This is a genomic window from Profundibacter sp. (assembly GCF_965277155.1).
Lineage (GTDB): Bacteria > Pseudomonadota > Alphaproteobacteria > Rhodobacterales > Rhodobacteraceae > Profundibacter.
On the sequence record NZ_CBDIBV010000002.1, the window covers coordinates 57,672 to 112,362 of the forward strand.

The following is a 54,691-nucleotide window of genomic DNA, read 5'->3' on the forward strand; positions in this document are numbered from 1 at the left end:
CCTAAACCACCGGCGACGACTGAATATGACGTGACCAAAAGCTGTAAAGCATCGGGCGATCGTCGGACCTTTAGCAATACAGGATGGTTCCAGCCTTACCAATGTGTGATCACCGTCACGACCAATGGTGTGCCGTTTACCGATCCGTTATATGTGTTGGATGCATTAACGACTGGGGGGAATTCCCAATCGCCAGCATCCAAAATATTACATCCAGTGATCCGTGGCAGTGTATTCAAGGGCCATATGTTCCGGCAGGCACCCCAGGAGCGCAGCCTGGTTGTTGGATATCAAGTGCAGATTTTCCGCATAGTGTTGGCAGCTCGACCTTGATTGTGAACATGGTAATGAATGCAGGGAACGCGCTTCTGGGCACTGAAAACTGTGCCAACCTTATGTCGCTCGATGCCGCAACCGGACAGCCAACGCCGATTACCAGTTATTGCATTACGATCTTTGATCCGGCACCACCAGTTCCGGTTTTGGATGTGGTGAAAACTTGCGAACCGGCTGTGCAAAGTGGCAATATCTGGAATGTGGATTGCACTATAACCGTGACAGGACAAAACCTGCCTGCGGGCGAAGTTATCCGTATTTCGGATGAGATGCTTTCCGTCGGGCAAAACCATGCTGTCATGGGGCAAATATCTCAAACCGGGATCACCTCACAATGTGGGGGCGGTATGATTAACACTGGGTTTGCAAGCAGTTGTGATATTTCAACGGATGATCTGACGGCGAATGGCGGCACTATGGTGTTTGATTTCTCGGGTGCGATTGATGGGCCAGGTGGTTTTAAACTGGGCCAAAACGGAGGGGATCCAAAAAACTGCGCCTATGCAGATATTGCAAGCGCAGGCATTCACGGGCCAAAGAGTAATGCCCGAAAGTTGGTGATGGGGTGATTGGGTGGCATATCATGGCGGTGTTGACGCGCCGCGATTCTCAGAGAGAAAAGGATATGCCACATGGAAGACGATACTATTTTGGAGTTTACCGATCCAGCCGGAATTTCACCTGATCCGCTGACGGATATCTTGCGCAAAGGCGCGCGGGATCTGTTGGCACAGGCGGTCGAGGCCGAGGTTTGTGATCTGATGGCGCAACACGCGCATTTGAGGGATTCGGCCGGTCGCCAGCGCCTTGTTCGCCACGGATACCTGCCGGAGCGCGAGGTGATGACGGGGATCGGCCCTGTCCCGGTGAATGTGCCTCGGGTGCGTGATCGTGGCACGGGGGCGGAGAAGATCAGGTTCACCTCGACGCTTCTGCCGCCGTATCTGCGCCGGGCAAAGTCGGTCGAGGAGTTGTTGCCCTGGCTCTATCTCAAAGGTATTTCCACGGGTGATTTCGGCGAAGCACTGGCGGCCCTTCTGGGGCCTGATGCGGGTGGTTTGACATCGAGCACGATTTCGCGCCTGAAGGCGGAGTGGTGGGCAGAATACGAGCGTTGGAACCGGCGTGACCTGTCGGCCAAACGCTATGTGTATTTCTGGGCCGACGGGGTTTATTTCAAGCCGCGCACGGATGCTGACAAGCAATGCATGCTGGTGATCATCGGCGCGGACGAGTGGGGTAACAAGGATGTTCTGGGCCTCGTGGACGGGTATCGAGAAAGCAGCCAGAGCTGGCGTGAACTGCTGCTGGACTTGCAACGTCGTGGCCTCAGAAAAGCCCCTGATCTGGCCGTTGGTGATGGCGCGCTCGGCTTCTGGAACGCCTTGCGGGAGGTGTTCGGTGAGACCCGGGAGCAGCGCTGCTGGGTGCATAAAACCGGCAACGTCCTGAATGCCATGCCGAAGTCGCTGCAAGCCAAAGCCAAGGGCCATCTACAGGACATCTGGATGGCCGAGAACAAACGGGACGCCGAGGCCGCGTTCAATTTCTTCATCGAAGCCTATGGCGTGAAATACGAGCGTGCCGTGGGGAAGCTGACCAAGGACCGGGACGTGCTGCTGACCTTCTACGACTTCCCTGCCGAGCACTGGAAACACATCCGCACATCCAACCCCATCGAAAGCATATTTGCCACCGTGCGGCACCGAACGAAGAAGACCAAAGGCTGCCTCGGGCGCAAGACCGCCTTGGCAATGACCTTCCGCCTGATGATGTCGGCAAAGAAGAAATGGCGTAAACTCGACGGCGCATTCCGATTGCCGGAAATCATCGAAGGGGTTGAATTTAAGGACGGGATCAAGCAGGAAAAACATGCCGCCTGATTACTGCGTCACCAACTTTTGGGTATAGCTCCGGGCCAAATAATGCAGGCGGGAAATCATGTGTGAATATTCCGTTGTTGCTGTCTTTGGTTCCGCACTTGCCAGATGTTGGATGGACTGCGGAGCGGCCAACACCGATTGATCCCGTTGGGGTGGAGGATTGCAGTATTAATACGCTGTTTGTTGTAAACCGGTTCGGTTCGATGGACCGTATTGCAGCAGTTCGTATAGGCATTCAACATGCCTTGAATGCATTCCAGGGAAATGGCTCGGCCGCGGGTCTTATTACTTATGGGAACCTCTAAAAATCCCCCAAAATCCGGCCTGACGGGGTAGAATCGTCATCAGGATGAAAATGATTCGACCGACGGGGTTTTGTCATGGGTCAGATGGGATTTTTTGATCTTTCCAGCCGATACGCGGGACTGGACAAATCTGGTGATCCGCTGGTGTTGCTCAACGACATGGTGCCGTTCGAGGATTACCGGGACGAGCTGAAGGCCATATGGCGCACGCCGCCCGAACAGCGCAAATCCAACGCTGGCCGCCCGCCTTGGGATGAGGTGCTGATATTCAAGACGATGGTTTTGCAGCAGCTCTACAACCTCTCTGACGATCAGATCGAGTATCAGATCCGCGACCGCCTGTCGTTCATGCGGTTTCTCGGCCTTGGCATTGAAGACAGCGTACCTGACGCCAAGACCATCTGGGCCTACCGTGAAAGGCTGGCCGGGGCCGGGAAGATGAAGGAGCTGTTTGACAAGTTCGATGCCTTTCTGCGCGAAAAGGGCTATCTGGCGATGGGCGGGCAGATTGTTGATGCGAGCATCGTTCCGGCGCCGCGCCAGCACAACAAAAGGGACGAGAACGAGAAAATCAAGGCGGGCGAAACGCCTGAAGAGTGGGAGGAAAAACCCCACAAGAAGCGCCAGAAGGACGTGGATGCGCGCTGGACGAAGAAGCACGGCAAGAGCTATTACGGCTACAAGAACCACATCAATGTCGACCGGCGGCACAAATTCATCCGCGCTTATGATGTCACCGATGCCGCCGTGCATGACAGCCAGGCGCTTGCCGGTCTGATTGATGCGAGCAACACCTCATCGGACCTGTGGGCCGACAGCGCCTATCGCTCGCAAAAGATCGAAAGCGAGCTGGAAGAGCGGGGGCTTCACAGCCATATCCATCACAAGGGCAGGCGCGGCAAGCCGCTTGGCGAGCGCCAGCAAAAGGCCAACCGGAGGCGCTCGAAAGTGCGGGTCCGGGTCGAGCATGTATTCGCTTTTCAGGAGCGCTCCATGGGCGGCAAGCTGATCCGCTCCATCGGCCTGAAGCGGGCGCGATTTCGCATCGGGATGATGAACCTGGTCTACAACATGAAGCGCTTCGTCCAGTTCGAATGCGGCCTGGCGGCGCCGGGATAAGGGTTCATGGGGTGAGGTGTGCCTGAAATACCCAAAACCGGCTTGAAACCGGTGAAAATGGGTTTATGATCCGAAGCAATCAGGCGGGACAGGCGAAAAACCGTCCACCCCGCCGCGAAGAAGGCGAAAACGGGAATTTACAGAGGTTCCCTTATGGCAGTGGAGGGTCTACGGGGGTCCCAATTCGAGAAATTCCAGACCAATACATGCTTTCTCAAACTCTAGGCCTTACAGCAAGTGGTCCCACGGCATGGGGTACTGGGCTTTTTTACGCTTGGGGTGATGTTCAGCAAGCAACTAAAAAACCACTTGTGTTGGGTAGTGTCGCGAGTTTGGTGGAAATTCGAGGACGGCGTAATCTCCGGGTGCATCGAAGCCACCCAACCGGCGGCTGGAACCGCCAAGGAGATCACGCCATGACAAAGAATACAGCAACATCGACATCCGCGCTACTGGCCAATGAAGCAGGCTATGACCCGATTGAAGACCGGCTGCGCCAGAACATCCGCGCGACGATCGAGGCGGTTTTCGAAGAGGAGCTGGAGCAGTTTCTGGGCCGTTGCCGGTATGGCCGCAGCGGCGGGGCAAAGGCCGGATACCGCCACGGGCATCGCGAGCGGCAACTGGTCGGAACATTTGGAACCGAAACGGTGCGCGTGCCGCGTGCGCGGATCACAGGCGAGGCCGGCAAGGCCAGAGAATGGCGCTCGAAGGCATTGCCCCGCTACCAGCGGCTGACGAAGAAGGCCGAGGCGCTGATCGCTGCTGTCTACCTTTCGGGCACCAACACACGGCGGGTAAAACGCGCCCTGTTCGGCCTGTTTCAGGGGGCGGTCAGCAAGGATGTGGTGAGCCGCGCCTGGCGCAAGGTGAAGGTGGACTGGCAGGCGTGGTGCGCCCGCAGCCTTGCGGATGAAGACATCGTGCGGCTGATCCTGGACGGCACCGTGATCAAAACGCGGATTGACAGGAAGGCCACCAATATCTCGGTTCTGGCCGCGATTGGCGTGCGCCGGGATGGGCAGAAGGTCTTGTTATCACTGATGAACATGGGCGGCGAAAGCACCTCCGCCTGGCGTCAGTTCATCAACGATCTGGATGCGCGCGGGTTGAAACGGCCCGAATTTGTCATCGTGGACGGGGCACCGGGACTTGAGGTCGCTCTCATTGCCCTCTGGGGTGAAGATCTGCCGATCCAGAGGTGCACGGTGCACAAGCACCGCAACCTTCTGGCCAAGGCACCCAAGCGTATGCATGATGAGTTGACAGAAGATTACCGCGACATGATCTACGCCAAAACACCCGAGGAAATCGCCACCCGCCGCAAGGCATTTCTGCGAAAATGGCGGCTGAAATGCAAGGCCGTCGCTGACAGCTTGGAAGAAGCAGGAGATAAGCTTTTCACCTTCACGCGTCTGCCACAAGGCCAGTGGAAATCGGCCAGAACGACAAATGCGATCGAACGCCTGAACGAGGAATTCCGCCGCCGCATCAAGACCCAGACCGTGCTGCCATGCGCCGAGACCGTGCCGATGCTGCTTTGGGCTCTGATGGCCTCGGGGCAGATCGTCATGCGAAAGGTCGATGGCTGGGAAACGCTCGCTCAGCCCGTCGCCGACGCAACCCTTGACCAAGCCGCCTGACCGGCGCATAACTCAACCCGCTCGGAGGTGCCTGAAATCAATTTCCACCACTTTCGAGACACAACCTTGTGGCGGATGGTCATGCGGTGACGGTTCTGTCTGGCGGTCTGCCGGTGGCGCAGTTCGATACAGACGGGATTGCATTGCGCCAACTGCCGCCGCTGCGTTCGGACGGCATCAATTTTACCCGTCTGCTGACCGTCGAGGGGGACGTGGCCGATGCGGCCTATCTGGCCACTCGCGAAACCGAGCTGGCACAGGCCGTCACCGATACGCGCCCCGATATTGTGATCACCGAACTGTTCCCCTTTGGCCGCCGTGTGTTGCGCGGCGAATTCATGGCGCTGATCGGGGCCGCACGGGCGCAAACCCCTCGCTCTGTTATTCTGGCCTCGGTCCGTGACATCCTTGCGCCGCCCTCAAACCCGCAAAAAGCACAGAAAACCGATAGCATTGTTCTGGAGCATTACGACGGTGTTCTGGTGCACTCCGACCCAACCAGCACCCCGCTTGAGCAAAGCTGGCCGGTGACACCCGCGTTGCAGGAAAAACTGCTTTATACCGGCTACGTCGCCCCGCCGCCTGCGGGTGCGCACCCCGACAGACTGGGACAGGGCGAGGTGATCGTCAGCGCCGGTGGTGGATCAGTTGGCCGACACTTGTTCACTGCCGCCGTTGCTGCCGCTGGGTTGTCGCCAGCGTTGCGCTGGCGTGTGCTGGTTGGCGGGGGCAATGCCCAAGCTGTGATTGCGCAGCTTTCGGCAAAGGCTCCGTCGAATATCATCCTTGAACCCGCCCGCCCTGATTTTCGCCAGATGCTGACCCACGCCGCCTGTTCCGTCAGCATGTGCGGCTACAACACCGCGCTGGACCTGTTGCAGGCGGGCACACCATCGCTGTTCATTCCGTTCGACGAGGGCGGCGAGGTTGAACAAACCCTGCGGGCCGAAAGCCTGAGCCATCTGCCGATAATGCAAATGCTGCGCGCCGCTGATCTGACGCCAGAACGCCTGTTGCAAGAGGTGGAGGCGCTGCTGAGGCTGCCTCGTGGAAAGGCACCGGGTCTGCGGTTCAACGGGGCGCAGGAAAGCGTGCGGATTGCGTGTGGTATGGCGGAGGGGCGGGCATGAAGATTGACTGGACTCCGGTTGTCGATGAACTGGCGCACTGGCGTCAGGCGGGTTTGACGCTGCCGATATGGTGGCGCGATGATGATGCCATCGCCCCGACGCCTGCGCTGGACCGGTTGATCGCATTGTCCGAAGCCGTGCAAGTGCCGGTGCATCTGGCCGTGATCCCGAAAACCGCCACGCCAGAGCTGGCGATGCGGGTTGCGGACACAGATCACCTGATCCCCGTGGTGCATGGCTGGGCGCATCAGAACCTTGCCCCGCAAACTGCCAAAAAGGCCGAATTCGGCGATACCCGCGATCTGGCCGAAGTGACGCAGGATGTGCAAAACGGCTTGACCCGCCTGCAATCCCTGTTCGGTCCGCGCCTTAAGCGGATGTTCGTGCCGCCGTGGAACCGCATTGCGCCGATGCATTTCCCTGCGCTGACAAAGGCGGGCTATAAAACCCTGTCCACCTACACCCCGCGCAACGCCCCTTTTGCCGCACAGGGTTTGCAACAGATCAACACCCACCTTGACCCGATCAACTGGCGCGCTGGCAAAACCCTGATTGCGCCCGAGGATTTGGTGGCGCAACTGGTCACTTTGATGGTTGATCGCCGCACGGGCAAGACCGATAATGACGAGCCTTTGGGCCTGCTGACCCACCACCTTGTGCATGATGCTGACATCTGGGAGTTTACCCGACAACTGCTCGAGGTTCTGACATCCGGCCCCGTGACATTTACCGCCACCCTTAACGAAAGACGAAAACCATGAGCCGACTGGACAGTATGATGCGCCGCTTAAGCGCCCAACGTGACGGGCTGGAATGGGCCGCCGAACAGACCAAGGATATGAACGGCGACGCACTGGACATGGGGCTGGGCAACGGGCGCACCTATGACCATTTGCGCGAAATACTGGACCGGCGTATCTGGGTGATCGACCGTGTATTGCAGTGCCATCCGTCCTGCGTGCCACCCTCGCAGGATTTTCTGGAAGGTGAGGCCGAAGAGATGCTGCAAAAGTTGGCCGCGATGGGGGCGAAAATCGTGCTGGCGCATTATGATTTCGGGTTTGGCGTCAAGGAAAAGGACGTCGAAGAAGCCGCTCGTCTTAGCCCGGCCATAGCGCGTGTAATGGTGCCCGGCGGGGTTATCGTTTCTGGTCAGCCCTTGGTCGGGTTCGAGGCAGTCGAGGGGCCGGCGGGTATTGCCAAGGACCGTTATTATTTCTACCGAACCTGAGCTATAATGCCTTGATGGTGCGTTCCTTAGCTGCCGGAGTGATTGCCGGTGGTCGCAAAGTATTCACCCAATGCGATTCTCGTCCAGCTTTTTGGCATTATCATTCTATCAATATTATAAGGGTCATGCCTAGCTGAGTGACAATAAATTGTCATAAGGCTATGAAAAGGCATGAAGAATAGATACGCACACGGTTCCCGCGTTTCAGAGAAGAAAATCCGCGAGATTGTTCGGTATTTTGCCGCTGATCTGACGGCCACCCAGGCTACCCAGCTCTCGGGTCTCAACCGCAATACCGTCAATCGGTTTTACCGCGCTTTGCGCGAGCGTATCCTTTTGGCCTGCGAGGCACAGCGTCCGATGTTCGGCATCATAGAAGTGGACGAAAGCTTCTTTGGCGCGCGACGTGTGAAAGGCAAGCGCGGACGCGGGGCTTATGGGAAGACGACCGTGTTTGGCGTCTTCGAGCGTGACGGAAAGGTCTACACCGAGATCGTACCGGACTGCTCAAAGCCAACCCTGCAAGGGATTATCCGCGGTCGGGTTGATCCGGCATCCGTGATCAACACAGACGGCTGGCGCGGCTATAACGGTTTGGTGGATTTGGGATACGGGCACTTCCGTGTCGACCATTCCAAGGATGAATTCGCGCGTGGCCGCGTGCACATCAACGGCATCGAAGGCTTCTGGGGATTGGCCAAACTACGCCTTGCCAAGTTCAAGGGCCTTCCCAAACACACCTTCCATTTGCATCTCAAGGAAACAGAATGGCGCTATAATCATCGCAACTTGAACAAGTACAAGATACTGCTAAGCTACCTCAGAGAAAACCCGCTCAGCTAGGCATGACCCTATTATAAAATCACCCTTCTTGAACACGGGACTACAGAAACAGCACTGCATGTAAAGAGGTGGTCCCACTTTTTTGACCAGTCAGCAGCCAGTTTAAGATGGATCAGGGTTTCATTTAGGCTGCCAAACTCATTGGTTTTGTTTTTCTGTCATAGGCTTCATCCGGGGTCAATATTCCGTGGGTGGAATGCGGGCGCTCGGTGTTGTAGTAAGCCAACCATTTCCCGATCCCGGCGCGGGTCTGCGAACCCGTTTCAAATGCGTTGAGGTAAATGCATTCGTATTTCAAGGATCGCCAAAGCCGCTCGATCATCCGGTTATCGACCCAGCGACCTTTGCCATCCATCGAGATTTTCACGTCGGCTTCTTTCAGCGCCTGCGTCTATTCAAACCCGGTGAACTGGCTGCCCTGGTCGCTGTTCATGATATCGGGCTTGCCGTATTTGGCCATAGCCTCTTTCAGGGCTTCAACGCAAAAATCTGCCTCCATGCTGTTTGACAATCTCCAGCTCAAAACCTTGCGGCTGTGCCAGTCCATGATCGCGACCAAATAGAGGAACCCGCGCTGCATCGGAATGTAGGTGATATCTACGCACCACACATGGTTTGGACGATCAATCGTCAGGTCTCGCAGCAGATACGGGTAGATCTTATGCTGCGGATGTTTCTTGCTCGTGTTGGGCGTCTGGTAGATCGGAACCAACCGCATCAGCCGCATCAAACGGCGGACCCTGTGGCGACCACACTTGTAACCTTGGCGCTGCATGTGCCGGGCCATTTGCCGTGATCCATACCACGGCGTCTGCAAGAATTGCTTGTCGATTATTGTCATGAACCGCAAATTTTCAGCACTTTCGCCTTTTGGCTGGTAATACAGGTTCGAGCGCGCCAGAGAAAGTAGCCCGCATTGTCGTCGCACACTCAGATCATGCTCACGGCTCACCATTTTTTGCCTCGCTTCCCGAGCAACTGTTGCGAGGCGTTGGCTAAAAAATCCCGTTCCACGACCAGCTGACCAATCTTGGAGTGCAGCTTCTCAATCTGGGCTTCATCAACCCGATCAGGATCACGGCCCCGTCTGGAAAATGCCGTGGCCATGTTTTCAATCGCTGCTCGTTTCCATGTGCCAATCTGGGTTGGATGCACACCATACTTCTTCGACAGCTCCGCCATCGTCATTTCCTCGCGGATTGCTTCAAGCGCAACGCGGGCTTTGAATTCGGGAGAATGGTTCTTTCGTTTCGTCATTTTGAATCGTCTTTCTCATAAGTCGATCCACCTTAACAACTGGTCCGAATTTCCGCGACCACCTCTTAACGAATTATTTATTCCCTAATGAAGTGGCTAGGGAGTTTATGCGAATTGATATATCGGCCTTAAGAATATTACAACAATTACAATGTGATATCTGCGCTTTAGGTTGTGTAAAAGGTAAATCCCATTTCATTCGCATGCAATTAAAATAGCAAGCAAAATCAGCCGGTTTCGGTCCGGTTTCATAATTATGCCATATTTAGGATTTCGTTTTGCCCCATTTCGGATGACCATTATAGGCGTGCTGACTATTTCTATGGTTGTGTGTGGCAGGGTTCATTTCGGTGTAAAGAAATTACACCTAAACCAGTGAGACCCAGGTGATAAGGGGCTTAAAAATGCGATTGATGGTTTTGTTGCAATTCGTTGTCATGGCGATCTGGCCGAATGCCGTGCTTGCGGACGAGGTCTGGATAACAGAAGACCTTCCGGAACTATCATTCGAGATACGCGGAAAATCGTATTTGATAAAACGGGGCAATGATAACTCGGAATATATTGCCAAAGTCTACCCTCCCAAGGCGCCGCGAGCCTGTCCCCCGCATTGTTTGCAGCCAATGATCCAGTATGATGGTGTTACCCCGGTTGGCGAAGTGGGACTTGTGACATTCATCGAAGACTATGTGCTGACTGGTGATGGCTATCTTGTGGATACCCGTGTCGGGAACTGGTTCAAGGCCGGAACAATTCCGGGGGCGATCAACCTGCCGTTCAACATGTTCAACAATACACCGACCAACCCGTTTTACGAACCTCTGATGACGCAACTGGGGGGTAAGAAAACAGATAAAGGTTGGGATTTTTCAGATGCGAAATATCTGCTTCTGTTTTGCAATGGTGCGGATTGCGGGCAATCCCCAAGGGCAATCAGAAACCTTGTTAACGGCGGATATGACCCTGAAAAACTGATGTATTATCGGGGTGGTATGAAAGACTGGGTTCGCTACGGGTTCAGTATTCAAATGCCGGAGTAGGATATGATCCAGTCATTTTATTACATCCTAAGAAATTTGAAAATTACGGTTCTCGGTTTCATGATTATTGCTACCGTTCTTCCCGTCCCTGTTCATGCCCAACAGACAGCCTGGATATTCATCGGGCAGCAATCTGCATTCGATGTCGCATCTGTCCGGCCTTCGACGCTACGCCGCTTGCGGTTCTATTCTGAAAAGGCGCGTGCCGCTCTGGCAGAAATGGCAAAAGCTGACAATCTGACAGGAGCTACAGGCGAAGAATTGGCAGCAACGGCAACAGCGAATCTGCGAAAGTGGGTTGAAAAACTGATCGACGCCGGGGCCAAAGCCAAGCTGGATCTGGAACAGACCGCTGCCTTTTTTGCACAGGACCTGCGCGAGAATTACACCGGCCAGCTGCCGTTCATTGTGTTCAACGAGGCCGGAGAGCTGAACACCAGCCAGCTGTTTCAGGGTGTTTACGATGCCCGTGCCAGTATTACCGCAAGTGCGGATGCCGATTATCTGGCTTATGTGAATAATCTGGGCAATGAGGCGATATCGGGCAATATCCCGAAGCCGGAACAACCAACGCAAAGAGCGGCAGCAAGTCCAAAAGAAGAACCACAACGCGACCCTGCGATTCAGGCCTATTGGGACAGGCTGATCGAACGAGATGGCATGCGGTATATTCGGGTTGCGCCAGGTGATACGCTGGCAACCTACGCATCTGCATTCTATGGCGATTCATTGCAATATCGTAAAATCTACTCGGCAAATACGGATGTTATGGAAACGCCAAACCTGCTGACAGTCGGGGATACCATAGAAATACCCCGATGATCGCGGATGGGTTAGACATGTAGGTTAGGTTTGGTGGAGCCTAGGAGGATCGAACTCCTGACCTCCTCGCTGCCAGCGAGGCGCTCTCCCAGCTGAGCTAAGGCCCCTATCGGGTATCACCGTGAGACGCTGTTTAGGCGTCTGCGGGGATCAGTTCAAGCGAAAAAATCCCCGCGAGATAAATTATGTGTCGTCGTCGTTGACGGTCACATCCGCGATCTCTTCCAGCGGGATTGTGTCGTCATCTTCTTCGTCGTCCAGAACATCATCGCCCAGATCAACATCGGTGGTGTCGGCATCATCCAGAACGATTTCTTCGCCCTCGACAACCACATCTTCTTTGGGCTTGGCGCTGGCATCTTCTTTGTCGGCAACCATGGTGCGGGTTTTGCTACCGGCATCAACATCGACAACTTCGCCTGTGTAAGGGCTGACCACCGGGTCTTTGTTCAGGTCGTAAAACCGCTTGCCGGTTTCCGGACAGACGCGCTTGACGCCCCATTCTTCCTTGGGCATGTGATTCCCTTTCAAACATTGCACTTTTGTCATGAGTTGGGGCCAACTGCCACAACAAGACGGGGCTGTCAAAGGCTTTTGCACTTTTGGGTGTTTTAAGGGTGAATCCGGTGCCTTTGCACGCTAGGATCAAACAACAGGCATTTCGTGGACAGGCATATGGAACAGATCGAACTGACAGGCCCGCCATTGCTCACCGTCACCTTGCGCCGTTCGCGCCGGTCACGGCGGTTATCGTTGCGGGTGTCACAACTGGACGGACGGGTGACGATGAGCCTGCCTCTGCGCACCCCTCTGCGCGAGGCCCGCATGTTCGCGCAAGAAAAAGAGGGCTGGATCAGGCAGACCCTGTCCAAGCGCCCCGATGCGGCGCGGCCGGTGATTGGCGGGCAGGTTCTGTTTGAAGGGCGCGAGGTGGATATTGTCATAGGCAAGGGGCGGGTGGCCAAATATGTGGACGGGCAGATCGCCGTGCCCAATAATTCCGACCGCGTGGCGCCACGCCTTGTGGCCTTTCTAAAGCTGACAGCACGCATGCGATTGCGCGAGGCGTCGGACCGCTATGCGGCGGCGCTGGGCACCTCATACGGGCGGCTAACGATCCGCGATACGCGGTCACGCTGGGGATCCTGTTCCAGTGAAGGCAATCTGATGTACTCATGGCGTCTGATTATGGCCCCGCCCGAAGTGCTGGATTACGTCGCTGCGCACGAGGTGTCACATTTGATGGAAATGAACCATTCGCCTGACTACTGGCGTGTGGTGGCCAGCATCTACCCCGATTATAAAGCCCCGCGTGTATGGTTGCGGCAGAACGGGTCATTATTGCACCGCTATCGCTTCTTGGATTGACCCGCTGTGCGGTTTTGTGATCACATGCGGCCATGTTAAGCCAACAACGCCCCCCCGAAACAACCGCCCCGTCGCATGATCAGATTTATCGCCAGATGCGCACCAGAATCATGCACGGCGAACTGACCCCCGGCACGGCCCTGACCCTGCGTGGATTGGGCAAGGAATTCGGCGTGTCGATGACGCCCGCCCGCGAGGCGATCCGCCGTTTGGCCGCCGAAGGGGCGCTAACCCTGTCCAGCTCGGGCCGTGTCACCACGCCGGAACTGAGCAACGAGCGGATCGAGGAGCTGGCCGCCTTGCGCGCGCTTCTGGAACCGGAACTGTCCAGCCGCGCCCTGCCGCGGGCGCATATTGCGCTGATTGACCGGTTGCAGGCGATCAATACCACTATTGCCGAGGCCATCGCGAAACAGGATGCCTCGGCCTATATCCGCACAAATCTGGAGTTCCACCGCACGCTTTACTTACGCGCACAGGCGCCGGCAATGCTGGCCATGACCGAAACCGTCTGGTTGCAACTGGGGCCGACCATGTGCTCCCTGTATGGCCGCCTGCGCCGGACCGAGCCGCCCCACAACCACCGCCTGATCATCGCAGCCCTTCGGGCGGGGGACGAACCCAGTCTGCGATTGGCGGTGCGCACGGATGTTACTCAGGGGTTAAAGCTGTTGGTCGGTTAACTGCGTTTGGCTCGCGGCACCAAAAGCCAGGGGCCGACCTTGAAGGCAAACAATCCGAACGCTGTGATCCACGCCAGGGCCGAGCCTGTGATGGCCCAGTCATAGTCCGGCCAGATCGCACCGGTGACCCGTAATGCCATGCTGATGCCGACCATTGCCATGGCAAGGTTCAGAACGCCACTCGAGGCCAGCGTCCGCCCCGTATGCCCCAGACTGGCCCGCACCATCACGGCGATGGTCATGCCGCCCACCGCGCCAATGCCGAACACATGCAGCGCGGCCACGCTGACCCGGGGCAGGTCAAACCACATGCCTGTGGCCAGCGTTAGAAATCCGACAGGGATAAACGCATAGAAGATATGCAACACCAGCAGCAGCGGATTGGACAATGTGCGCAAGCCCGCCCAACGCCACAGCCGCACGATATGAAGGCCGCCAAGAACGGCAAACAGCGGGCCAAGAAACGGCTGCTCTAGAAATACCCACAAAAGCAATGCCAACGCCGACCCGACCGTGACCGCAACATCATATCGGTTGAACGGCACTGGCATTCTGCCCGGTTCTTGGCGTGCCAGCCAGTTGCGGGTGAAACTGGGAATGATCCGCCCGCCGATCAGCATCAGCAGGATTAGGATGGCGGTGAAGCCCATGCGCACGGGGGCTGCTCCCGTGCCGCCCGTGGCAACGTCGATATGGAACCAGATGTTTGTCAGGCCTAACCCCAGAATGGGGATCATCACTTTGACATTGCGCCAGTTCTGTCCAGAAATAATCTCGCGGGCAATCACCGCGCCCAGAACCGGCAGGAATGCGGCGTCAATGGTGGCGGTTACGGCATAGGGAACGGTGTCGCCCAGCAACATCGCCACACGTCCGGCCAGCCACAAGGCAAAGATTGCCATCAGGCGGTAGCCCACTACAGGCAAGCGGCCGGTCCAGTTGGGCACTGCGGTAAACAGGAACCCGGCAATCACAGCCGAAGTATAACCGAACAGCATTTCATGTTTATGCCACTCCACCGGTGCAAGGCGGGTGTTGATCACATCATGGCCCAATAGGTTGAACAGCCACAGCGTTACCGCAAAGATGGCGAACAACGAAGCGGACAGAAAAAACGGCCTGAACCCGCCGCTAAAAAACGGATGCCCCTGCCATGCGCGTTCGCGTTTTCCGCCATGTTGTTTCAGCAGGGGTGGTTGCATGTCTGGTCTCGCTATCCGGAGTAATGCCCGAAAGTTGGTGATGGGGTGATTGGGTGGCATATCATGGCGGTGTTGACGCGCCGCGATTCTCAGAGAGAAAAGGATATGCCACATGGAAGACGATACTATTTTGGAGTTTACCGATCCAGCCGGAATTTCACCTGATCCGCTGACGGATATCTTGCGCAAAGGCGCGCGGGATCTGTTGGCACAGGCGGTCGAGGCCGAGGTTTGTGATCTGATGGCGCAACACGCGCATTTGAGGGATTCGGCCGGTCGCCAGCGCCTTGTTCGCCACGGATACCTGCCGGAGCGCGAGGTGATGACGGGGATCGGCCCTGTCCCGGTGAATGTGCCTCGGGTGCGTGATCGTGGCACGGGGGCGGAGAAGATCAGGTTCACCTCGACGCTTCTGCCGCCGTATCTGCGCCGGGCAAAGTCGGTCGAGGAGTTGTTGCCCTGGCTCTATCTCAAAGGTATTTCCACGGGTGATTTCGGCGAAGCACTGGCGGCCCTTCTGGGGCCTGATGCGGGTGGTTTGACATCGAGCACGATTTCGCGCCTGAAGGCGGAGTGGTGGGCAGAATACGAGCGTTGGAACCGGCGTGACCTGTCGGCCAAACGCTATGTGTATTTCTGGGCCGACGGGGTTTATTTCAAGCCGCGCACGGATGCTGACAAGCAATGCATGCTGGTGATCATCGGCGCGGACGAGTGGGGTAACAAGGATGTTCTGGGCCTCGTGGACGGGTATCGAGAAAGCAGCCAGAGCTGGCGTGAACTGCTGCTGGACTTGCAACGTCGTGGCCTCAGAAAAGCCCCTGATCTGGCCGTTGGTGATGGCGCGCTCGGCTTCTGGAACGCCTTGCGGGAGGTGTTCGGTGAGACCCGGGAGCAGCGCTGCTGGGTGCATAAAACCGGCAACGTCCTGAATGCCATGCCGAAGTCGCTGCAAGCCAAAGCCAAGGGCCATCTACAGGACATCTGGATGGCCGAGAACAAACGGGACGCCGAGGCCGCGTTCAATTTCTTCATCGAAGCCTATGGCGTGAAATACGAGCGTGCCGTGGGGAAGCTGACCAAGGACCGGGACGTGCTGCTGACCTTCTACGACTTCCCTGCCGAGCACTGGAAACACATCCGCACATCCAACCCCATCGAAAGCATATTTGCCACCGTGCGGCACCGAACGAAGAAGACCAAAGGCTGCCTCGGGCGCAAGACCGCCTTGGCAATGACCTTCCGCCTGATGATGTCGGCAAAGAAGAAATGGCGTAAACTCGACGGCGCATTCCGATTGCCGGAAATCATCGAAGGGGTTGAATTTAAGGACGGGATCAAGCAGGAAAAACATGCCGCCTGATTACTGCGTCACCAACTTTTGGGCATAGCTCCGCTATCCGGTAATTCCGATTCTTTTGCTAGGGTATGTTCCGCGCACGGCTTTGCCAAGCCAAACCGCTGCGGTATCGCGCCGCATCATTGCGCAAGTGCCAGACAGTTATCCGGCACCCAACCTTTTTGCCCCCGTTCATTTTCACACCAGGACCAATCGTTTAACCGATCTGTAATGGCGAGGGTTTCCTCGGCTTTCACCGTCAGTTCTTTTGTGTCGAAATCCTTTGTCACACAGTTGGTTTCGCCCATCCGCAGGGTGTCGAAAACCTGCACTGGCAACCAGCCGGACAAGCCGCTTTCATTGGTGCACCAAACCCAGCCTTGCCAGCCGCCATCGTCTTTCTTGATGGCCCGTAGTCGATCACCCCGCGCCACTTTCAGCGCGGGGTGATAGCTTTGCGTCCAATCCTTTTGGACACGGACGCGCATCAGGCGTGAATCGCGCCATCCCCACAGGCAAGTGCTGCTTCGCGTACGGCTTCGGAACAGGTGGGATGCGCGTGGCAGGTCAGGGCGATGTCCTGAGCCGAGGCGCCGAATTCCATCGCCACGCAAATCTCGTGGATCATCTCGCCGGCGTTGGGGCCAAGGATATGCGCACCCAGAATACGGTCTGTCGCCTGATCGGCCAGAATTTTCACAAAGCCTTCGCCGGCGAACATTGCCTTGGCGCGGGCATTGCCCATGAAGGGAAATTTGCCAACCTTATAGGCGCGACCGGCTTCTTTCAGTTGCTCTTCGGTCTGGCCAACGGTTGCGACTTCGGGGTTGGTGTAGACCACACTGGGGATCACGCCATAGTTCACATGCCCCGCCTTGCCCGCCAGAACCTCGGCCACGGCCATGCCTTCATCTTCGGCCTTGTGGGCGAGCATCGGGCCGTCGATCGCATCGCCGATGGCATAGATACCGGCGACATTGGTGGCCCAATGGGCGTTGGTCTGGATCTGGCCGCGGGGCGAGGTTTCAACCCCGAGTGCCTCAAGACCCAGCCCGTCGGTGAAGGGTTTGCGGCCTGTGGCCACCAGAACGACGTCGGCATCAAGGACCGCCTCGGTATCGTTTTTGCGCAGTTTATAGCTGACTTTGGCCTTGGTTTTGGTGGTGGAAACCGATTGCACAGCCGCCCCCAGAATAAACTTAAGGCCCTGTTTTTTCAGGCTTCTTGCAAAGGCCTTGGAGATTTCGCCATCCATGCCGGGGGTGATGTGGTCAAGGAATTCAACCACTGTCACCTCGGCCCCCAAGCGGGCATAGACCGAGCCCATTTCAAGGCCGATCACACCGGCACCGATGACGACCATTTTCTTTGGCACCTTGGGCAGGGACAACGCACCGGTCGAGGTGACGACAATCTTTTCGTCCACTTCAACGCTAGGCAGGGATGTGGCCTCGGAGCCGGTGGCGATGATGATGTTCTTGGTGTCATAGATATCATCGCCGACCTGAACCTTGCCTGCGGCGGGGATGCTGGCCCAGCCTTTGATCCAGTCTATCTTGTTCTTTTTGAACAGGAATTCGATGCCCTTGGTGTTCTGGCCGACGACGTCTTCCTTGTAGGATTGCATCTGTTTCCAGTCGACCGAGGGGGATTTGCCTTTCAGACCCATCTTGGTGAAATTATGCTCGGCTTCGTGCAGCATGTGGGAGGCGTGCAGCAGGGCCTTGGAAGGGATGCAGCCCACGTTCAGGCAAGTGCCGCCCAGGGTTTCGCGCCCCTCGACACAGGCGGTTTTCAGGCCCAGCTGGGCACAGCGGATGGCACAGACATAGCCGCCGGGGCCGCCGCCGATGATGATCACGTCATAGGATGGCATTTGGGATTCTCCTTGGGGAAAAATGGGGTCTGATTTGCGTTGGATGGGGAAGGGGGCGCTGCCCCCTCTTGGCGTGCCGCCAATTCACCCCCGGGATATTTGTGGAACAGTAATGCATCAGATCAGGGCCGTAACAAGCATGGTGACGGTGGCTATGGTGGCCATGCTCCAGATCAGCGAGCGCAGGTAGGGGATGCCGGAGATGTAGGCGGGGACATAAATGATGCGGGCAATCAGGTAGGTCCAGGCGCAGGTGACGGTCAGCGGGGTGGATTTATCGCCCAGCGTGATGACCAGCACGGCGATGGTGAACAGGGCCAGCGCGGCATAGTGGTTGTCCAGCGCGCGATCCAGACGGCCGGCGATGCCGGTTTTAAGGTGCGGCACATCACGGGGACCGGCGCCGTATGCCAGGCCGGTCTGGGCATCGACAAACAGAATGGTCAGGGCCATTTGGGCGACCTGCAGCAGGGCGGCGTAGGTGAGGATTGTGAGTTCGGGGGTCATTAGTCACTATGCTCCCACTCGGTTAAATCACCTATTGGTCGTGGAAGTCGGCCTTCCAACCATTCCTTGGCTAATTCTGGCCTGAAATCATTTACGTGGCATTCAATAATCCACGTAAGGAAATCTTCTGGCCCGCCATTCATATAGGGTGGTGGAGACGTCGGCTTGAATACAGTCGGAAGTTTCTCGGTGAAAGATACATTGTTTAAAACATACCCATATTCTTGCACAACCTGCCAAGCAAGATTGTGATGAATATCAATCTCCATTCTCACCCACCAGCCTTGTTCCGTAGTTTCTGCGGATAAGAATTTTGCCGCAGGCGTTTTTCCAATAAAATCAGAAAGTGTTTGAAATATAGGATTGAGAGGTTCCGTCTGAGCATTTGAGTATTCTACAACATCACCAAGGACAGTAGTCTCTGACGCAGCCTTTTTATTCTGCTTAGAAAACAAATGTGGAAGTTTCATAGCCACTCCTTGATTCGACCCGCCTTGAAATGGGTAGTAGGGCGGGGTTCACCCCGCCGCTGTTTACAAATCCATCAACAATCGGCGCGGATCCTCCAGCGCCTCTTTTACCCGCACGAGGAACGTTACAGCCCCCTTGCCGTCCACAATCCGGTGGTCATAGCTCAGCGCCAGATACATCATCGGACGGATCACCACTTCGCCATTGATTGCGACGGGGCGGTCCTGAATTTTGTGCATCCCCAGAATACCCGATTGTGGCGGGTTCAGGATGGGCGAGGACATCAGCGAGCCGTAAACACCACCGTTGGAGATGGTGAAACTGCCGCCCTGCATTTCCGCCATCGACAGTTTGCCCGCGACGGCCTTTTGCCCCAGCTCGGAAATTTTCTTTTCGATATCGGCGAATGACATCTGGTCGGCGTTGCGCACCACTGGCACCACAAGGCCGTTGGGGGTGCCCACGGCCACGCCCATGTGGACGTAGTTTTTATAGACCACATCGGTGCCGTCGATTTCGGCGTTCACGTCGGGGACTTCTTTCAGGGCGTGGATGCAGGCCTTGGTAAAGAAGGACATAAAGCCCAGTTTGACGCCGTGTTTTTTCTGGAACAGGTCTTTGTATTCCTTGCGGATGTCCATCACCGCACTCATGTCGACCTCGTTATAGGTGGTCAGCATGGCGGCGGTGTTTTGCGATTCCTTCAGACGGCGCGCGATGGTCTGGCGCAGGCGGGTCATTTTCACCCGTTCCTCGCGGGCCGCATCATCGGCCGAGACCGGCGCGCGTGGGGTGGCGGCGGGAGCGGCCGCCAAAGCGGGGGCCGGTTTGGAAGCGGCGTTCAGCACGTCTTCTTTCATGATGCGTCCATCTTTGCCGGTGCCGGTGACCTGATCAGGGGTCAGGCCCTTTTCGGCCATCAGTTTGTTGGCAGAAGGGGCGTTTTCAACGTCTTTGCCGGTGACCGGTGCCGCAGCGGGGGCTGGGGCAGAGGCCGGAGCGCTGGCAGTGGCAGATGCGCCTGCGCCAGCGGCGATCACGGCGAGTTTGCCGCCAGCCTGCACGGTTGCCCCGTCAGGGGCGAGGATTTTGGTTAAGGTGCCTGCGGCGGGGGCCGGGACCTCGACCGAGACTTTGTCGGTTTCCAATTCGCACAGCATTTCGTCTTGGGCCACGGTGTCGCCAACCTGTTTGAACCATGTGGCGACGGTGGCCTCGGTGACGGATTCACCCAGCGTGGGCACCATCACGTCAATAGTGCTGGCGGGTTCCGCTGGCGTTGCAGCGGGGGCAGGGGCCGCGGCTGCCGGTGCGGGTTTGGCACCTTCGCCCTCGGTCAGGGTGGCCAGCAGGGCGTCGACGCCAACGGTTGTGCCTTCGGGGGCGACGATTTCGGCCATCACGCCAGCGGCGGGCGAGGGCACCTCGACGGTGACCTTGTCGGTCTCCAGTTCGCACAGCATTTCGTCAACGGCGACGGCATCGCCGGGTTTCTTGAACCATGTGGCGACGGTGGCTTCGGTGACGGATTCACCAAGGGTGGGGACGCGAATTTCGATGGTCATGGGATTATCCTTTGATCGTCAGCGCGTCGTCAATCAACGCGGCTTGTTGTGCTTTGTGGGTTTTGCCAAGGCCGGTGGCCGGCGATGCCGAAGCCGGGCGGCCAGCGTAGGCCGGGCGTTTGGATTTGGCTTTGATGCGGCCAAGGACCCATTCGATATTGGGCTCCATAAAGGTCCAGGCCCCCTGATTTTTGGGTTCCTCCTGACACCAGACGACATCGGCGTTCTTGAAGCGTCCCAGTTCCTTGGACATGGCCATGGCGGGAACGGGGTAGAATTGTTCAACCCGCAACAGGTAGATGTCCTTTAGGCCGCGTTTGTCGCGTTCTTCCAGCAGGTCGTAGTACACTTTGCCCGAACACATCACCACACGTTTGATTTTGCTGTCCGCCACCAGTTTGGTGTCGGATGTGCCCTTTTGTGCGTCATCCCACAGGATGCGGTGGAAGGACGATCCGGTGATGAACTCGGCCTTGTCAGATACCGCGCGTTTGTGGCGCAGCAGGGATTTGGGGGTCATCAGGATCAGCGGCTTGCGGTAAGTGCGGTGCATCTGGCGGCGCAGGATGTGGAAATAGTTGGCCGGTGTGGTGCAGTTGGCAACCACCCAGTTGTCCTCGGCGCTCATTTGCAGATAGCGTTCCAGACGGGCCGAGGAGTGTTCCGGCCCTTGCCCTTCAAATCCGTGCGGTAGCAGGCAGACAAGGCCTGACATGCGCAGCCATTTGCGTTCGCCGGACGAAATGAACTGATCGAACATAATCTGAGCACCATTGGCGAAATCGCCGAACTGCGCTTCCCACAGGGTCAGGGCGTTGGGTTCGGCCAGTGAATAGCCATATTCAAACCCCAGCACCGCATATTCCGACAGCATAGAATCGATCGCTTCGAAATGGGCCTGCCCGCCACGGATGTTGTTCAGTGGGTAATAGCGTTCTTCGCTATCCTGATTGATCAGGGCCGAATGGCGGTGGCTGAATGTGCCACGGGTGGAATCCTGACCCGCCAGACGGACGGGAAAGCCTTCGGTCAGAAGCGAGCCAAATGCGAGCGCCTCGCCGGTGGCCCAGTCGATGCCTTTGTCTTCGTCAATCATCGCCTTTTTGGCACCCAGCATTCGGGCAACGGTTTTATGCACCGGATAGCCATCGGGAATATGGGTCAGCGATGCGCCGACTTGGGCATAGGTTTCTTCGGGGATGGCGGTTTGGCCGCGCTGGTAATCATCGTCGTGTTTGGACAAGTGTTTCCAGCGGCCATCCAGCCAGTCGGCTTTGTTCGGTTTATAGTCCTTGCCGGCCTCGAATTCCTCGTTCAGGTGGGCCTGAAACGCGGTTTTCATTTCCTCGATTTCACCCTCGGGGATCAGCCCGTCGCGGATCAGCCTTTCGGTATACAGTTGAAGGGTGGTTTTCTGGGTTTTGATCTTTTTGTACATCAGGGGGTTGGTGAACATCGGTTCGTCCCCCTCGTTATGGCCAAAGCGGCGGTAACAGAACATGTCGATCACCACGTCCTTGTGGAATTTCTGGCGGAATTCGGTGGCCACTTTGGCCGCGTGCACAACCGCCTCGGGATCGTCGCCGTTTACATGGAAAATCGGTGCTTCGACCATCAGCGCGATGTCGGTCGGATAAGGTGACGAGCGGCTGAAATGCGGGGCGGCGGTGAAACCGATCTGGTTGTTGACCACGATATGGATCGTGCCGCCGGTGCGGTGACCAGTCAGGCCCGACAGGCCGAAACATTCGGAAATCACGCCCTGACCGGCAAAGGCCGCATCGCCATGCAGCAGCAGCGGGATGACGCTGGATCGTTCCTTGTCGTGCTTTTGGTCCTGCTTGGCGCGGGATTTGCCCAGAACCACGGGGTTCACGGCCTCGAGGTGGCTGGGGTTGGCGGTCAGTGACAGGTGAACAGATTCACCACCAAACGAACGATCAGAGGAAGCGCCAAGGTGATATTTCACATCGCCCGAGCCATCCACGTCTTCGGGCTTGAAACTGCCGCCCTGAAATTCGTTGAACACGGCGCGATACGGCTTGGCCATCACGTTCACCAGCACCGACAGGCGGCCACGGTGGGGCATGCCGATGACGATTTCCTTGGCGCCCAGGTCGCCACCGCGTTTGATGATCTGCTCCATCGCGGGGATCAGGCTTTCGCCGCCATCCAGACCGAACCGTTTGGTGCCCATGTATTTCACATGCAGGAATTTCTCGAAGCCTTCGGCCTCGACCAGCTTGTTCAGGATGGCTTTGCGGCCTTCGCGGGTGAACTGGATTTCCTTGCCGTAGCCCTCGATCCGTTCTTTCAGCCAACCGGCCTGTTCGGCATTGGAAATATGCATGTATTGCAGGGCAAAGGTGCCGCAATAGGTGCGTTTCAGAATATCGACGATCTGGCGCATCGAGGCCATTTGCAGACCCAACACATTGTCGATGAAAATCGGGCGGTCCATGTCGGCCTCGGTAAAGCCGTAGGATTCAGGCTCTAGCTCGGGATGGGGTTCACGACCGGCCAGTCCCAGCGGGTCCAGATCGGCGGCCAGATGGCCACGGATGCGGTAGGCGCGGATGATCATCAGGGCGCGGATACTGTCCAGCACGGCGCGCTTGATCTGGTCCTCGGAAACCTCGATCCCCTTGTCATCTGCCTTGGCCAGAATTTTCTCGGCCACTTCGGCAGGCTTGGCATCTTCGATGGGCCATTGGCCATCCAGCGCATGCGTCAGATCGTCATTTGGGACCGGCGGCCAGTCGGCACGCGCCCACGACGGCCCCGAGGCCTCGGCCTTGACGGCCATGTCATCGTCGCCCAATTCCTTGAAAAACGCCTGCCACGCCGCATCGACCGCGTTCGGGTCATTGGCATATTGCGCGTAAAGCTGCTCGATATACTCCGCATTGTGCCCTTGCAGGAACGAGGAGTTGTGGAAGTCTGAGGTGGTCGGTTGGTCGGTCATGATGGGACCTCGTTAGGGTTGGGGCCATATTTGTTGGGGGTGGTTTACCCCTTGCATATTACCGATAGCACTCTTGCGCTGGGGTAATATTGTGGTGTGGGGTGTGGGCTGTCTTTTGAGGAGACAACTGTTTGATTGGTATAGGCACATATTTTGGCCGGAGCTGCTGCCAGTTTGGCAGGCGTGGTGTATTTAGGCTCGTAGAAAATATTGGTTTTTCTATAACCGTTTGGAGTGTCGCTGAAACCACTTTGGGAACCAACATAGGCGTCCGCATCGAGACCGGATGCGCCATAAACCGTATTGGCGAACCGATCACTGGCTTTGTCTGGCGGGGTGTTTTCCACACAGCCGGTTAAAGCAATAGCCATACCAAGCAGACAAGTTTTCAAATGTTTCATTATATACTCCTGTTAAAAAATTACCCTATCGCTTCCAACACAGCCTCACCCAACCCCGCAGGACTGTCTGCCACCACGATTCCAGCCGAACGCATCGCTTCAATCTTGCTTTCCGCATCGCCCTTGCCACCGGCGACAATCGCGCCCGCGTGGCCCATGCGGCGGCCCGGAGGGGCGGTGCGGCCGGCGATGAAACCTGCGACAGGCTTCCAGCGGCCTTTCTTTTTCTCGTCGGCCAGAAATTGTGCGGCTTCTTCTTCGGCAGAGCCACCGATTTCACCGATCATGATGATGCTTTGGGTTTCAGGGTCGGCGAGGAACATCTCCAGCACGTCGATATGTTCGGTGCCCTTGATCGGGTCGCCGCCAATGCCCACAGCGGTGGACTGGCCCAGACCCATGTCGGTGGTCTGCTTCACGGCCTCATACGTCAGCGTGCCGGAACGCGAAACCACGCCGCAAGAGCCGCGTTTGTGGATGTGGCCGGGCATGATGCCGATTTTGCAGGCGTCAGGGGTGATCACACCGGGGCAGTTCGGCCCGATCAGGCGGGATTTCGAGCCATCCAGCGCGCGTTTGACTTTCATCATGTCCAGCACGGGGATGCCTTCGGTGATGCAAACGATCAGCTCCATTTCCGCATCAATCGCTTCCAGAATACCGTCAGCGGCAAAGGGGGGCGGGATATAGATCACGGAGGCGTTGGCTTCGGTCACCGCCTTGGCCTCGTGAACCGAGTTGAACACCGGCAGGTCAAGGTGGGTCTGCCCGCCCTTGCCCGGTGTCACGCCGCCAATCATTTTGGTGCCATAGGCGATGGCTTGTTCAGAATGAAAGGTGCCTTGCGAGCCGGTGAAGCCCTGACAGATTACCTTGGTGTTTTCGTCGATGAGTATCGCCATTTTCGGCATTTCTCCTGTTTGATACCAGAGTGTGGTCTGGCCTTATTAATTAGCAAATAGAGTCAGTATCGCGCCATTGCTATGGACTTTGGCACCGTTGGCGATGACAACCATGCCCTTACGGGTTTTGAGGTTAATCTGCCCACCACCACGAGAGCCGCCTATGGATTTTGCACCGACTTTCGGGAGCAGAAGCATGGCAGCTTTTGATGCAGCTGTTTCACTTAGTTCACCATTGTCAAAACTGACAGCACATATGCCACTTAAAAGAGTCATATCGATGGAGTGGGTTTTGTGGCTGGCAGATAAGAACGTATCGGTGCTGTCGCCGGTCAACGCGATGCTCTTGTCTTTGTTAATTGCGCGGATAACGCTGGCGCGGTTCGTGCCGGTTTTGAAACAGACGTTCATAAAGACAGTCGTGGCCATTGCAGCGGTGGCTACCGCGCGACCCTGGCTGTCATGGGTGCGTGGGCCAGGATCGCCACAGGCCGCCAGCGCAAGCATGGATAATGTGAAAGCAGCGGGTTTGAGTGTGGCTATTTGCATTTGTTGTGTCTCTTCCTTGGCTATTGTTTTACCGTCGAGAGGCTGATGCTCCCGCTCTTGTGGTCAACCTGAACCGCCAAGTGGCCACTTTTGTATTTATAGAAAACAAATCCACCGCCTCTTATGCCCGCCGGGCGGGTTTTTATGCCTGCGACGGCATTCATAAGGGTTGCAGCGATAAGGGCTTCTTTTTCCTGATCACCAGCCGGTGTGTAAGTGATGGTGCAATGCCGTGATCCGGTCAGATCACTAACAGAACCCGACATTGCGACTGTGGTGTGCTTGAAGGATGTTATTTTGATCCCTTCAACCGCAAAGGTGTTTTCCTCGGGCACAAATACGGGTGATGCACGGAATGCAGCGATGTTGCGTGAGGTGTTGAATGGCGATTTCAGGCAGATTTTCTGGAATTGACCAAAAGCCTGACCAGTAGTGGCATAGGGTTTGGCGGGTTTGCTGGGGGCTGATCCACCACCAGCCGTCATGCAGCCTGACACCAAAAGGACGCCAAATATTGCAGCAATTGTTTTTGCTGCGCGATATCTATTACCCGTACTCGGCATAATTTACCCCTTCACCGCCTTCACAATCTTCTCGGCTGCATCCGACAGATTATCCGCCGCAATCACATCCACATCCGAATTGTTGATGATCGCCTTGCCCTCTTCCACCTTGGTGCCTTCCAGACGCACCACCAGCGGTACTTTCAGGCCGACTTCTTTTACCGCTGAAACCACGCCCTCGGCGATCACATCGCAGCGCATGATGCCGCCGAAGATGTTGACCAGAATGCCTTTAACGTTGGGGTCCGATGTGATGATTTTGAAGGCTTCGGTGACCTTTTCCTTTGTCGCGCCGCCGCCAACGTCCAGAAAGTTGGCCGGTTCCGCGCCATACAGTTTGATGATGTCCATTGTCGCCATCGCCAGGCCGGCGCCGTTTACCATGCAACCGATTTCGCCATCCAGCGCGATATAGTTCAGGTCGTATTTGCTGGCTTCCAGTTCTTTTGGGTCTTCCTCGGTTTCGTCGCGCAGGGCGGCGATGTCGGCATGGCGATACAGCGCGTTGTCGTCAAACCCCATCTTGGCGTCCAGACATTTCAGGTCGCCCTTGTTTGTTACGATCAGCGGGTTGATCTCCAGCATCTCCATGTCTTTTTCATTGAACATTTTGTAAAGCGTGCCCATCAGCGCGACGCATTGTTTGACCTGCGCCCCTTCCAGTCCCAGCGCAAAAGCGATGCGCCGGCCGTGGAAACCCTGATAGCCGGTGGCGGGATCAACCGAAAAGGACAGGATTTTTTCGGGGGTCGATGCGGCGACCTCTTCGATGTCCATACCGCCCTCGGTCGAGCAGACAAAGGAAATGCGGCTGGTTTGACGATCAACCAGCAGGGCCAGATACAGTTCGGTTTCAATGCCGGCGCCATTTTCGATGTAGATGCGGTTGACCTGTTTGCCGACGGGGCCGGTCTGATGGGTGATCAGGGTGCGGCCCAGCATTTTCTTGGCTTCTTCGGCCGCTTCGGATACCGATTTGGTCAGGCGAACACCGCCCGCATCGCCTGCGTCGGCTTCCTTGAATTTGCCTTTGCCGCGACCACCCGCGTGGATCTGCGCCTTAACCACCCAAAGCGGGCCGTCAAGTTCGCCGGCGGCGGTTTTGGCATCTTCGGCCTTCAGAACGGCGCGACCGTCTGAAACGGGTGCCCCATAGGTGCGCAAAAGTTCCTTGGCTTGGTATTCATGAATGTTCACTGGACTGTCCCATCAATGGCTTCGGTTTCGTGTCAGTAAACATGAACGGATCAGGTAAATAAATGATTTTTCGTGGTTTAACGAGGAAGTGAAGTGTATTTCTGCAATTTGTGATCACACCTGCAATAAGTGTGATCACAAACATGATTTTGATTCGTTTTCTTGTCCGTTTGGTTTAATTCAACAAGAAGGACATCAGGAAGATGTTGCCGCCTGTCAGGTCTTCGAACCGGCGCAGGCTGTCACCCGAAATGACGGGGCCGCGTTCCAGATAGGGCAACAGGCCCGAACCTTGCACCCATGTCACAATATCCACCACCGGCGGGTCCATGAACAGCTTTTTCACATTCACCCCGCCCGCAGGCGATATACGCCAGTACTCGATTAGCAGATCACCATTCAGCAGGGCTTCGGCGTTGGCCAGAACGCCCTGCCATGCGGCCCCGGTGCCTTTTGGAAATTCGAACCCAAGGGCGGCGGTCTGGTTGTCATTGGGGATCCACTCGCGTTCGTTATCGGTTTCCTGTGCCACGGCGGCCCAGAACAGCTTGTTTTGTGCAATCATGCTTTGCAAATGGTCATAGGCGGCGCGGGTGTGGGTGGCGTCGGGTTGTTTGTTCAGCGCGCCATAGGCCATCGCGAACTGGTCGACCCAGCCGCCAAACTGATCGCGTGAAGTCGAACTCATAATTTCATTTACTGGTGCAAACCCTAAATTAGTATTTCCACGCAGTTCAATCATTTTTGCGTTGGCGTTCATCACGCTCGTAATCGCCTCGGTCGGATCAAACGCCACCACCATTTCACCGGTGGCCGAAACCATGTGGGTATAGGCCGTCAGCCAGGCCACATCGGCGGTATCAAACCGCACGTCCATTGGCGGGATGCCATCCATTTCACCATAATTGATTTCACCCATCAATGTATTTGCGCCAACCTCGACCACACCTTCGCCAAGGTCGCGTTTGCCGTTCATGTTGATATCAAACCACAGATTGGCAAGGTTCAGATCCAGCGCCACATCGGCCCCTTCGGGGATTTGCGCCAAAGCCGCGCGGCTGGCGTCCATGTCGGTCAGCAATTCGGTGAACAGGCCGGTGATCAGATCGGCACGGAAGGGTTTGGCGTCGGGGTTTGGCGGCACCGGCAGGCGCAGCACGGGCAGGTCCAGATCGTCAATCGTGGCGTTGTATTCCCAACGGACCTGCAGGGTTTTTTCAATCCCGCGCAGGAATTGCAATGCGCCAAGGGCGAATTGGTCGGACGGGGTTTTGCCGGATTGGGCGCCCAGTTGCTCAACCGCGCCTTGCAGTCCGTTTTCGGCCACAAGGGTGTTTGTATCGGCCAGCGCAGAGGTGGCCATTAGGGTGAGCGTTAGGGGAAGAACGAGCCGCATGGGAATACTCCTGATAAAACAAAAAGGCACCCCAATAGCGTGGGGTGCCTTTTAGTGTTTGGGGCTGACCCAGATAACTACTTCAAGTAACGCTTAACCCATTGTCTTAGCTGCAATAACTGAGCTGAAGGGTCACTGTTGTTGAAACGCCACTCGCATTCCTTCAAATATAGCCCAAATTGGGCCTTGGGGACACCGTTAAATCGGCGCATGTGGCGCTTGGCTTGGTTCCAGAAATTCTCGATGCCATTGATGTGGTTGTGACGGTCTGCAAAGAGCTTGGAATGGTTGATGCGAAAGTGGTGGAAGTCTGACACATCCAGCACATTATAACCGCGCCAACAATCGGAATAGACGATGGAATCCGGCACGACTTTGCGCTCTATGATCGGGATCAGAGTGGCGGATTTGGCGTCCGGGATGATCTTGGTGTAAACCTTCCCACCCCTTTTTAATATACCAAAAACGGGAATTTTACCTGCCGCACCACGCCCGCGTTTACCTTTGCGTTTGCCGCCAAAGTAGCTTTCGTCCACTTCTATTTCTCCGCCGAACATAGCTTGGCTTTCCGCCTCCAGCTCATAGGCGATTATCTCGCGCAGGCGTAGAAAATAAAACGCTGCGGTCTTGCGGTTTACACCACACAAACTGGCTGCTGTTCGTGCTGTCGATCCCGAAACAAAATGCTCCGTAAGACGGTCTTGCTTGTAGTGGCTCAGGCGACTCTTTCTCATGCTTCCCATCATAACCTCTTTTTAGGTTATCTGGGTCAGCCCCTAGTGTTTTACAAGTCAGGAATACCTTAACCCAGTGACGGGTCGATTTCCTTACAGGCCGCAACCAGACCTTTGACCGCCTCGACTGATTTGTCGAACATGGCCTGTTCTTCCTTGTTCAGCTTAATGTTGACGATCCGCTCGATGCCGCCGGCACCGATTACGGTGGGCGCGCCGACGTAAAAGCCGTCCAGACCAAGGGCGCCGTCCACATAGGCGGCACATGGCAGGACGCGTTTTTGGTCTTTCAGGTAAGCCTCGGCCATTTCGATGGCGGAAGTGGCGGGCGCATAATAGGCCGAGCCGGTTTTCAGCAGGCCGACGATTTCGGCACCGCCATCACGGGTGCGCTGGATGATGGCGTCCATCTTGTCCTGTGTGGTCCAGCCCATGTCCACCAGATCGGGCAGCGGGATGCCGGCGACGGTGGAATAGCGTTCCAGCGGCACCATTGTGTCGCCGTGGCCACCCAGAACGAAGGCGGTGACGTCGCGCATGGATACATTGAATTCCAGCGACAGGAAGTGGCGGAAACGGGCACTGTCCAGCACACCGGCCATGCCGCAAACCTTGTTGTGGGGCAGGCCCGAGAATTCACGCAGCGCCCAGACCATCGCGTCCAGCGGGTTGGTGATGCAGATCACGAAGGCGTCGGGCGCGTGTTTAGCGATACCTTCACCGACCGATTTCATCACTTTCAGGTTGATGCCCAGCAGATCGTCGCGGCTCATGCCCGGTTTGCGGGCGACGCCGGCGGTGACGATGCAGACGTCTGCGCCAGCGATGTCGGAATAATCTACGGTGCCTTTCATGGTGGCGTCGAAGCCTTCGGCGGGGCCGGCTTCGGCAATATCAAGGGCTTTGCCCTGCGGGATGCCGTCGGCGATGTCAAAGATGACAACGTCGCCCAGTTCTTTCATTGCTGCAAGGTGGGCAAGGGTGCCGCCGATTTGTCCGGCACCGATAAGGGCGATTTTGGCTCTGGCCATGGTGTGATCTCCTGATCCGTTTAATCCGCTGATTGCGTATCCATTCCTGATCTCGCGCGCAAGGCATTTGAAAGACCTCTGCATGAGGCCATGGCTTTCGGTTGAAGCAAGATTTCGGCCGCCCACCTTGCGCCCCTGCGGGTCCGGCGGACAGACGGGTGGCGGGGTTTGGGGCTATGCGATTGCGGGGGTTTGCGGGTTGAGGGTGATCCTGTTTGCGGCCTTGAGCAGGTTTTGCGCGATGGCGGCCATGACCATCTGGGCATGCACCCTGGCGCGCCCGAAATATCTCGCCCGCTGCAGGCCGAAGAGGCGTTTCATCGTGCCGAAAGTCTGCTCGATGCGGAAGCGGCGTTTCGAAATCAGCCGGTTGAAGCGTTTCTCCGATTGCCGCAGGGGGCGGCCGCGCGCTGCCTTGCGCAGGATGCCGTCGCGGTATTTGCCGCGCAGCATCTGGCGGTTGGCCTTGCTCGCATAGGCCTTGTCGGCCAGCACCCGCTGCGCCTTTGCGCCCGCGATCATGGTGGCGAATTCGGGGCTTTCGGCGGCATTGGCGGGCGTGGTGTGCACCTTGTCGATAAAGCCCTCTTCGTCGCAGCGGGCAAAGCCCTTGTAGCCGAGCGTGCTCTTGCGGCCCTTCTTGACCCAGCGGGCATCAGGGTCGGCGCTGAAATGCAGCTGTGCCCCGTCGGGTGAGACCTCGGGCGGATCATCCGGCGTCCCTTCCCTTGCCCCGTCCTCTGCCCGGTCCTGCGGGGCGTCGATATGGGTGCGCGGGCGCGCCGCCGCCGCGATCAGGGTCGCATCAATGATCGCCGCCTCAGCCTCTTTCAGCTTCAGCCCATGCGCCTCGATCTGGCGGCAGACCTCGGCCAGCAGCTCATCGTAAACGCCACCCCGGACCAGCGCATTGCGGAACCGGCAGTGGGTCGTCTCATCCGGCACCGACGCGTGCAGATCGAGCCCGCAGAACAGCATGAAATCCAGCCGTACCTTCAAGGCCCGCTCCAGCTTCGGGTCGCTCAGCCCGTGCCACTGGCCAACCAGAAGACACTTGAACAGAACCAGCGGATCATAGCCCTGAGGCCCGATCCCCGAGCGCCCCAGACCGCGCCGCAGGATCGGCAAAAACGAGTTCCAATCCATCAGCGCGTCGATCTTCGACAGAACGTCATCCGCGCCGATCCGTGCCGCCGCTTCGTGCAGGAAAAGGTCCATCTATTCACCCCAGAGATTTCCCGGCTAGCTTACCAAAACGGCCAACCCGGGGGAATCCCGATGTTATGCAGAGGTCTTTTTGAACAGTCTGCGCAAGAGTCGTCAAATCCGGAAAACTGAATATGTGGGCGGCCGTGATTGCGCCATGCTGCGCATGTCGCCGCAGGCTCGCCCCTGTCGGGGCTCGCGGAGGTGCCTTGGGTAGAGGTATTTGAAGCAAGAAGAAGGAAGTTGCGATTCTCGGCTTGCGTAATGGTGCTGAAATGGTGCTGATTGCGCAAGATTGTTTCAAGGAGGCCGAATCATGGACACCCACGCCCGCCCGTTCCGTTCCGTTCTATACATCCCCGCATCAAAGGTGCGTGCGCTGGAAAAGGCGCAAGGGCTGGCCACAGACGCGATCATTTTCGATCTGGAGGATGCGGTGGCTGTCGAGGAAAAGGCGGCGGCGCGCGGGATGCTGGCCGAGGCTTTGACGCAGGATTACGGTGCGCGGTTCAGGATTGTGCGGATCAACGGGCTGGATACCGAATGGGGGCGCGAGGATACGGCAGTGGTTCGCGGTGCCGATGCGGTGCTGTTGCCCAAGGTGAATTCCGCGGCCGATGTCGAGGCGTTGGCCGCAATGGTCGGGGATATGCCGGTCTGGGCGATGATGGAGACTCCACTAGGGATATTGAACGCAGCCGAGATTGCGGCGCACAGCCAGTTGCGCGGCATGGTGATGGGCACCAATGATCTGGCCAAGGATCTGAATTGCCGCTTTCGGGTGGATCGCGAGCCGTTGATCACCAGCCTGCAGATGTGTCTGCTGGCCGCCCGCGCCCACGGGGTGGTGGCAATTGACGGGGTTTACAATGCGTTCAAGGATGATGTCGGACTGCGGCAGGAATGCGAGCAGGGCCGCGATATGGGGTTTGACGGCAAGACGCTGATCCATCCGGCGCAACTGGCTGAGGCAAATTCGGTGTTTGCACCATCCGATGCCGAAGTGGAACTGGCGCGCCGCCAGATCGCGGCCTTTGAAGAGGCCGAGGCGGCAGGGCAGGGGGTGGCCGTGGTGGATGGCAAGATCGTCGAGAACTTGCATATTGTCACCGCACAGCAGACACTGGCCAAGGCAAAGATGATTGCCGCATTGGAAGGATAGCGAATGGGATTACTGATTGCCGGAGTTGCGCTGTGGGTGGCTGCGCATTTCTTTAAACGTCTGTTGCCGGGGGTGCGGGCGTCGATGGGGAATGCGGGCAGGGGGCTGGTGGCGCTGGCCTCGGTCGCTGCGATTGTGCTGATGGTGATCGGGTATCGCGGGTCCGAGACCATTCCCGTTTACACGCCAATGCCCGGAATGGGGCATGTGAACAATCTGTTGATGCTGGTATCGCTGTTCATGTTTGGCGCGGGGTCGTCGCGTGGCTGGGTGGCGGCAAAGGTGCGCCATCCAATGCTGTGGGGCATGGTGATCTGGGCGGGGGCGCATTTGCTGGTGAACGGCGATGTCGCATCCTTGATCCTGTTCGGCGGGCTGGGCCTTTGGGCGCTGATCCAGATGGTGTTGATCAACCGCGGCGAAGGCGCGTGGGATCGGCCGGAGCCGGGACCTTTCTCCAAGGATATCAAGAATTTCGCGATTGCGCTGGTGTTTTATGCACTGATCACCGGCGTTCATATCTGGCTGGGCTACAGCCCGTTTCGGGGGACTTATCCATGAAGCTGTATCGTTTACTGACCGAGGATGACACCGCCGCCTTTTGCCACAAGGTAAGCGAGGCGCTGAGCAAGGGGTGGGAACTGTATGGTTCCCCGACCTATGCCTTTGACCATGCCAACGGCGTGATGCGCTGCGGGCAGGCGGTAACCAAAGAGGCGGATGTGGAATATTCATCCGATCTGAAGCTGGGGCAGCAATAATGAGCAAGACGACAGCAGGGCGGTTTTTCGAGGATTACAAGCTGGGCGAGGTGATCGACCACGCGGTGCCGCGCACGGTTTCGGGGGGCGAGCGGGCGCTGTATCATGCGCTCTATCCGGCGCGTCATGCGCTGGCCTCGTCCGACGAATTTGCGCGCGCTTGCGGGCTGCCGACTTCCCCGATGGATGACCTGATCACATTCCATGTGGTGTTCGGCAAAACCGTGCCGGATATTTCGCTGAATGCGGTGGCCAATCTGGGCTATGCCGAGGCGCGGTGGCTGAAGCCGGTCTATGCGGGGGATACGCTGCGATCCAGTTCCGAAGTGATCGGGTTGAAGCAGAATTCCAGCGGCAAGAACGGCGTGGTCTGGGTGCGCACAACCGGCACCAACCAGCATGGTCAGGCGGTGCTGGAATATGTGCGCTGGGTGATGGTGAAAAAGCGTGATCCGGGGGTGGCAGCGCCGGAAACGGTGATCCCGGAACTGGCGGGGGCGGTGCCAGCGGATCAGGTGGTGGTCCCCGAGGGGCTGAATTTCACAAATTACGATTTCACACTGGCGGGCGAGCCACACCGGCTGGGCGATTACACGGTGGGCGAGCGGATCGACCATGTGGACGGGGTGACGATTGAAGAAGCCGAACACATGATGGCAACGCGCCTGTGGCAGAACACAGCCAAGGTGCATTTCGACGTGACGGCGCGACCAGATGGCAAGCGGCTGATGTATGGCGGGCATATCATTTCACTGGCCCGCGCCCTTAGTTTCAATGGTTTGGCTAATGCGCAGATGATCGTTGGCCTGAACGCAGGCGCCCATGCCAACCCCTGTTTTGCAGGTGATACAGTGCGGGCCTGGTCCGAAGTTCTGGACGTGGCAAAAACGAAGGCCCCCGGTATCGGGCTGATCCGGTTACGGACCGTGGCAACCAAAGGGGCGGCGTTTGAACTGCGCGGCGAGGGCGGGAAGTACCTGCCGGATGTGTTGCTGGATATTGACTATTGGGCGGTGATGCCGGTTTAATCAGGCTATGAAAAAGTTAGGGGCTGACCCAGATAACTACTTCAAGTAACGCTTAACCCATTGTCTTAGCTGCAATAACTGAGCTGAAGGGTCACTGTTGTTGAAACGCCACTCGCATTCCTTCAAATATAGCCCAAATTGGGCCTTGGGGACACCGTTAAATCGGCGCATGTGGCGCTTGGCTTGGTTCCAGAAATTCTCGATGCCATTGATGTGGTTGTGACGGTCTGCAAAGAGCTTGGAATGGTTGATGCGAAAGTGGTGGAAGTCTGACACATCCAGCACATTATAACCGCGCCAACAATCGGAATAGACGATGGAATCCGGCACGACTTTGCGCTCTATGATCGGGATCAGAGTGGCGGATTTGGCGTCCGGGATGATCTTGGTGTAAACCTTCCCACCCCTTTTTAATATACCAAAAACGGGAATTTTACCTGCCGCACCACGCCCGCGTTTACCTTTGCGTTTGCCGCCAAAGTAGCTTTCGTCCACTTCTATTTCTCCGCCGAACATAGCTTGGCTTTCCGCCTCCAGCTCATAGGCGATTATCTCGCGCAGGCGTAGAAAATAAAACGCTGCGGTCTTGCGGTTTACACCACACAAACTGGCTGCTGTTCGTGCTGTCGATCCCGAAACAAAATGCTCCGTAAGACGGTCTTGCTTGTAGTGGTTCAGGCGACTCTTTCTCATGCTTCCCATCATAACCTCTTTTTAGGTTATCTGGGTCAGCCCCAAAAGTTATTTTATCTGTTTATTGCTCTGGTGGTGCCCGCAGCTTTGTTTGCGGCCGATGATATCAACAAACAGGTCGACAAAACCCCAAAGGAACAGCCCACGCTGATCGACAAGCAGGATGACGGCAAGCAGGGAAAACCCGTGGCGCTGGCACTGGACCCGCAACAGTTCGAATTCGTGCGCACCAATCTGGTCTCCACATTCTATCATGAATTGGCCCATGCGCTGATTGACATGATGGACCTGCCGGTTCTGGGACAGGAAGAGGACGCTGCAGATGTGTTCAGCGTTGTGGTGATCGAGCAGTTGTTCAAGCCACAAGAGGCGCTGACGATCAATTCGGGCGGGGCGATGGGGTTCAAGGTGGATGCCGATGACCGCATGGGCAAAGGGCGCGAATGGGATTGGGCCGATGAACATGGCCCCGATATGCAGCGGTATTACAATATCGTCTGCCTGACATATGGCAGTAACCCCGACAACCGCACAGAATTCGCCGAGAAAATGGGCCTGCCATTGGAGCGAGCGGAATATTGCAACGGGGAATATGACCTTGCAAAGCATGGTTGGGACCCGATTATCAAACGGATCGAGGACGCCAAATCAGGCGAGCCGGTTTCCTTTCACCAATCCGCCCGCACGGCCTTGCAACAGCGCGCAGCCGAGGTGATCGAGGCCGAAGTCAAACTGGTAAACGAGAAGTTCAATCTGCCCAAACGCTTGCGGGTGACGGTGAAGAGATGCAGTCGCGGCAGCAATATGTATGCCTTCTATTCCTCAAGCCGTCACAAGATCACCGTTTGCACCAATTATATCGACGAGTTGTATCGCACCGCGCCCAAGTAGATATTTGTGATCACGCAAGGGTAGCGTGTGATCACAAATGGAAAAATTCAACAAAATCGTGTGATTATTTGCGCTAACATTGTGCCGGATCGCGTGACTCGGGCAAATTATAGCGCTATTCATACAGGATAAGATGAACAAATCTAGCCGACCACAGGCGCTTGATCCTGAAGGGGTATAACCAATGGCAGACGCAAATCAGGGCAATCGCCCGCTTTCGCCTCACCTGCAAATCTATCGTCCGCAAATCACATCCATACTGTCGATCCTGAATCGTCTGACCGGCGTTGCGATGTCGCTGGCCGCTGTGCTGATTGCATGGTGGTTTCTGGCCGGTGCAACCGATGCCGCCTATTATGATGTGGCCAACGGGTTCCTGACCTCGTGGTTCGGAATTCTGATCATGGTCGGCTCGCTCTGGGCGTTCTGGTATCACTTCTTTGGTGGCTTGCGTCACCTGCAATGGGATTCCGGCAAGGGTATGGGAATGAAGGCTGTTCGGCGGTCGGGAATTGCGGCGGTGGTGTTGTCGGTTGTGGCAACATTGCTGTGCATCCTGCTGGCGCTGTAAGGGGAACGAAGATGTCATATTTAACCGATCGCAAACGTGTATCCGGCCTGGGTGTTGCCCGCGGCGGAAACGCGCATTTCATTTCCCAGCGGCTTACGGCGATTGCGCTGATCCCGCTGTCGCTGATGTTTCTGTTTCCGTTTATCGGCACCCTGGGGGCGGATCATGCCACCATGCTGAAAACATATCAGCACCCCTATAACGCCATCGTGGCGGTGATGTTTTTCATCGTGCTGTGCAAGCACCTGCATCTGGGCATTCAAGTGGTGATCGAGGATTACGTCCACGCGCCACGCCTGTTGATGGGGTCGTTGATTCTGAATCGTCTGTTCTGGGGGGCAACGGCTGTGACCGCTGTTTTCTCGATCGCCAAAATCGCCTTTAGTGCCTGAGCCGGAGAAGTAACATGGCTGCTTATAAATACGAAACCCACGATTATGATGTTGTGGTTGTTGGCGCCGGTGGCGCTGGCCTGCGTGCGACTTTGGGGATGGCTGAACAGGGATTGAAAACCGCCTGTGTGACCAAGGTATTCCCGACCCGTTCCCACACGGTGGCTGCACAAGGCGGGATTGCCGCAAGCCTTGGCAATATGGAGCCGGACAGCTGGCAGTGGCATATGTATGACACGGTCAAAGGCTCGGACTGGCTGGGTGATAACGACACCATCGAATACGTCGCCCGCGAAGCACCGCGCGCGGTATATGAACTTGAACATTACGGTGTGCCTTTTTCCCGCACCACAGATGGCAAGATTTACCAGCGCCCGTTTGGTGGCCACACCACCGAATACGGCGAAGGCAAGCCGGTTCCGCGCGCCTGTGCGGCGGCTGACCGGACCGGCCACGCGATGTTGCACACGCTTTATGGCCAAAGCCTGAAACACAACGCAGAATTCTATATCGAATATTTCGCGCTGGATCTGATCATGGATGACAACGGTGCCTGCACCGGGATCATGGCATGGAAACTGGACGATGGCACGATGCACCGCTTTAACGCCAAGATGGTTGTTCTGGCCACGGGCGGGGCGGGGCGCACCTATTTCAGCTGCACATCCGCGCATACCTGCACGGGTGATGGTGGTGGCATGGTGGCCCGCGCCGGATTGCCGTTGCAGGATATGGAATTCGTGCAGTTCCACCCGACAGGCATCTACGGCATGGGCGCGCTGATCACCGAAGGGGTGCGCGGCGAAGGCGGTTATCTGACCAACTCGGAAGGCGAGCGGTTCATGGAGCGCTATGCGCCCACCTTCAAGGATCTGGCCAGCCGCGATGTTGTCAGCCGTTGCATGACAATCGAAATCCGTGAAGGACGCGGTGTTGGTCCACTGAAGGACCATATCCACCTGAACCTGAGCCACCTGCCCCCCGAAGTGATTTACGAGCGCCTGCCCGGCATCGCCGAAAGTGCCCGTATCTTTGCCGGTGTGGATGTGACCAAGGAGCCGATTCCGGTTCTGCCCACGGCGCACTATAATATGGGCGGCATCCCGACAAACCACATGGGCGAGGTGATCAACCCCGTCAAAGGCAACCCCGACGCAATTGTCCCCGGATTGATGGCCGCGGGCGAATGTGCCAGTGCTTCGTTGCACGGGGCAAACCGTCTGGGCACCAATTCACTGCTGGATCTGGTGGTTATGGGCCGCGCAACCGCGATCAAGGCCGGGGAAATCATTGATCCCAAGGCCCCTGTTCCGCACGCGTCCGAAGACAAGATCGACGCCATCTTCGAGCATTTTGACCGGATTCGTCAGGCCGATGGCAGCAAAACGACAGCCGAACTGCGCCTGAAGATGCAGCGCGCCATGCAGGAAGATGCCGCAGTGTTCCGCACCAGCGAAACCCTGAAAGAGGGCTGTAAAAGGATCAGTGATATCTGGGACGAGATGAAGGACATCAAGGTCACAGACCGTTCACTGGTCTGGAACAGCGATCTGATGGAAACGCTGGAGCTGGAAAACCTGATGGCCAATGCGCTGACCACAATCTATGGCGCCGAAGCCCGCAAGGAAAGTCGCGGAGCGCACGCGCACGAGGATTTCCCGGATCGTGGGGACAAGGATTGGCGCAAGCATACGCTGGCAACCGTGGATGCGGACGGCAAGGTTAAAGTCAAATATCGTCCGGTTCATGTTGACCCGCTTACCACATTGAAAGAGGGCGGTGTTGATATGAAGAAATTTGCACCAAAGAAAAGGGTTTATTGATGGCTGTTCTGAAAACCTCCTCTGTTGCACTGGTTCTGGGTGGCGTGGTTCTGGCGGGATGCGTCAAACCTGAACCGCCTAAGGATTACATGCTGACCTGTTTGCATGAAACGGGGGCCAAAGGCTTTTATGTACGCTCGACCGACAAGGTCGGGGTGAATGGTTTGCCCGTGATCCTGCCTGCTGCAGGCGGGGACGCGCGCGGGGCAGTTCTGATGAACGCCTGCGTCGAGCAGCATAACCGCGAGGCGGGCACATTGCCCAACCCCGCCGGTCCGACCGCGCCCAAGATGATGTCGAATGGCAAATTGTCGGTACCGCAAGGTTATGATCTGTCGGCCGAAGACGTGGCGCTGTGGAAAACGCTGACGCTGGAACAGCAAAAGCGCGCTTATGAATTTCTGAAATCAGGCAGCACGATCCAGTCGTCGCTGTTGGAGGATTAGGATATGTTGCGTGCCTTGGCGATTGGACTAACAGTGGTTTCGCTTTCGGGATGTGTCACGGACGGGATCGTTCAGGACACCTCGCGCGAGGCGGCAAAGCGGGTGGTCACCCCGATCGTGGTTGACAAATTCCCCGGTCGTAATACCGAGGCCTATAGCAATTGCATCATCGACAACGCCACCACGGACGAGATTTTCAGCCTCGCCAAGGCGGCGGTGACGGGGGTTGATCAAAGCACCGTGAATACGGTGGTCACTATCAGCACCCGCGGGGATACGCTGAAATGTTTCTTAAAGACCGAGCTTGGCTCGGGTCTGGGATAGGACTGAAAGATATGGTTGAATTCACACTTCCGAAAAACTCGCGCATTGTAACGGGCAAAACATGGCCCAAACCTGCGGGCGCAACCAACCTGCGGAAATTCAGCATTTACCGCTATAATCCGGACGAGGAAAAGAACCCCCGCGTCGATACCTATTTCGTGGATATGGACACATGCGGCCCGATGGTTCTGGACGCGCTGATCAAGATCAAGAACGAGATTGATCCCACGCTGACCTTCCGCCGTTCTTGCCGCGAAGGCATCTGCGGATCTTGCGCGATGAATATCGACGGGATCAACACGCTGGCCTGTATTTACGGCATGGACGAAATCAAGGGCGATGTGAAAATCTATCCATTGCCGCATATGCCGGTGGTCAAGGATCTGATCCCGGATTTGACCAATTTCTATGCCCAGCACGCCAGCATCATGCCGTGGCTGGAAACCTATACCAATCCGCCCGAAAAGGAATGGCGCCAGTCGATCGAGGATCGCAAGAAACTGGACGGGTTGTACGAATGTGTGATGTGCGCGTCCTGTTCTACGTCCTGCCCGTCCTACTGGTGGAATTCCGACCGTTACCTTGGTCCGGCGGCGCTGTTGCATGCCTATCGCTGGATTATTGACAGCCGTGACGAAGCCACGGGCAAACGTCTGGACGGGTTGGACGATCCGTTCAAACTGTATCGATGCCATACGATCATGAACTGCACCAACACTTGCCCCAAAGGGCTGAACCCCGCCAAGGCGATTGCCGAGATCAAGAAACTGATGGTCGAGCGGGCGGTTTAAGCAGGGTGACGAAAGCACCGGAAGATGCCGGCAAACGTCGTGCGGTTGAACCGGTGATCTGCTATCCGGCAGAGGGTCTGCCATTGCCGGATTTAGCGTTGTATCAGGCGGCACGGCTTGGGGCTGTTAAGGTTTGCGAGGTTCTGGTGCTGCCGCGTGATGCGGCCTGTTTCCATGTTCCGGCGGGCAGTTTCTTTCGGATTTCCTGTGTGGAGGGTCCGCAGGTTGGTGATCTGAACTTGTGGAACACAAACGATCTGTCCGAGCGGTTCTATTCCGGCAAAACCCGCGCCCTGCACGGCACCCATCTGACCACGGGGGAACGGATGTGGAGCAGTTTTCCGCATCTGCGCCCGATGGCAACGATTGTGGCCGATACGCTGGATTGGTACGGGATTGATGAATTTGGCGGATCGGTCCATGACGTGATCGGCACGCGGTGCGATCCTTATACGCATAACCTGCTGAGTGGCGGAGATTATCACCATTGCTGCCATTCCATCCTGACCCGCGCATTGGCGGCGGAAACGGGGCTACCGCTGGATCAGGCCGAGGCCCATGTGCATGACGTTTTGAATGTGTTCATGTGCACCGGATTCACCCGTGACACGGGACAGTATTTCATGAAGGCCAGTCCGGTGCGGGCGGGGGATTATCTGGAATTTTTCGCCGAGATTGATTTGCTCGGGGCGCTCTCGGCCTGTCCGGGCGGGGATTGTTCGGAAGAGCATTCTTCGGATGTGGCAGCGTGTTATCCGCTACTGGTCGAGGTGTTTCAGCCTGCTGTCGGGGCGCTTGAGGGGTGGTCATCGCCCGCGCGCAACGGCTATTGCGGCGGGCATGGGGCGTAAGAAAGATTCCATACCTTCGGCGGGGATATTTTGTGGAACGATAATAGGGGCTATTGGCGGACGTAGTGGAGTTTGTCAAAGCTGCCCCGCCATTCGGCAACTTCATCTGCAAGCGCTTCGGGATCGTTACGGCGTAGCGCTTTCGCGATCAGGCTTGCCATGCGGGGGGCGTCGGATTCGGTGAAGCCCCAGCGGACCAGTTCCGGCGTGCCGATGCGCAACCCGTTCATGTCGCCCTCAACCGGATCAGCAGGCAGGCCGATGCCGCAGGCCAGAAAACCGGCGCGGTGCAGGGTTTTTGCGGCTGCTTGGCCGCCACCGAAATCCGCCGCAAGGATAGCGAACTGGTGCGATCGGGTGAAGCCATGATCGGCGGCGAAAACGGGCAGGCCTTCGTTTGCAAGCGCATTGGCCAGGGCGCGGGCGGTCGAGATCATTTTGGCGGCGTAATCCGCCCCGAACTCGCGCCAGTCCAGCATGGTCAGGGCCATGGCGGCCGATTTGGCGGCGTCGAAATTGGCGGTCATGCCCGGGAAGGCGATCTTGTCCAGACGCTGTGCAATATCTGCATCATTGCTGACGATCAGGCCCGAGGGCGGGCCACCTAGGCTTTTGTAGGTGCTCATCGTCATCAGATGTGCGCCTTGCGACAGCGGGTTGTCCCATGTGCCACCGGCGATGATGCCGCATTGGTGGGCGGCGTCAAACAGGACATAGGCGCCGACATCATCGGCGATGGCGCGGATTTCGGACACGGGATGCGGGAACAGGTTGAGTGATCCGCCGATGGTGATCAGGCGGGGTTTCACCCGCAACGCCAAGGCGCGCAAGCCCTCCAGATCAATGGTGTAGCCATCAGCATTGACCGGTGCCATGTGGCTGGTCAGCCCGTATAGCCCCGCGCAGCCATCGGCGTGGTGGGTGACATGGCCGCCGATGCTGGCAGGCGGGGTGATGATGTGATCCCCCGCTTTGGTCAGTGCCATAAAGGCATAAAGGTTGGCGATGGCGCCGGATGGCACGCGGATTTCGGCATAGTCGGCATTGAAGATTTCGGCGGACAGTTCGGCGGCGATCACCTCGATCTGCTCCATTGCCTCCAGTCCCGTTTCGTATTTGTCACCCGGGTAGCCAAGCGAGGGGCGGGTACCAAGGCCCGAGGCAAGGGCAGCCTCGGCACGCGGGTTCATGACATTGGTGGCGGGGTTCAGGTTGAAGCAGTCGTGTTCGTGTATCTGGCGGTTTTCGGCGATCAGGGCCTCCAGCTCTGCCGCAGTGGTCCGGGTATCGGTGCGTGCAGTGCGGCTGGCGATGTCCTGAATGTAGGCTTCAACGCCGGCAGGCACCCATGGGCGCGGGGTCAGATGGGGCATGGTGTGGCTCCTTGTCTTGGCTGGGTTTAGCTAACGGGCATTGCGGCCTTGGCGCAAATGAGTTTTCGTGTATCCTAGGGGTAGAAAAATTAAGGCTACTCTCATGTCCGTTTCCCCACCCCGCCCCAAAGGTCCGCCCCTAACGGCGCTGCGTGCATTCGAGGCGGCGGCGCGGCTGGGCGGTTTCGCAAGGGCGGCCGAGGAATTGGGCGTGACGGCGGGGGCAGTGACGCAGCAGATCAAGGGGCTGGAAGGTTGGATCGGTGCCGAGTTGTTCGAACGCCAAGCGCAAGGGGTGCGGTTATCCCCGCTGGGTGCGCGGGTGGCGGCGGATTTCACGGCGGCGTTTGATGATCTGGGTCGCGCGGTTCAAGGGTTGCGCACAGCGGCGGGCGGCAAGGTGGTGCATATCGCCACCCTGCCCAGTATCGCGCAATTGTGGCTGTCGCCGCGTCTGCCGATGATCCGGCAGGCCATGCCGGAAGTAACAGTTTCGATAACCGCGTTGGAGACCCCGCCGAATCTGCTGCGCGATACTTTTGATGTGGGGATTTTCTATAGGGAACCTCTAAAAATCCCCCAAAATCCGGCCTGACGGGGTAGAATCGTCATCAGGATGAAAATGATTCGACCGACGGGGTTTTGTCATGGGTCAGATGGGATTTTTTGATCTTTCCAGCCGATACGCGGGACTGGACAAATCTGGTGATCCGCTGGTGTTGCTCAACGACATGGTGCCGTTCGAGGATTACCGGGACGAGCTGAAGGCCATATGGCGCACGCCGCCCGAACAGCGCAAATCCAACGCTGGCCGCCCGCCTTGGGATGAGGTGCTGATATTCAAGACGATGGTTTTGCAGCAGCTCTACAACCTCTCTGACGATCAGATCGAGTATCAGATCCGCGACCGCCTGTCGTTCATGCGGTTTCTCGGCCTTGGCATTGAAGACAGCGTACCTGACGCCAAGACCATCTGGGCCTACCGTGAAAGGCTGGCCGGGGCCGGGAAGATGAAGGAGCTGTTTGACAAGTTCGATGCCTTTCTGCGCGAAAAGGGCTATCTGGCGATGGGCGGGCAGATTGTTGATGCGAGCATCGTTCCGGCGCCGCGCCAGCACAACAAAAGGGACGAGAACGAGAAAATCAAGGCGGGCGAAACGCCTGAAGAGTGGGAGGAAAAACCCCACAAGAAGCGCCAGAAGGACGTGGATGCGCGCTGGACGAAGAAGCACGGCAAGAGCTATTACGGCTACAAGAACCACATCAATGTCGACCGGCGGCACAAATTCATCCGCGCTTATGATGTCACCGATGCCGCCGTGCATGACAGCCAGGCGCTTGCCGGTCTGATTGATGCGAGCAACACCTCATCGGACCTGTGGGCCGACAGCGCCTATCGCTCGCAAAAGATCGAAAGCGAGCTGGAAGAGCGGGGGCTTCACAGCCATATCCATCACAAGGGCAGGCGCGGCAAGCCGCTTGGCGAGCGCCAGCAAAAGGCCAACCGGAGGCGCTCGAAAGTGCGGGTCCGGGTCGAGCATGTATTCGCTTTTCAGGAGCGCTCCATGGGCGGCAAGCTGATCCGCTCCATCGGCCTGAAGCGGGCGCGATTTCGCATCGGGATGATGAACCTGGTCTACAACATGAAGCGCTTCGTCCAGTTCGAATGCGGCCTGGCGGCGCCGGGATAAGGGTTCATGGGGTGAGGTGTGCCTGAAATACCCAAAACCGGCTTGAAACCGGTGAAAATGGGTTTATGATCCGAAGCAATCAGGCGGGACAGGCGAAAAACCGTCCACCCCGCCGCGAAGAAGGCGAAAACGGGAATTTACAGAGGTTCCCTATAGTGATGCGACGGCAGGCCCCTTGGTGATGCCGATCGAGGTGGACGAAATATTCCCCGTTTGCGCGCCGGACCTGGCGGCGGGTTTGTGTGCGCCCGGTGATCTGGTCAATGTGCCGCTGATTGGCGATAGTACCTGGGCGCAGGATTGGGACATCTGGCTGGGCCAATCGGGGGCTGCGGGGCAGGGGGCGACCTATTCGCTATACTCGCTGGCCGTTGCCGAGGCCGTGCAGGGTGCAGGAGTTCTGATCGGGCACAAGGCGCTGGTCGCGACGCATTTGCAGGCGGGCAGTCTGGTGGAGCCATTTGGCAAACGGGTGACTTTGGATCGGTCACTATCCTTGTTGTTGCCCCAGCCGTTGCAGGGGGAAGGGGCGGTGGTGCGGATATGCCGGATGCTGTTGAAAGGGTAAGGAATTTCCTACTGTGCGGGCAGCGAGGATATGTTAGGATGCCATATGTTTAGGTCAATGATTGCCGGCGCAATTACCGTGCTATGGATAGGATTGCCAGCGTCCGCGGCAAGCGATTATCCGTTACTAAAAGATAACCCGACGTCCGAGCATTACACGCTGGTACGGGTGAATGATTACTGGTCACCAGCCAATATCACCTACAGTCCTGCCGGAAATTTCTTTGTGCTGAACAGTCTAAAGGTTAGCAAGATCGATGCGCTGGGCAACAAGCTGTTTTCGCTGACGAACAGTGAAACCACGCATCTGCTGCCGTTTACCTATTATATCGCGACCCCCAAAGGCCTGTACAACCTGTCAAGACAGCGGCCAAAGCTGGAGCGGTTCGAACAGGTGGTGAATGATAGCAAAACACGCACCCTGACGGTTGACTCGTTTAACGAAATCTATGGGCAGGCCTATGCGGATGCGGACATCGTTGTTTATGACGAGCCGAATTATGAAGAAGGTATCGACAAATACCGCGCCTATATGTGGATCAAGGGCGGCTGGGTATTGTTTTACCTGTCGGACAGGGCAATCACGCTGGATTCGGATTATGATTTGGGGATTACGGTTAAGGAATACCCTGCCAAGTTCAATCGCACTGTGTTGCTGAGGGATGTTCAGACCAAAACCTATTCCGCCGGAAATATTGATCTGGCCGGTGATAATCCGCGTTTGATGGCGCTGTTGCCCGAACGCAAGATGCGCTATCCGGCACGGGGAAAGCTAAAGTTGCTGCACTTTAGCAAAGATCGGGTGGAAGACAGGTATCACGGGGTTCCTGTGGTTTTTACCGGCATGGCCGATTACCGGCTGAGCATTGGCAAAGAGGATCTGTTTTTCCGCGAGATCGCCCTAAAGGCCGTGCGGCAGAAACTGGACACGCAACTGCACTGGTATGTGGTGCCTGCGCCCTATCAGGACAGGACGCAGGTCGGGTTTCTTGAATTCGTGCCAATCTCGAATTTGACCAGCGAGGGCAGCGGCGGGGTTTATGTGCTTCGGCGCAGATAGCTACGAAAACGCGGCTTCCAGCGCGATTTCCACCATATCGCCAAAGGTTTTTTCCCGCTGATCCGAGGGTAGGGCCTCGTGGGTGATCAGGTGATCGGAAACCGTTAGCACCGCCAGCGCGCGGCGCTTGTGGCGGGCGGCGAGATTGTAAAGTTCAGCGGCTTCCATTTCCACCCCAAGGATGCCGTGGCGCATCATCTGTTCGGTCAGGTCGGGGCGTTCGTCATAGAACACGTCCGAGGAATAGATGCCGCCCACATGGGTGCCCACATCGCGTTTACGCGATGCGGCAACGGCGGCTTCCAGCAGGGAATAATCGGCGCAAGGGGCAAAATTGATTTCCTTGAATATCCCGCGTGACGGGGTGGACAGGGACGAAGCCGTCATGGCGATGATCACATCGCGCACTTTGACGTCTTCCTGCATGGCCCCGCAAGACCCGATGCGGATCAGCGTTTGCGCATTAAAGTCTTTCATCAGTTCGTTGGCATAGATCGACAGCGACGGCATGCCCATGCCCGATCCCTGAATGGTCACGCGGTTGCCGTTCCATGTGCCGGTAAAGCCCAGCATGCCGCGCACCTGATTGACGCATTTGGCGTCCTTCAGGAAGGTTTCAGCCGCCCATTTCGCACGATAGGGATCGCCTGGCATCAGAACGGTTTCGGCAATGTCTTCTGGTTTGGCACCGATGTGGATCGTCATGGGGGAACCTTTCTTTTTACTTGTTTCTGCCAGCCTATCGCGGGGCGTCTGGTGGGGAAAGCCAAAAACAACAAACCCCCGGGGCTGGGCCACGGGGGTCAAATTGCGACGGCCATTGGCCGCCATATTCGTATGTCACTTCCGAAAAGGGTCTGCCTTACAGCATACCTTCGCGTTGTGCTTTTTTACGAGCGAGCTTGCGCGCACGACGGATTGCTTCCGCTTTCTGGCGTGCTTTCTTCTCGGACGGTTTTTCGTAAGCCTGACGAAGCTTCATTTCACGAAAGACACCTTCGCGTTGCAGCTTCTTCTTCAGGGCACGAAGCGCCTGATCGACATTGTTATCACGAACACTGACCTGCATGTGGTTGTCACCACCTTTCTAGGTTAAAGTTGCAAAAGTTGCAGGAACTGGCCCTATAGCAAGCAATATACACTCTGTCCAGTTAGGAGATTCGGATATGCCCCAGAATACCACCCCCAAAGACGCGCTGCTGGATGCGATCCAGCCCCATGTGGCGTTTAACGGCTGGTCCGATGCCAGTTTCAAGGCGGCGGTTCAGGATGCGGGAATTGATCCGGTGGTGGCACATGCGGTGTGCCCACGCGGGGCGGTGGATCTGGCTGTGGCCTATCACAAGCGCGGTGATGCGTTGATGCTGGAACGCTATGCCCAAACCGACCTGTCCGAAATGCGCTATAGCGACAGGATTGCGGCGCTGGTGCGGATGCGGATCGAGGTGGTCGAGGACCGCGAGGTGGTGCGCAAGGCTTCCGCTTTGTTTGCCCTGCCGAAATATGCGGCCGAGGGCGCGCGGCTGATCTGGGAAACCTGCGATCTGATCTGGAACACGCTGGGGGATACGTCAGATGATATCAACTGGTATACGAAAAGGGCTACGTTATCAGGTGTTTACGGCTCGACCGTGCTGTTTTGGCTGGGAGATGAATCCGAAGGGAACGCCGAAACATGGGAATTTCTGGACCGCCGGATTGACGATGTGATGAAGATCGAAAAACTGAAGGCCAAGGTGCGGGACAACCCGCTGCTGAAGGGTCTGTTTGCCGGTCCGTTGTGGGCGATGGGCCATGTCAAAGCCCCGCGCAGCCAGTCGATGCAGGATGTGCCCGGACGTTGGGACGCTGACAAAGAGGGTGCGAAATGAGCCTGCCCGAAGTGATGCGCGCCGTCGAGATTTCTGCGCCCGGCGGCCCCGAGGTTCTGCGCCTGTGCGAACGCCCCGTGCCACAACCCGCCTATGGCGAAATTCTGATCCGGCTGGACTATGCCGGTGTGAACCGCCCTGACGCGTTACAGCGGGCGGGCAGTTATGCACCACCCCCGACCGCCAGCGACCTGCCGGGGCTGGAAGGTGCCGGTGTTGTGGTGGCGCTGGGCGATGGTGTGACCGAATGGGCGGTGGGCGATTCGGTTTGTGCGCTGCTGCCCGGCGGGGGCTATGCGGACTATGTGACCTGTCCCGCGAAACACGCCCTGCCGGTGCCCGCGGGTATGGATATGAAACAGGCGGCCTGCCTGCCGGAAACCTTTTTCACCGTCTGGTCCAACGTGTTCATGCGCGGGGGCTTGCAGGCTGGCGAGCGGTTTTTGGTGCATGGTGGCTCCAGCGGGATCGGCACAACGGCGATCCAACTGGCCAGTGCATTTGGAGCGCGGGTGTTCACCACTGCAGGGTCAGAGCAGAAGTGCAAGGTTTGCCGTGAACTGGGCGCCGAAGTGACCATGAATTACCGCGAGGCGGATTTTGTCGAGGTGATGCGCGGGCAGGGCGGGGCGAACCTGATCCTTGATATGGTCGGTGGCGATTATATCCCGCGCAACATTAAGGCGCTGGCAGACGAGGGGCGATTGGTGCAAATTGCGTTCCTGCAAGGGCCGAAGGTTGAACTGAACTTTGCCCAGATCATGATGCGGCGGCTGGTGGTGACGGGTAGCACCCTGCGCCCGCAAAGCGATCTGGCCAAGGCGCGGATTGCGGACCAGTTACGCGAAAAGATCTGGCCATTGCTTGAGGCCGGAACCATCGCGCCGGTGATGGACAGCGAATTCGCGCTGGAAGAGGCCGCCAAGGCCCACGAGCGGATCGAGGATGGCGGGCATATCGGCAAGATCGTGTTGCGGGTGCGATAGCCGGACCTTTGGGCCAGATCAATTGAAAATGCGCCGATAATCCCCATCTATAGTATGGAAGCGCGCATCACGAATGATCTGGAAAGGACAATACGATGCACGATACTAAATCAGGCCATTTCGAAGTTCTGGATGGGTTTCCGGACGATGTAGTGGCGGTTTCGGCCAAGGGTCGGATCGACCACGATGCCTATGCCAAGGAATTGCACCCGATGGTTGATGCCTCGGTTGCCGATGATGGCAAGGTCAAGCTGTTCTATGTGCTGGGACCAGAATTCGAGGGGTTCACTGCGGGGGCCGCTTGGGAAGATACCAAGCTGGGGCTGTCGCACTGGAGCGACTTTGAACGGGTTGCAGTGGTGACCGATGTTGGCTGGGTTGAAATGGGGGTCAAACTGTTTGCCCCGTTGATGCGCGGTCGCGTGCGGGTGTTTGGCATGGCGGATTGGGATCAGGCCAAAGCGTAGGTCACTGAGGATGATACGCAGGCGGTTGCCTAGCGGATCGGATCAAACAACGCATCCGTCATAGCGCAATCGCGCACCACATCCGCCCCGCATTCACGCGGTTCAAAATTCATGGTTAGGCAAATTCGCGCCTCTTGAATCCTGCCCTGTTTGCAGGTGATGGTAACCATATCTGCCGTCATACCGGGGTTGGATTTCAGGAAGGCCTCTTCGATTACCGAGGCAGGCAGTTTCACGGTATGGTCCAGTTTGCGTAATACCGGCGGGCGCACCACGGCGTTATAAGCGTTGCGCGCCGCTGCAAAGTATTCCTGCGAGGTCAGGCCGGAACAGCGCCCGTGTTTCTTCCACTGATGCCACGCCAACCCGCCCGAGGCCATAACATCGGCCATCGCATTGGTTTCACCTCGGGATGGCGGGCGGGCGGATGTGTTGCAGAAACTGGGATAGCCGCGTTCGTTTTGTGGCCACAGCCCGTGCAGGATCCAGCCGTAATCATAACGGGTATCGCATTGCCGTGCGTGGCGTGCATCCCCCTCGATTGCACACCATGTGGGCGACCAGGACAGCGACAAAACGTAATAGTCAAAGTCACCCGCGCGTTCGCCTTCTGCCTGTGCGGCAGGGGCGGTCAGGGCAAAGGCCAGCAGGATAAACAGGATTTGACGCATTTACTCTTTCCTCTTTCACTTTGGCGCACTATATAGCGTTCAAGTTCCCTGACAATGCGAACCCGCTTCGAACCCGAAGCAGCCCATTCAGGGCACAGGGAAGATTTGTGCGAAGATATGCTTTAGGAGTGTAAGATGGCTAAACCGATCATGGCAAAGGCAACCGCCGTATGGCTGGTGGATAACACAACGTTGACCTTTAAACAGGTTGCCGATTTCTGCGATTTGCACGAGTTGGAAGTGCAGGGGATTGCCGATGGTGATGTGGCTGCGGGGGTAAAGGGGTTTGATCCGATTACCAACAACCAGTTGACCCGCGAAGAAATCGAAGCCGCCGAAAAAGACCCCAAGCACAAGCTGAAGCTGAAGTATTACGCCGCAGCCGAAGGTGAACAAAAACGCCGTGGCCCGCGCTATACACCACTGTCCAAACGTCAGGACCGGCCTGCGTCCATCCTGTGGCTGGTGAAATTCCACCCCGAACTGGCAGACAGCCAGATCAGCAAACTGGTCGGCACCACCAAGCCAACCATTCAGGCATTGCGCGAGCGCACCCACTGGAATATTTCGAACATTCAACCGATCGACCCCGTTGCACTGGGCCTGTGTAAGCAGAGCGAACTGGATGCAGCCGTTAAAAAGGCCAACGACAAGCTGGCCAAAGAGGGCAACGTGATGTCGGATGACGAGCGCCGCAAGCTGGTTTCGACCGAACAATCGCTGGGCGCACCGGAAGAACCCAAGATGCCCGCCGCAATCGAGGGGCTTGAGACCTTCACACTGGCAGACGAGCCAAAGGTTAAAGAAGCGCCGATTGATGCGGACAGTTTCTTTAACCTGCCCGAAGATTCGGGCAAGGACGAAGACGAAAAAGAACCAAAGTAGGCCATACGAGGTAGTGTCGCGAGTTTGGTGGAAATTCGAGGACGGCGTAATCTCCGGGTGCATCGAAGCCACCCAACCGGCGGCTGGAACCGCCAAGGAGATCACGCCATGACAAAGAATACAGCAACATCGACATCCGCGCTACTGGCCAATGAAGCAGGCTATGACCCGATTGAAGACCGGCTGCGCCAGAACATCCGCGCGACGATCGAGGCGGTTTTCGAAGAGGAGCTGGAGCAGTTTCTGGGCCGTTGCCGGTATGGCCGCAGCGGCGGGGCAAAGGCCGGATACCGCCACGGGCATCGCGAGCGGCAACTGGTCGGAACATTTGGAACCGAAACGGTGCGCGTGCCGCGTGCGCGGATCACAGGCGAGGCCGGCAAGGCCAGAGAATGGCGCTCGAAGGCATTGCCCCGCTACCAGCGGCTGACGAAGAAGGCCGAGGCGCTGATCGCTGCTGTCTACCTTTCGGGCACCAACACACGGCGGGTAAAACGCGCCCTGTTCGGCCTGTTTCAGGGGGCGGTCAGCAAGGATGTGGTGAGCCGCGCCTGGCGCAAGGTGAAGGTGGACTGGCAGGCGTGGTGCGCCCGCAGCCTTGCGGATGAAGACATCGTGCGGCTGATCCTGGACGGCACCGTGATCAAAACGCGGATTGACAGGAAGGCCACCAATATCTCGGTTCTGGCCGCGATTGGCGTGCGCCGGGATGGGCAGAAGGTCTTGTTATCACTGATGAACATGGGCGGCGAAAGCACCTCCGCCTGGCGTCAGTTCATCAACGATCTGGATGCGCGCGGGTTGAAACGGCCCGAATTTGTCATCGTGGACGGGGCACCGGGACTTGAGGTCGCTCTCATTGCCCTCTGGGGTGAAGATCTGCCGATCCAGAGGTGCACGGTGCACAAGCACCGCAACCTTCTGGCCAAGGCACCCAAGCGTATGCATGATGAGTTGAGAGGTGGTCGCGGAAATTCGGACCAGTTGTTAAGGTGGATCGACTTATGAGAAAGACGATTCAAAATGACGAAACGAAAGAACCATTCTCCCGAATTCAAAGCCCGCGTTGCGCTTGAAGCAATCCGCGAGGAAATGACGATGGCGGAGCTGTCGAAGAAGTATGGTGTGCATCCAACCCAGATTGGCACATGGAAACGAGCAGCGATTGAAAACATGGCCACGGCATTTTCCAGACGGGGCCGTGATCCTGATCGGGTTGATGAAGCCCAGATTGAGAAGCTGCACTCCAAGATTGGTCAGCTGGTCGTGGAACGGGATTTTTTAGCCAACGCCTCGCAACAGTTGCTCGGGAAGCGAGGCAAAAAATGGTGAGCCGTGAGCATGATCTGAGTGTGCGACGACAATGCGGGCTACTTTCTCTGGCGCGCTCGAACCTGTATTACCAGCCAAAAGGCGAAAGTGCTGAAAATTTGCGGTTCATGACAATAATCGACAAGCAATTCTTGCAGACGCCGTGGTATGGATCACGGCAAATGGCCCGGCACATGCAGCGCCAAGGTTACAAGTGTGGTCGCCACAGGGTCCGCCGTTTGATGCGGCTGATGCGGTTGGTTCCGATCTACCAGACGCCCAACACGAGCAAGAAACATCCGCAGCATAAGATCTACCCGTATCTGCTGCGAGACCTGACGATTGATCGTCCAAACCATGTGTGGTGCGTAGATATCACCTACATTCCGATGCAGCGCGGGTTCCTCTATTTGGTCGCGATCATGGACTGGCACAGCCGCAAGGTTTTGAGCTGGAGATTGTCAAACAGCATGGAGGCAGATTTTTGCGTTGAAGCCCTGAAAGAGGCTATGGCCAAATACGGCAAGCCCGATATCATGAACAGCGACCAGGGCAGCCAGTTCACCGGGTTTGAATGGACGCAGGCGCTGAAAGAAGCCGACGTGAAAATCTCGATGGATGGCAAAGGTCGCTGGGTCGATAACCGGATGATCGAGCGGCTTTGGCGATCCTTGAAATACGAATGCATTTACCTCAACGCATTTGAAACGGGTTCGCAGACCCGCGCCGGGATCGGGAAATGGTTGGCTTACTACAACACCGAGCGCCCGCATTCCACCCACGGAATATTGACCCCGGATGAAGCCTATGACAGAAAAACAAAACCAATGAGTTTGGCAGCCTAAATGAAACCCTGATCCATCTTAAACTGGCTGCTGACTGGTCAAAAAAGTGGGACCACCTCTGTTGACAGAAGATTACCGCGACATGATCTACGCCAAAACACCCGAGGAAATCGCCACCCGCCGCAAGGCATTTCTGCGAAAATGGCGGCTGAAATGCAAGGCCGTCGCTGACAGCTTGGAAGAAGCAGGAGATAAGCTTTTCACCTTCACGCGTCTGCCACAAGGCCAGTGGAAATCGGCCAGAACGACAAATGCGATCGAACGCCTGAACGAGGAATTCCGCCGCCGCATCAAGACCCAGACCGTGCTGCCATGCGCCGAGACCGTGCCGATGCTGCTTTGGGCTCTGATGGCCTCGGGGCAGATCGTCATGCGAAAGGTCGATGGCTGGGAAACGCTCGCTCAGCCCGTCGCCGACGCAACCCTTGACCAAGCCGCCTGACCGGCGCATAACTCAACCCGCTCGGAGGTGCCTGAAATCAATTTCCACCACTTTCGAGACACAACCTGCCCGTCTGGGCGCAATACATTGGCGAACTGTTTCCCTTGACCCATTTCCTGCGAATAATACGCGCGGTGATGCTTAAGGGGGCCAGTCTGGAAGCGGTCAGCGCACCCATGGCTGCAATGCTGCTGTTCACATTTGGTTTCGGCCTGTTGGCGCTTTTACGATTCCGCCGAACACTGGATTAAAGGATCAAATAGCGGCCCGACACCGTGCTGGCGCAACTCGCTACCTGCACGCTCCAGTATCAGGCAATCAACCCCGTGCTTTCGGGCAAATGCACGTCCATCGGACAACCCCAAAACCAGAATGGCGGTGGCCATCGCATCCGCCGTCATCCCGTCTGACGCTACCACAGTGACACCGGCAATGCCAGGCTGTGCGGGGCCACCCATGCGGCGGTCCATCGTGTGGGAAAACCGGGTTTGGCTAACTTCGACCCAGTGGCGGTAATCGCCTGATGTGGCCACGGCCGCGTCCTGCAATTCCAGCATCGATAGCGGCAGGCGGACATCATAGGCGGGTTTTTCGATTACCACACTCCAAGGGGTGCTGTCGGGTTGCACACCTTTGGCGCGCAGCTCCCCGTCCAGTGCCACAAGGGCCGAAGGGATGTTGAAATCATCGCAAGCCTGCATCATCCGGTCCACACCGTATCCTTTGGCGATGCCGGACAGATCCAGCGCCAGCGGGGCCAACTTGCGGGCGCGAATGCCCTGTTCGTCCAGTTCCAGAAGCTCGTGTGTAGGGCGTCGCGGTTGGCCCAGATTGGCGCGGATCGCGATTTCGTCGGCATTATCGGCCCCAAAACCCCAGGCATTGACCAGATCACCCAGCCCGATGTCGAATGCCCCGTCCGAGGCCTGACCAATTTCCAGCCCGCGCACCAGCACCTGCATCAGTTCGGGCGGGGTTTCCACCCACTCCCCGACCGGTGCCGCGTTCAGGCGCATCAGGTCACTGTCCGCTTTCCAAGTGGACATCTGCGCATCCACCTGCGCCACCGCATCTGGAATCCCCAGTTCTGTTTGCCACATGTGAATTCCAGATAGTCCAGCAACGGGCGGATCGGTGTTTCTTGTGCCTTGAACCAATCCACGTCCCGCCGGTAGGGATGAAACTTACCGCCATGCATCGAGGCCTGATATGGCTCTTTGTCCAG

Annotated in this window: 59 protein-coding genes, 1 tRNA gene and 3 pseudogenes (2 of these 63 only partly in view); 37 read left to right on the forward strand and 26 right to left on the reverse strand. The window is 57.1% G+C overall.

Translation table 11 applies throughout. The features are described 5' to 3' along the window. The 9 genes from ACQY4M_RS01105 to ACQY4M_RS01145 all read left to right on the forward strand — a co-directional run. A protein-coding gene (locus ACQY4M_RS01105; RefSeq protein ID WP_428539744.1) for a hypothetical protein crosses the window boundary here: on the forward strand, positions 1–333 show its 3' portion. Its footprint begins 141 nt before the window's first position; 333 of the gene's 474 nt are visible here — the last part of the coding sequence; its start codon lies beyond the left edge, outside the window; the stop codon is at positions 331–333. Next, a complete protein-coding gene (locus tag ACQY4M_RS01110; protein ID WP_428539747.1) occupies positions 330–905 on the forward strand; it encodes a hypothetical protein in 576 nt (191 codons plus the stop codon). The genes ACQY4M_RS01105 and ACQY4M_RS01110 overlap by 4 nt, the downstream gene beginning before the upstream one ends. A gap of 63 nt (positions 906–968) precedes the next feature. Then, a complete protein-coding gene (locus ACQY4M_RS01115; protein ID WP_428539230.1) occupies positions 969–2,219 on the forward strand; it encodes an IS256 family transposase in 1,251 nt (416 codons plus the stop codon). A 380-nt stretch (positions 2,220–2,599) separates the two neighbouring features. Continuing rightward, the gene (locus ACQY4M_RS01120; protein ID WP_428539227.1) at positions 2,600–3,643 is read left to right on the forward strand and encodes an IS5 family transposase; all 1,044 of its coding nucleotides are present in this window, start codon (positions 2,600–2,602) and stop codon (positions 3,641–3,643) included. Positions 3,644–4,059: 416 nt separating this feature from the next. After that, positions 4,060–5,286, forward strand: a complete 1,227-nt coding sequence (locus ACQY4M_RS01125) for an IS256 family transposase (protein WP_428539582.1) — start codon at positions 4,060–4,062, stop codon at positions 5,284–5,286. Positions 5,287–5,372: 86 nt separating this feature from the next. Then, a complete protein-coding gene (locus tag ACQY4M_RS01130) occupies positions 5,373–6,416 on the forward strand; it encodes a glycosyltransferase family protein (RefSeq protein ID WP_428539750.1) in 1,044 nt (347 codons plus the stop codon). Continuing rightward, positions 6,413–7,177, forward strand: a complete 765-nt coding sequence (locus ACQY4M_RS01135) for a polysaccharide deacetylase family protein (RefSeq protein ID WP_428539753.1) — start codon at positions 6,413–6,415, stop codon at positions 7,175–7,177. Before ACQY4M_RS01130 ends, ACQY4M_RS01135 begins: the two co-directional genes overlap by 4 nt. After that, the gene (locus tag ACQY4M_RS01140) at positions 7,174–7,647 is read left to right on the forward strand and encodes a class I SAM-dependent methyltransferase (RefSeq protein ID WP_428539756.1); all 474 of its coding nucleotides are present in this window, start codon (positions 7,174–7,176) and stop codon (positions 7,645–7,647) included. Before ACQY4M_RS01135 ends, ACQY4M_RS01140 begins: the two co-directional genes overlap by 4 nt. Positions 7,648–7,818: 171 nt before the next feature. Continuing rightward, positions 7,819–8,490, forward strand: a complete 672-nt coding sequence (locus ACQY4M_RS01145; RefSeq protein WP_428539759.1) for an IS1595 family transposase — start codon at positions 7,819–7,821, stop codon at positions 8,488–8,490. Positions 8,491–8,614: 124 nt separating this feature from the next. Here ACQY4M_RS01145 and ACQY4M_RS01150 read toward each other — a convergent pair. Then, a pseudogene (locus tag ACQY4M_RS01150) lies at positions 8,615–9,747 on the reverse strand (IS3 family transposase). 404 nt (positions 9,748–10,151) lie between these two features. Here ACQY4M_RS01150 and ACQY4M_RS01155 point away from each other — a divergent pair. Then, entirely contained in the window at positions 10,152–10,787 is a 636-nt protein-coding gene (locus ACQY4M_RS01155) for a rhodanese-like domain-containing protein (protein ID WP_428539762.1), read from the forward strand. Positions 10,788–10,790: 3 nt separating this feature from the next. After that, positions 10,791–11,609, forward strand: a complete 819-nt coding sequence (locus tag ACQY4M_RS01160; RefSeq protein ID WP_428539765.1) for a LysM peptidoglycan-binding domain-containing protein — start codon at positions 10,791–10,793, stop codon at positions 11,607–11,609. A 31-nt stretch (positions 11,610–11,640) separates the two neighbouring features. Here ACQY4M_RS01160 and ACQY4M_RS01165 read toward each other — a convergent pair. Both ACQY4M_RS01165 and ACQY4M_RS01170 read right to left on the reverse strand, forming a co-directional pair. Continuing rightward, positions 11,641–11,716, reverse strand: a tRNA-Ala gene (locus tag ACQY4M_RS01165). Between the two features lie 76 nt (positions 11,717–11,792). Continuing rightward, positions 11,793–12,125, reverse strand: coding sequence for a TIGR02300 family protein (locus ACQY4M_RS01170; protein ID WP_428539768.1), 333 nt, complete (start codon positions 12,123–12,125; stop codon positions 11,793–11,795). A gap of 159 nt (positions 12,126–12,284) precedes the next feature. Here ACQY4M_RS01170 and ACQY4M_RS01175 point away from each other — a divergent pair, with 159 nt between their 5' ends. Together ACQY4M_RS01175 and ACQY4M_RS01180 are read left to right on the forward strand one after the other, a co-directional pair. Further along, the gene (locus ACQY4M_RS01175; protein WP_428539771.1) at positions 12,285–12,977 is read left to right on the forward strand and encodes a M48 family metallopeptidase; all 693 of its coding nucleotides are present in this window, start codon (positions 12,285–12,287) and stop codon (positions 12,975–12,977) included. A 32-nt stretch (positions 12,978–13,009) separates the two neighbouring features. Further along, on the forward strand, positions 13,010–13,660 hold the full coding sequence (locus ACQY4M_RS01180; protein ID WP_428539774.1) for a GntR family transcriptional regulator: 651 nt from the start codon (positions 13,010–13,012) through the stop codon (positions 13,658–13,660). Here ACQY4M_RS01180 and ACQY4M_RS01185 read toward each other — a convergent pair. Beyond that, on the reverse strand, positions 13,657–14,862 hold the full coding sequence (locus ACQY4M_RS01185; protein WP_428539777.1) for an NnrS family protein: 1,206 nt from the start codon (positions 14,860–14,862) through the stop codon (positions 13,657–13,659). The two genes, ACQY4M_RS01180 and ACQY4M_RS01185, sit on opposite strands and share 4 nt — an antisense overlap. Positions 14,863–14,974: 112 nt before the next feature. Between ACQY4M_RS01185 and ACQY4M_RS01190 the strand changes: the two genes are divergently transcribed. Beyond that, complete coding sequence (locus tag ACQY4M_RS01190; RefSeq protein WP_428539230.1) at positions 14,975–16,225, forward strand: IS256 family transposase; 1,251 nt, start codon at positions 14,975–14,977, stop codon at positions 16,223–16,225. A gap of 116 nt (positions 16,226–16,341) precedes the next feature. Here ACQY4M_RS01190 and ACQY4M_RS01195 read toward each other — a convergent pair whose 3' ends face one another. The 15 genes from ACQY4M_RS01195 to ACQY4M_RS01265 all read right to left on the reverse strand — a co-directional run bounded on the left by ACQY4M_RS01195 (position 16,342) and on the right by ACQY4M_RS01265 (position 31,576). Beyond that, positions 16,342–16,689 carry an SH3 domain-containing protein gene (locus tag ACQY4M_RS01195; protein WP_428539780.1) on the reverse strand — a complete coding sequence of 116 codons (348 nt, stop codon included), beginning with the start codon at positions 16,687–16,689 and terminating at the stop codon, positions 16,342–16,344. Further along, positions 16,689–18,077, reverse strand: a complete 1,389-nt coding sequence (gene lpdA / locus ACQY4M_RS01200) for a dihydrolipoyl dehydrogenase (protein ID WP_428539783.1) — start codon at positions 18,075–18,077, stop codon at positions 16,689–16,691. The genes ACQY4M_RS01195 and lpdA overlap by 1 nt, the downstream gene beginning before the upstream one ends. Before the next feature lie 117 nt (positions 18,078–18,194). Beyond that, the gene (locus tag ACQY4M_RS01205; RefSeq protein ID WP_428539786.1) at positions 18,195–18,584 is read right to left on the reverse strand and encodes an MAPEG family protein; all 390 of its coding nucleotides are present in this window, start codon (positions 18,582–18,584) and stop codon (positions 18,195–18,197) included. Further along, positions 18,584–19,054, reverse strand: coding sequence for a hypothetical protein (locus ACQY4M_RS01210; protein ID WP_428539789.1), 471 nt, complete (start codon positions 19,052–19,054; stop codon positions 18,584–18,586). Before ACQY4M_RS01210 ends, ACQY4M_RS01205 begins: the two co-directional genes overlap by 1 nt. Before the next feature lie 63 nt (positions 19,055–19,117). After that, on the reverse strand, positions 19,118–20,620 hold the full coding sequence (gene odhB, locus ACQY4M_RS01215; RefSeq protein WP_428539792.1) for a 2-oxoglutarate dehydrogenase complex dihydrolipoyllysine-residue succinyltransferase: 1,503 nt from the start codon (positions 20,618–20,620) through the stop codon (positions 19,118–19,120). A gap of 4 nt (positions 20,621–20,624) precedes the next feature. Continuing rightward, positions 20,625–23,585 carry a 2-oxoglutarate dehydrogenase E1 component gene (locus tag ACQY4M_RS01220; protein WP_428539795.1) on the reverse strand — a complete coding sequence of 987 codons (2,961 nt, stop codon included), beginning with the start codon at positions 23,583–23,585 and terminating at the stop codon, positions 20,625–20,627. Positions 23,586–23,629: 44 nt separating this feature from the next. Further along, a complete protein-coding gene (locus tag ACQY4M_RS01225) occupies positions 23,630–23,986 on the reverse strand; it encodes a hypothetical protein (RefSeq protein ID WP_428539798.1) in 357 nt (118 codons plus the stop codon). A gap of 20 nt (positions 23,987–24,006) precedes the next feature. After that, a complete protein-coding gene (sucD, locus tag ACQY4M_RS01230) occupies positions 24,007–24,888 on the reverse strand; it encodes a succinate--CoA ligase subunit alpha (RefSeq protein WP_428539801.1) in 882 nt (293 codons plus the stop codon). 45 nt (positions 24,889–24,933) lie between these two features. After that, positions 24,934–25,437, reverse strand: a complete 504-nt coding sequence (locus ACQY4M_RS01235; RefSeq protein ID WP_428539804.1) for a hypothetical protein — start codon at positions 25,435–25,437, stop codon at positions 24,934–24,936. Between the two features lie 20 nt (positions 25,438–25,457). Beyond that, complete coding sequence (locus ACQY4M_RS01240) at positions 25,458–26,000, reverse strand: hypothetical protein (protein ID WP_428539807.1); 543 nt, start codon at positions 25,998–26,000, stop codon at positions 25,458–25,460. A gap of 3 nt (positions 26,001–26,003) precedes the next feature. Continuing rightward, positions 26,004–27,197, reverse strand: a complete 1,194-nt coding sequence (sucC, locus tag ACQY4M_RS01245) for an ADP-forming succinate--CoA ligase subunit beta (protein ID WP_428539810.1) — start codon at positions 27,195–27,197, stop codon at positions 26,004–26,006. Positions 27,198–27,372: 175 nt separating this feature from the next. Continuing rightward, positions 27,373–28,593 (reverse strand): hypothetical protein, encoded by a 1,221-nt coding sequence (locus ACQY4M_RS01250; protein WP_428539813.1) that lies wholly within the window; start codon positions 28,591–28,593, stop codon positions 27,373–27,375. A gap of 77 nt (positions 28,594–28,670) precedes the next feature. Beyond that, positions 28,671–29,327, reverse strand: coding sequence for an IS1595 family transposase (locus ACQY4M_RS01255; RefSeq protein WP_428539609.1), 657 nt, complete (start codon positions 29,325–29,327; stop codon positions 28,671–28,673). Positions 29,328–29,395: 68 nt separating this feature from the next. Continuing rightward, positions 29,396–30,358: a malate dehydrogenase gene (gene mdh / locus ACQY4M_RS01260; RefSeq protein ID WP_428539816.1), complete on the reverse strand. Its 963-nt coding sequence runs from the start codon at positions 30,356–30,358 to the stop codon at positions 29,396–29,398. Between the two features lie 174 nt (positions 30,359–30,532). Next, positions 30,533–31,576, reverse strand: coding sequence for an IS5 family transposase (locus tag ACQY4M_RS01265; RefSeq protein WP_428539221.1), 1,044 nt, complete (start codon positions 31,574–31,576; stop codon positions 30,533–30,535). A 304-nt stretch (positions 31,577–31,880) separates the two neighbouring features. Here ACQY4M_RS01265 and ACQY4M_RS01270 point away from each other — a divergent pair, with 304 nt between their 5' ends. From ACQY4M_RS01270 to ACQY4M_RS01285, 4 genes are read left to right on the forward strand one after another with little or no spacing between them, the layout of a single operon-like run. Next, on the forward strand, positions 31,881–32,726 hold the full coding sequence (locus ACQY4M_RS01270; RefSeq protein WP_428539819.1) for an HpcH/HpaI aldolase/citrate lyase family protein: 846 nt from the start codon (positions 31,881–31,883) through the stop codon (positions 32,724–32,726). Positions 32,727–32,729: 3 nt separating this feature from the next. Then, complete coding sequence (locus ACQY4M_RS01275) at positions 32,730–33,287, forward strand: NnrU family protein (RefSeq protein WP_428539822.1); 558 nt, start codon at positions 32,730–32,732, stop codon at positions 33,285–33,287. Then, positions 33,284–33,487 (forward strand): DUF1737 domain-containing protein, encoded by a 204-nt coding sequence (locus tag ACQY4M_RS01280; protein ID WP_428539825.1) that lies wholly within the window; start codon positions 33,284–33,286, stop codon positions 33,485–33,487. Before ACQY4M_RS01275 ends, ACQY4M_RS01280 begins: the two co-directional genes overlap by 4 nt. Beyond that, on the forward strand, positions 33,487–34,515 hold the full coding sequence (locus ACQY4M_RS01285; RefSeq protein WP_428539828.1) for a MaoC family dehydratase: 1,029 nt from the start codon (positions 33,487–33,489) through the stop codon (positions 34,513–34,515). The genes ACQY4M_RS01280 and ACQY4M_RS01285 overlap by 1 nt, the downstream gene beginning before the upstream one ends. A gap of 36 nt (positions 34,516–34,551) precedes the next feature. On the opposite strand, the gene ACQY4M_RS01290 is transcribed toward ACQY4M_RS01285, so the two are convergent. After that, positions 34,552–35,208 carry an IS1595 family transposase gene (locus ACQY4M_RS01290; RefSeq protein WP_428539901.1) on the reverse strand — a complete coding sequence of 219 codons (657 nt, stop codon included), beginning with the start codon at positions 35,206–35,208 and terminating at the stop codon, positions 34,552–34,554. 87 nt (positions 35,209–35,295) lie between these two features. Here ACQY4M_RS01290 and ACQY4M_RS01295 point away from each other — a divergent pair, with 87 nt between their 5' ends. The 8 genes from ACQY4M_RS01295 to ACQY4M_RS01330 all read left to right on the forward strand — a co-directional run bounded on the left by ACQY4M_RS01295 (position 35,296) and on the right by ACQY4M_RS01330 (position 41,297). Further along, complete coding sequence (locus ACQY4M_RS01295) at positions 35,296–36,099, forward strand: DUF4344 domain-containing metallopeptidase (RefSeq protein ID WP_428539831.1); 804 nt, start codon at positions 35,296–35,298, stop codon at positions 36,097–36,099. Between the two features lie 184 nt (positions 36,100–36,283). Then, positions 36,284–36,670 (forward strand): succinate dehydrogenase, cytochrome b556 subunit, encoded by a 387-nt coding sequence (gene sdhC / locus ACQY4M_RS01300; RefSeq protein ID WP_428539834.1) that lies wholly within the window; start codon positions 36,284–36,286, stop codon positions 36,668–36,670. Positions 36,671–36,681: 11 nt separating this feature from the next. After that, positions 36,682–37,062 (forward strand): succinate dehydrogenase, hydrophobic membrane anchor protein, encoded by a 381-nt coding sequence (gene sdhD, locus ACQY4M_RS01305; protein ID WP_428539837.1) that lies wholly within the window; start codon positions 36,682–36,684, stop codon positions 37,060–37,062. Between the two features lie 14 nt (positions 37,063–37,076). Then, on the forward strand, positions 37,077–38,885 hold the full coding sequence (gene sdhA / locus ACQY4M_RS01310) for a succinate dehydrogenase flavoprotein subunit (protein WP_428539840.1): 1,809 nt from the start codon (positions 37,077–37,079) through the stop codon (positions 38,883–38,885). Next, positions 38,885–39,331 (forward strand): hypothetical protein, encoded by a 447-nt coding sequence (locus tag ACQY4M_RS01315; RefSeq protein ID WP_428539843.1) that lies wholly within the window; start codon positions 38,885–38,887, stop codon positions 39,329–39,331. The genes sdhA and ACQY4M_RS01315 overlap by 1 nt, the downstream gene beginning before the upstream one ends. Before the next feature lie 33 nt (positions 39,332–39,364). Then, the gene (locus ACQY4M_RS01320) at positions 39,365–39,655 is read left to right on the forward strand and encodes a succinate dehydrogenase (protein WP_428539846.1); all 291 of its coding nucleotides are present in this window, start codon (positions 39,365–39,367) and stop codon (positions 39,653–39,655) included. An 11-nt stretch (positions 39,656–39,666) separates the two neighbouring features. Beyond that, the gene (locus ACQY4M_RS01325) at positions 39,667–40,446 is read left to right on the forward strand and encodes a succinate dehydrogenase iron-sulfur subunit (RefSeq protein ID WP_428539849.1); all 780 of its coding nucleotides are present in this window, start codon (positions 39,667–39,669) and stop codon (positions 40,444–40,446) included. A 5-nt stretch (positions 40,447–40,451) separates the two neighbouring features. Further along, positions 40,452–41,297: an urea carboxylase-associated family protein gene (locus tag ACQY4M_RS01330; protein ID WP_428539852.1), complete on the forward strand. Its 846-nt coding sequence runs from the start codon at positions 40,452–40,454 to the stop codon at positions 41,295–41,297. Positions 41,298–41,347: 50 nt separating this feature from the next. Here the strand turns inward: ACQY4M_RS01330 and glyA are convergent, their stop codons facing one another. Further along, entirely contained in the window at positions 41,348–42,670 is a 1,323-nt protein-coding gene (gene glyA, locus ACQY4M_RS01335) for a serine hydroxymethyltransferase (protein ID WP_428539855.1), read from the reverse strand. A 103-nt stretch (positions 42,671–42,773) separates the two neighbouring features. Here glyA and ACQY4M_RS01340 point away from each other — a divergent pair, with 103 nt between their 5' ends. The 4 genes from ACQY4M_RS01340 to ACQY4M_RS01355 all read left to right on the forward strand — a co-directional run bounded on the left by ACQY4M_RS01340 (position 42,774) and on the right by ACQY4M_RS01355 (position 45,988). After that, a complete protein-coding gene (locus tag ACQY4M_RS01340) occupies positions 42,774–43,265 on the forward strand; it encodes a LysR family transcriptional regulator (RefSeq protein WP_428539858.1) in 492 nt (163 codons plus the stop codon). 52 nt (positions 43,266–43,317) lie between these two features. After that, positions 43,318–44,361 carry an IS5 family transposase gene (locus ACQY4M_RS01345; protein WP_428539227.1) on the forward strand — a complete coding sequence of 348 codons (1,044 nt, stop codon included), beginning with the start codon at positions 43,318–43,320 and terminating at the stop codon, positions 44,359–44,361. A 181-nt stretch (positions 44,362–44,542) separates the two neighbouring features. Further along, a complete protein-coding gene (locus tag ACQY4M_RS01350) occupies positions 44,543–44,929 on the forward strand; it encodes a LysR substrate-binding domain-containing protein (protein ID WP_428539904.1) in 387 nt (128 codons plus the stop codon). Positions 44,930–45,007: 78 nt separating this feature from the next. Further along, entirely contained in the window at positions 45,008–45,988 is a 981-nt protein-coding gene (locus tag ACQY4M_RS01355) for a hypothetical protein (protein ID WP_428539861.1), read from the forward strand. Here ACQY4M_RS01355 and deoD read toward each other — a convergent pair whose 3' ends face one another. Together deoD and rpsU are read right to left on the reverse strand one after the other, a co-directional pair. Then, positions 45,989–46,693 (reverse strand): purine-nucleoside phosphorylase, encoded by a 705-nt coding sequence (gene deoD, locus ACQY4M_RS01360; RefSeq protein WP_428539864.1) that lies wholly within the window; start codon positions 46,691–46,693, stop codon positions 45,989–45,991. Positions 46,694–46,850: 157 nt separating this feature from the next. Continuing rightward, a complete protein-coding gene (gene rpsU, locus ACQY4M_RS01365; protein WP_118943652.1) occupies positions 46,851–47,057 on the reverse strand; it encodes a 30S ribosomal protein S21 in 207 nt (68 codons plus the stop codon). A gap of 97 nt (positions 47,058–47,154) precedes the next feature. Between rpsU and ACQY4M_RS01370 the strand changes: the two genes are divergently transcribed. The 3 genes from ACQY4M_RS01370 to ACQY4M_RS01380 all read left to right on the forward strand — a co-directional run bounded on the left by ACQY4M_RS01370 (position 47,155) and on the right by ACQY4M_RS01380 (position 49,312). Then, on the forward strand, positions 47,155–47,859 hold the full coding sequence (locus ACQY4M_RS01370) for a COQ9 family protein (RefSeq protein WP_428539868.1): 705 nt from the start codon (positions 47,155–47,157) through the stop codon (positions 47,857–47,859). A gap of 2 nt (positions 47,860–47,861) precedes the next feature. Then, a complete protein-coding gene (locus ACQY4M_RS01375; protein ID WP_428539907.1) occupies positions 47,862–48,845 on the forward strand; it encodes an NAD(P)H-quinone oxidoreductase in 984 nt (327 codons plus the stop codon). Positions 48,846–48,940: 95 nt separating this feature from the next. Further along, positions 48,941–49,312: an STAS/SEC14 domain-containing protein gene (locus tag ACQY4M_RS01380; protein ID WP_428539871.1), complete on the forward strand. Its 372-nt coding sequence runs from the start codon at positions 48,941–48,943 to the stop codon at positions 49,310–49,312. Between the two features lie 29 nt (positions 49,313–49,341). Here the strand turns inward: ACQY4M_RS01380 and ACQY4M_RS01385 are convergent, their stop codons facing one another. After that, positions 49,342–49,983, reverse strand: a complete 642-nt coding sequence (locus ACQY4M_RS01385; RefSeq protein WP_428539874.1) for a ribonuclease T2 family protein — start codon at positions 49,981–49,983, stop codon at positions 49,342–49,344. Between the two features lie 135 nt (positions 49,984–50,118). Between ACQY4M_RS01385 and ACQY4M_RS01390 the strand changes: the two genes are divergently transcribed. From ACQY4M_RS01390 to ACQY4M_RS01405, 4 genes and pseudogenes are all read left to right on the forward strand, one after another. Further along, a complete protein-coding gene (locus ACQY4M_RS01390; protein ID WP_428539877.1) occupies positions 50,119–50,868 on the forward strand; it encodes a DUF1013 domain-containing protein in 750 nt (249 codons plus the stop codon). Positions 50,869–50,976: 108 nt separating this feature from the next. Next, a pseudogene (locus ACQY4M_RS01395) lies at positions 50,977–51,825 on the forward strand (IS256 family transposase); the annotation flags it as partial. A 66-nt stretch (positions 51,826–51,891) separates the two neighbouring features. Beyond that, a protein-coding gene (locus ACQY4M_RS01400; protein ID WP_428539245.1) for an IS3 family transposase occupies positions 51,892–53,024 on the forward strand; the annotation gives its coding sequence in 2 pieces (ribosomal slippage) (positions 51,892–52,144 and positions 52,144–53,024; 1,134 coding nt in all). A 61-nt stretch (positions 53,025–53,085) separates the two neighbouring features. Beyond that, positions 53,086–53,466, forward strand: a pseudogene (locus ACQY4M_RS01405) (transposase); the annotation flags it as partial. A 224-nt stretch (positions 53,467–53,690) separates the two neighbouring features. Here the strand turns inward: ACQY4M_RS01405 and ACQY4M_RS01410 are convergent. Together ACQY4M_RS01410 and ACQY4M_RS01415 are read right to left on the reverse strand one after the other, a co-directional pair. Beyond that, positions 53,691–54,512 carry an FAD:protein FMN transferase gene (locus ACQY4M_RS01410; protein WP_428539880.1) on the reverse strand — a complete coding sequence of 274 codons (822 nt, stop codon included), beginning with the start codon at positions 54,510–54,512 and terminating at the stop codon, positions 53,691–53,693. Further along, a protein-coding gene (locus tag ACQY4M_RS01415) for an EVE domain-containing protein (RefSeq protein WP_428539883.1) crosses the window boundary here: on the reverse strand, positions 54,482–54,691 show its 3' portion. 198 nt of this gene lie beyond the right edge of the window; the window shows 210 of its 408 coding nt (coding positions 199–408); its start codon lies beyond the right edge, outside the window — the gene reads right to left on this strand; the stop codon is at positions 54,482–54,484. Before ACQY4M_RS01415 ends, ACQY4M_RS01410 begins: the two co-directional genes overlap by 31 nt.

Bases quoted from the DNA above. Each gene is read 5' to 3' on its own strand.
- ACQY4M_RS01115 (WP_428539230.1), top strand. From the start codon at position 969: ATGGAAGACGATACTATTTTGGAGTTTACCGATCCAGCCGGAATTTCA.
- ACQY4M_RS01120 (WP_428539227.1), top strand. From the start codon at position 2,600: ATGGGTCAGATGGGATTTTTTGATCTTTCCAGCCGATACGCGGGACTG.
- ACQY4M_RS01125 (WP_428539582.1), top strand. From the start codon at position 4,060: ATGACAAAGAATACAGCAACATCGACATCCGCGCTACTGGCCAATGAA.
- ACQY4M_RS01135 (WP_428539753.1), top strand. From the start codon at position 6,413: ATGAAGATTGACTGGACTCCGGTTGTCGATGAACTGGCGCACTGGCGT.
- ACQY4M_RS01140 (WP_428539756.1), top strand. From the start codon at position 7,174: ATGAGCCGACTGGACAGTATGATGCGCCGCTTAAGCGCCCAACGTGAC.
- ACQY4M_RS01145 (WP_428539759.1), top strand. From the start codon at position 7,819: ATGAAGAATAGATACGCACACGGTTCCCGCGTTTCAGAGAAGAAAATC.
- ACQY4M_RS01155 (WP_428539762.1), top strand. From the start codon at position 10,152: ATGCGATTGATGGTTTTGTTGCAATTCGTTGTCATGGCGATCTGGCCG.
- ACQY4M_RS01160 (WP_428539765.1), top strand. From the start codon at position 10,791: ATGATCCAGTCATTTTATTACATCCTAAGAAATTTGAAAATTACGGTT.
- ACQY4M_RS01170 (WP_428539768.1), bottom strand. From the start codon at position 12,125: ATGCCCAAGGAAGAATGGGGCGTCAAGCGCGTCTGTCCGGAAACCGGC.
- ACQY4M_RS01175 (WP_428539771.1), top strand. From the start codon at position 12,285: ATGGAACAGATCGAACTGACAGGCCCGCCATTGCTCACCGTCACCTTG.
- ACQY4M_RS01180 (WP_428539774.1), top strand. From the start codon at position 13,010: ATGTTAAGCCAACAACGCCCCCCCGAAACAACCGCCCCGTCGCATGAT.
- ACQY4M_RS01185 (WP_428539777.1), bottom strand. From the start codon at position 14,862: ATGCAACCACCCCTGCTGAAACAACATGGCGGAAAACGCGAACGCGCA.
- ACQY4M_RS01190 (WP_428539230.1), top strand. From the start codon at position 14,975: ATGGAAGACGATACTATTTTGGAGTTTACCGATCCAGCCGGAATTTCA.
- ACQY4M_RS01195 (WP_428539780.1), bottom strand. From the start codon at position 16,689: ATGCGCGTCCGTGTCCAAAAGGATTGGACGCAAAGCTATCACCCCGCG.
- lpdA (WP_428539783.1), bottom strand. From the start codon at position 18,077: ATGCCATCCTATGACGTGATCATCATCGGCGGCGGCCCCGGCGGCTAT.
- ACQY4M_RS01205 (WP_428539786.1), bottom strand. From the start codon at position 18,584: ATGACCCCCGAACTCACAATCCTCACCTACGCCGCCCTGCTGCAGGTC.
- ACQY4M_RS01210 (WP_428539789.1), bottom strand. From the start codon at position 19,054: ATGAAACTTCCACATTTGTTTTCTAAGCAGAATAAAAAGGCTGCGTCA.
- odhB (WP_428539792.1), bottom strand. From the start codon at position 20,620: ATGACCATCGAAATTCGCGTCCCCACCCTTGGTGAATCCGTCACCGAA.
- ACQY4M_RS01220 (WP_428539795.1), bottom strand. From the start codon at position 23,585: ATGACCGACCAACCGACCACCTCAGACTTCCACAACTCCTCGTTCCTG.
- ACQY4M_RS01225 (WP_428539798.1), bottom strand. From the start codon at position 23,986: ATGAAACATTTGAAAACTTGTCTGCTTGGTATGGCTATTGCTTTAACC.
- sucD (WP_428539801.1), bottom strand. From the start codon at position 24,888: ATGGCGATACTCATCGACGAAAACACCAAGGTAATCTGTCAGGGCTTC.
- ACQY4M_RS01235 (WP_428539804.1), bottom strand. From the start codon at position 25,437: ATGCAAATAGCCACACTCAAACCCGCTGCTTTCACATTATCCATGCTT.
- ACQY4M_RS01240 (WP_428539807.1), bottom strand. From the start codon at position 26,000: ATGCCGAGTACGGGTAATAGATATCGCGCAGCAAAAACAATTGCTGCA.
- ACQY4M_RS01250 (WP_428539813.1), bottom strand. From the start codon at position 28,593: ATGCGGCTCGTTCTTCCCCTAACGCTCACCCTAATGGCCACCTCTGCG.
- ACQY4M_RS01255 (WP_428539609.1), bottom strand. From the start codon at position 29,327: ATGAGAAAGAGTCGCCTGAGCCACTACAAGCAAGACCGTCTTACGGAG.
- mdh (WP_428539816.1), bottom strand. From the start codon at position 30,358: ATGGCCAGAGCCAAAATCGCCCTTATCGGTGCCGGACAAATCGGCGGC.
- ACQY4M_RS01265 (WP_428539221.1), bottom strand. From the start codon at position 31,576: ATGGACCTTTTCCTGCACGAAGCGGCGGCACGGATCGGCGCGGATGAC.
- ACQY4M_RS01270 (WP_428539819.1), top strand. From the start codon at position 31,881: ATGGACACCCACGCCCGCCCGTTCCGTTCCGTTCTATACATCCCCGCA.
- ACQY4M_RS01275 (WP_428539822.1), top strand. From the start codon at position 32,730: ATGGGATTACTGATTGCCGGAGTTGCGCTGTGGGTGGCTGCGCATTTC.
- ACQY4M_RS01280 (WP_428539825.1), top strand. From the start codon at position 33,284: ATGAAGCTGTATCGTTTACTGACCGAGGATGACACCGCCGCCTTTTGC.
- ACQY4M_RS01285 (WP_428539828.1), top strand. From the start codon at position 33,487: ATGAGCAAGACGACAGCAGGGCGGTTTTTCGAGGATTACAAGCTGGGC.
- ACQY4M_RS01290 (WP_428539901.1), bottom strand. From the start codon at position 35,208: ATGAGAAAGAGTCGCCTGAACCACTACAAGCAAGACCGTCTTACGGAG.
- sdhC (WP_428539834.1), top strand. From the start codon at position 36,284: ATGGCAGACGCAAATCAGGGCAATCGCCCGCTTTCGCCTCACCTGCAA.
- sdhD (WP_428539837.1), top strand. From the start codon at position 36,682: ATGTCATATTTAACCGATCGCAAACGTGTATCCGGCCTGGGTGTTGCC.
- sdhA (WP_428539840.1), top strand. From the start codon at position 37,077: ATGGCTGCTTATAAATACGAAACCCACGATTATGATGTTGTGGTTGTT.
- ACQY4M_RS01315 (WP_428539843.1), top strand. From the start codon at position 38,885: ATGGCTGTTCTGAAAACCTCCTCTGTTGCACTGGTTCTGGGTGGCGTG.
- ACQY4M_RS01325 (WP_428539849.1), top strand. From the start codon at position 39,667: ATGGTTGAATTCACACTTCCGAAAAACTCGCGCATTGTAACGGGCAAA.
- glyA (WP_428539855.1), bottom strand. From the start codon at position 42,670: ATGCCCCATCTGACCCCGCGCCCATGGGTGCCTGCCGGCGTTGAAGCC.
- ACQY4M_RS01340 (WP_428539858.1), top strand. From the start codon at position 42,774: ATGTCCGTTTCCCCACCCCGCCCCAAAGGTCCGCCCCTAACGGCGCTG.
- ACQY4M_RS01345 (WP_428539227.1), top strand. From the start codon at position 43,318: ATGGGTCAGATGGGATTTTTTGATCTTTCCAGCCGATACGCGGGACTG.
- ACQY4M_RS01350 (WP_428539904.1), top strand. From the start codon at position 44,543: ATGCCGATCGAGGTGGACGAAATATTCCCCGTTTGCGCGCCGGACCTG.
- deoD (WP_428539864.1), bottom strand. From the start codon at position 46,693: ATGACGATCCACATCGGTGCCAAACCAGAAGACATTGCCGAAACCGTT.
- rpsU (WP_118943652.1), bottom strand. From the start codon at position 47,057: ATGCAGGTCAGTGTTCGTGATAACAATGTCGATCAGGCGCTTCGTGCC.
- ACQY4M_RS01370 (WP_428539868.1), top strand. From the start codon at position 47,155: ATGCCCCAGAATACCACCCCCAAAGACGCGCTGCTGGATGCGATCCAG.
- ACQY4M_RS01380 (WP_428539871.1), top strand. From the start codon at position 48,941: ATGCACGATACTAAATCAGGCCATTTCGAAGTTCTGGATGGGTTTCCG.
- ACQY4M_RS01385 (WP_428539874.1), bottom strand. From the start codon at position 49,983: ATGCGTCAAATCCTGTTTATCCTGCTGGCCTTTGCCCTGACCGCCCCT.
- ACQY4M_RS01390 (WP_428539877.1), top strand. From the start codon at position 50,119: ATGGCTAAACCGATCATGGCAAAGGCAACCGCCGTATGGCTGGTGGAT.
- ACQY4M_RS01410 (WP_428539880.1), bottom strand. From the start codon at position 54,512: ATGTCCACTTGGAAAGCGGACAGTGACCTGATGCGCCTGAACGCGGCA.